Source organism: Massilia aurea (assembly GCF_024753205.1).
GTDB classification, from domain to species: Bacteria; Pseudomonadota; Gammaproteobacteria; order Burkholderiales; family Burkholderiaceae_D; genus Telluria; species Telluria aurea.
This window is the reverse complement of record NZ_JANUGZ010000001.1, coordinates 1205642-1262837: the sequence shown is the minus strand read 5'-3', so window position 1 is coordinate 1262837 and position 57196 is coordinate 1205642. Positions and strand designations below refer to the sequence as shown.

At 63.8% G+C, this 57196-nt stretch carries 52 protein-coding genes, 3 tRNA genes and 1 pseudogene (2 of these 56 cut by a window edge); 46 read left to right on the top strand and 10 right to left on the bottom strand.

Annotated elements, in window-relative coordinates; all coding sequences use genetic code 11:
- The 5 genes from odhB to NX775_RS05435 form a co-directional block, all read left to right on the top strand.
- Window positions 1-737, top strand: the 3' portion of a protein-coding gene (odhB, locus tag NX775_RS05455) for a 2-oxoglutarate dehydrogenase complex dihydrolipoyllysine-residue succinyltransferase (protein ID WP_258835046.1). The gene continues 541 nt to the left of window position 1, outside the view; 737 of the gene's 1278 nt are visible here — the last part of the coding sequence; the start codon falls outside the window, past its left edge; its stop codon occupies window positions 735-737.
- 54 nt (window positions 738-791) lie between these two features.
- Window positions 792-1145 (top strand): PspC domain-containing protein, encoded by a 354-nt coding sequence (locus NX775_RS05450; RefSeq protein WP_183555438.1) that lies wholly within the window; start codon window positions 792-794, stop codon window positions 1143-1145.
- Between the two features lie 15 nt (window positions 1146-1160).
- Window positions 1161-2591, top strand: a complete 1431-nt coding sequence (lpdA, locus tag NX775_RS05445) for a dihydrolipoyl dehydrogenase (RefSeq protein WP_258835045.1) — start codon at window positions 1161-1163, stop codon at window positions 2589-2591.
- Window positions 2592-2682: 91 nt separating this feature from the next.
- Window positions 2683-3780 (top strand): cell division protein ZapE, encoded by a 1098-nt coding sequence (gene zapE / locus NX775_RS05440; protein WP_183555436.1) that lies wholly within the window; start codon window positions 2683-2685, stop codon window positions 3778-3780.
- 29 nt (window positions 3781-3809) lie between these two features.
- Window positions 3810-4496, top strand: coding sequence for a hypothetical protein (locus tag NX775_RS05435; protein WP_258835044.1), 687 nt, complete (start codon window positions 3810-3812; stop codon window positions 4494-4496).
- On the opposite strand, the gene NX775_RS05430 is transcribed toward NX775_RS05435, so the two are convergent.
- Complete coding sequence (locus NX775_RS05430; protein ID WP_258835043.1) at window positions 4493-5257, bottom strand: PP2C family protein-serine/threonine phosphatase; 765 nt, start codon at window positions 5255-5257, stop codon at window positions 4493-4495. The genes NX775_RS05435 and NX775_RS05430 overlap by 4 nt on opposite strands.
- Window positions 5258-5450: 193 nt before the next feature.
- Between NX775_RS05430 and NX775_RS05425 the strand changes: the two genes are divergently transcribed.
- From NX775_RS05425 to rlmD, 7 genes are all read left to right on the top strand, one after another.
- On the top strand, window positions 5451-5651 hold the full coding sequence (locus NX775_RS05425; protein ID WP_183555433.1) for a YdcH family protein: 201 nt from the start codon (window positions 5451-5453) through the stop codon (window positions 5649-5651).
- 120 nt (window positions 5652-5771) lie between these two features.
- Window positions 5772-7802 carry a DNA repair helicase YoaA gene (gene yoaA, locus NX775_RS05420; RefSeq protein ID WP_258835042.1) on the top strand — a complete coding sequence of 677 codons (2031 nt, stop codon included), beginning with the start codon at window positions 5772-5774 and terminating at the stop codon, window positions 7800-7802.
- Between the two features lie 184 nt (window positions 7803-7986).
- A complete protein-coding gene (surE, locus tag NX775_RS05415; protein WP_258835041.1) occupies window positions 7987-8736 on the top strand; it encodes a 5'/3'-nucleotidase SurE in 750 nt (249 codons plus the stop codon).
- On the top strand, window positions 8733-9581 hold the full coding sequence (locus NX775_RS05410) for a protein-L-isoaspartate(D-aspartate) O-methyltransferase (RefSeq protein WP_258835040.1): 849 nt from the start codon (window positions 8733-8735) through the stop codon (window positions 9579-9581). The genes surE and NX775_RS05410 overlap by 4 nt, the downstream gene beginning before the upstream one ends.
- Before the next feature lie 53 nt (window positions 9582-9634).
- A complete protein-coding gene (locus tag NX775_RS05405) occupies window positions 9635-10513 on the top strand; it encodes a peptidoglycan DD-metalloendopeptidase family protein (RefSeq protein ID WP_258835039.1) in 879 nt (292 codons plus the stop codon).
- A gap of 6 nt (window positions 10514-10519) precedes the next feature.
- A complete protein-coding gene (gene rpoS / locus NX775_RS05400) occupies window positions 10520-11515 on the top strand; it encodes an RNA polymerase sigma factor RpoS (RefSeq protein ID WP_258835038.1) in 996 nt (331 codons plus the stop codon).
- 113 nt (window positions 11516-11628) lie between these two features.
- Window positions 11629-12999, top strand: a complete 1371-nt coding sequence (gene rlmD, locus NX775_RS05395; protein ID WP_258835037.1) for a 23S rRNA (uracil(1939)-C(5))-methyltransferase RlmD — start codon at window positions 11629-11631, stop codon at window positions 12997-12999.
- A 219-nt stretch (window positions 13000-13218) separates the two neighbouring features.
- On the opposite strand, the gene NX775_RS05390 is transcribed toward rlmD, so the two are convergent.
- On the bottom strand, window positions 13219-13902 hold the full coding sequence (locus NX775_RS05390; RefSeq protein WP_183555426.1) for a Bax inhibitor-1/YccA family protein: 684 nt from the start codon (window positions 13900-13902) through the stop codon (window positions 13219-13221).
- Between the two features lie 252 nt (window positions 13903-14154).
- Between NX775_RS05390 and ndk the strand changes: the two genes are divergently transcribed.
- The 16 genes from ndk to NX775_RS05310 all read left to right on the top strand — a co-directional run bounded on the left by ndk (window position 14155) and on the right by NX775_RS05310 (window position 31094).
- Entirely contained in the window at window positions 14155-14580 is a 426-nt protein-coding gene (gene ndk, locus NX775_RS05385) for a nucleoside-diphosphate kinase (RefSeq protein WP_183555425.1), read from the top strand.
- 126 nt (window positions 14581-14706) lie between these two features.
- Window positions 14707-15876 carry a dual-specificity RNA methyltransferase RlmN gene (gene rlmN, locus NX775_RS05380; RefSeq protein WP_258835036.1) on the top strand — a complete coding sequence of 390 codons (1170 nt, stop codon included), beginning with the start codon at window positions 14707-14709 and terminating at the stop codon, window positions 15874-15876.
- On the top strand, window positions 15876-16697 hold the full coding sequence (gene pilW / locus NX775_RS05375) for a type IV pilus biogenesis/stability protein PilW (RefSeq protein WP_258835035.1): 822 nt from the start codon (window positions 15876-15878) through the stop codon (window positions 16695-16697). Before rlmN ends, pilW begins: the two co-directional genes overlap by 1 nt.
- A gap of 27 nt (window positions 16698-16724) precedes the next feature.
- Window positions 16725-17750 carry a helix-turn-helix domain-containing protein gene (locus NX775_RS05370; RefSeq protein ID WP_258835034.1) on the top strand — a complete coding sequence of 342 codons (1026 nt, stop codon included), beginning with the start codon at window positions 16725-16727 and terminating at the stop codon, window positions 17748-17750.
- 23 nt (window positions 17751-17773) lie between these two features.
- Window positions 17774-19075 carry a flavodoxin-dependent (E)-4-hydroxy-3-methylbut-2-enyl-diphosphate synthase gene (ispG, locus tag NX775_RS05365; RefSeq protein ID WP_258835033.1) on the top strand — a complete coding sequence of 434 codons (1302 nt, stop codon included), beginning with the start codon at window positions 17774-17776 and terminating at the stop codon, window positions 19073-19075.
- Window positions 19076-19304: 229 nt separating this feature from the next.
- On the top strand, window positions 19305-20657 hold the full coding sequence (hisS, locus tag NX775_RS05360) for a histidine--tRNA ligase (RefSeq protein ID WP_258835032.1): 1353 nt from the start codon (window positions 19305-19307) through the stop codon (window positions 20655-20657).
- 47 nt (window positions 20658-20704) lie between these two features.
- Window positions 20705-21388 carry a YfgM family protein gene (locus tag NX775_RS05355; RefSeq protein WP_258835031.1) on the top strand — a complete coding sequence of 228 codons (684 nt, stop codon included), beginning with the start codon at window positions 20705-20707 and terminating at the stop codon, window positions 21386-21388.
- 85 nt (window positions 21389-21473) lie between these two features.
- A complete protein-coding gene (gene bamB / locus NX775_RS05350) occupies window positions 21474-22628 on the top strand; it encodes an outer membrane protein assembly factor BamB (RefSeq protein WP_258835030.1) in 1155 nt (384 codons plus the stop codon).
- A 6-nt stretch (window positions 22629-22634) separates the two neighbouring features.
- Window positions 22635-23972, top strand: coding sequence for a ribosome biogenesis GTPase Der (der, locus tag NX775_RS05345; RefSeq protein WP_183555417.1), 1338 nt, complete (start codon window positions 22635-22637; stop codon window positions 23970-23972).
- A 147-nt stretch (window positions 23973-24119) separates the two neighbouring features.
- Window positions 24120-24359: an RNA chaperone Hfq gene (gene hfq / locus NX775_RS05340; protein ID WP_183555416.1), complete on the top strand. Its 240-nt coding sequence runs from the start codon at window positions 24120-24122 to the stop codon at window positions 24357-24359.
- A 32-nt stretch (window positions 24360-24391) separates the two neighbouring features.
- Entirely contained in the window at window positions 24392-25615 is a 1224-nt protein-coding gene (hflX, locus tag NX775_RS05335; protein ID WP_258835116.1) for a GTPase HflX, read from the top strand.
- A 4-nt stretch (window positions 25616-25619) separates the two neighbouring features.
- Window positions 25620-26906 carry an FtsH protease activity modulator HflK gene (hflK, locus tag NX775_RS05330; protein WP_183555415.1) on the top strand — a complete coding sequence of 429 codons (1287 nt, stop codon included), beginning with the start codon at window positions 25620-25622 and terminating at the stop codon, window positions 26904-26906.
- Window positions 26906-27784, top strand: coding sequence for a protease modulator HflC (gene hflC / locus NX775_RS05325; RefSeq protein ID WP_258835029.1), 879 nt, complete (start codon window positions 26906-26908; stop codon window positions 27782-27784). Before hflK ends, hflC begins: the two co-directional genes overlap by 1 nt.
- Window positions 27785-28055: 271 nt before the next feature.
- Window positions 28056-29210, top strand: a complete 1155-nt coding sequence (locus NX775_RS05320) for an ATP phosphoribosyltransferase regulatory subunit (RefSeq protein WP_183555413.1) — start codon at window positions 28056-28058, stop codon at window positions 29208-29210.
- 3 nt (window positions 29211-29213) lie between these two features.
- On the top strand, window positions 29214-30530 hold the full coding sequence (locus NX775_RS05315) for an adenylosuccinate synthase (RefSeq protein WP_183555412.1): 1317 nt from the start codon (window positions 29214-29216) through the stop codon (window positions 30528-30530).
- A 24-nt stretch (window positions 30531-30554) separates the two neighbouring features.
- Complete coding sequence (locus NX775_RS05310; RefSeq protein ID WP_183555411.1) at window positions 30555-31094, top strand: phosphoribosyltransferase; 540 nt, start codon at window positions 30555-30557, stop codon at window positions 31092-31094.
- Between the two features lie 102 nt (window positions 31095-31196).
- Here NX775_RS05310 and NX775_RS05305 read toward each other — a convergent pair whose 3' ends face one another.
- Complete coding sequence (locus NX775_RS05305) at window positions 31197-31526, bottom strand: TfoX/Sxy family protein (RefSeq protein WP_258835115.1); 330 nt, start codon at window positions 31524-31526, stop codon at window positions 31197-31199.
- A 113-nt stretch (window positions 31527-31639) separates the two neighbouring features.
- Between NX775_RS05305 and NX775_RS05300 the strand changes: the two genes are divergently transcribed.
- Window positions 31640-32236 carry a MarC family protein gene (locus NX775_RS05300; RefSeq protein WP_258835028.1) on the top strand — a complete coding sequence of 199 codons (597 nt, stop codon included), beginning with the start codon at window positions 31640-31642 and terminating at the stop codon, window positions 32234-32236.
- 98 nt (window positions 32237-32334) lie between these two features.
- Entirely contained in the window at window positions 32335-34356 is a 2022-nt protein-coding gene (locus NX775_RS05295) for a hybrid sensor histidine kinase/response regulator (protein WP_258835027.1), read from the top strand.
- Between the two features lie 21 nt (window positions 34357-34377).
- On the opposite strand, the gene uvrB is transcribed toward NX775_RS05295, so the two are convergent.
- Complete coding sequence (uvrB, locus tag NX775_RS05290; RefSeq protein WP_258835026.1) at window positions 34378-36465, bottom strand: excinuclease ABC subunit UvrB; 2088 nt, start codon at window positions 36463-36465, stop codon at window positions 34378-34380.
- Window positions 36466-36584: 119 nt separating this feature from the next.
- Here uvrB and NX775_RS05285 point away from each other — a divergent pair, with 119 nt between their 5' ends.
- The 4 genes from NX775_RS05285 to NX775_RS05270 all read left to right on the top strand — a co-directional run bounded on the left by NX775_RS05285 (window position 36585) and on the right by NX775_RS05270 (window position 38956).
- Complete coding sequence (locus tag NX775_RS05285; RefSeq protein WP_258835025.1) at window positions 36585-37796, top strand: amino acid aminotransferase; 1212 nt, start codon at window positions 36585-36587, stop codon at window positions 37794-37796.
- A 116-nt stretch (window positions 37797-37912) separates the two neighbouring features.
- Window positions 37913-37988 (top strand) — tRNA-Asn (locus tag NX775_RS05280).
- 76 nt (window positions 37989-38064) lie between these two features.
- Window positions 38065-38823, top strand: coding sequence for an alpha/beta fold hydrolase (locus NX775_RS05275; RefSeq protein ID WP_258835024.1), 759 nt, complete (start codon window positions 38065-38067; stop codon window positions 38821-38823).
- Between the two features lie 57 nt (window positions 38824-38880).
- Window positions 38881-38956, top strand: a tRNA-Asn gene (locus NX775_RS05270).
- Window positions 38957-39012: 56 nt separating this feature from the next.
- On the opposite strand, the gene purT is transcribed toward NX775_RS05270, so the two are convergent.
- The gene (gene purT, locus NX775_RS05265; RefSeq protein ID WP_258835023.1) at window positions 39013-40224 is read right to left on the bottom strand and encodes a formate-dependent phosphoribosylglycinamide formyltransferase; all 1212 of its coding nucleotides are present in this window, start codon (window positions 40222-40224) and stop codon (window positions 39013-39015) included.
- Between the two features lie 132 nt (window positions 40225-40356).
- Here purT and NX775_RS05260 point away from each other — a divergent pair.
- Window positions 40357-40432, top strand: a tRNA-Asn gene (locus NX775_RS05260).
- 62 nt (window positions 40433-40494) lie between these two features.
- On the opposite strand, the gene NX775_RS05255 is transcribed toward NX775_RS05260, so the two are convergent.
- On the bottom strand, window positions 40495-40809 hold the full coding sequence (locus NX775_RS05255; RefSeq protein WP_258835022.1) for an HNH endonuclease signature motif containing protein: 315 nt from the start codon (window positions 40807-40809) through the stop codon (window positions 40495-40497).
- Between the two features lie 165 nt (window positions 40810-40974).
- On the opposite strand from NX775_RS05255, the gene NX775_RS05250 reads away from it, so the two are divergent.
- Window positions 40975-42624: a response regulator gene (locus NX775_RS05250; RefSeq protein WP_258835021.1), complete on the top strand. Its 1650-nt coding sequence runs from the start codon at window positions 40975-40977 to the stop codon at window positions 42622-42624.
- Here the strand turns inward: NX775_RS05250 and NX775_RS05245 are convergent.
- Window positions 42606-43061: a response regulator gene (locus NX775_RS05245; RefSeq protein ID WP_258835020.1), complete on the bottom strand. Its 456-nt coding sequence runs from the start codon at window positions 43059-43061 to the stop codon at window positions 42606-42608. The two genes, NX775_RS05250 and NX775_RS05245, sit on opposite strands and share 19 nt — an antisense overlap.
- Entirely contained in the window at window positions 43054-45312 is a 2259-nt protein-coding gene (locus NX775_RS05240) for an ATP-binding protein (protein ID WP_258835019.1), read from the bottom strand. Before NX775_RS05240 ends, NX775_RS05245 begins: the two co-directional genes overlap by 8 nt.
- A gap of 158 nt (window positions 45313-45470) precedes the next feature.
- Between NX775_RS05240 and NX775_RS05235 the strand changes: the two genes are divergently transcribed.
- Window positions 45471-46031, top strand: coding sequence for a DUF2325 domain-containing protein (locus tag NX775_RS05235; RefSeq protein WP_258835018.1), 561 nt, complete (start codon window positions 45471-45473; stop codon window positions 46029-46031).
- 97 nt (window positions 46032-46128) lie between these two features.
- Here the strand turns inward: NX775_RS05235 and NX775_RS05230 are convergent, their stop codons facing one another.
- Together NX775_RS05230 and NX775_RS05225 are read right to left on the bottom strand one after the other, a co-directional pair.
- On the bottom strand, window positions 46129-47325 hold the full coding sequence (locus NX775_RS05230) for an esterase/lipase family protein (protein ID WP_258835017.1): 1197 nt from the start codon (window positions 47323-47325) through the stop codon (window positions 46129-46131).
- Between the two features lie 137 nt (window positions 47326-47462).
- The gene (locus NX775_RS05225) at window positions 47463-48734 is read right to left on the bottom strand and encodes a dienelactone hydrolase family protein (RefSeq protein ID WP_258835016.1); all 1272 of its coding nucleotides are present in this window, start codon (window positions 48732-48734) and stop codon (window positions 47463-47465) included.
- 243 nt (window positions 48735-48977) lie between these two features.
- Here NX775_RS05225 and NX775_RS05220 point away from each other — a divergent pair, with 243 nt between their 5' ends.
- The 9 genes and pseudogenes from NX775_RS05220 to NX775_RS05180 all read left to right on the top strand — a co-directional run.
- Window positions 48978-50633, top strand: coding sequence for an MFS transporter (locus NX775_RS05220; RefSeq protein ID WP_258835015.1), 1656 nt, complete (start codon window positions 48978-48980; stop codon window positions 50631-50633).
- 1 nt (window position 50634) lies between these two features.
- Entirely contained in the window at window positions 50635-51726 is a 1092-nt protein-coding gene (locus tag NX775_RS05215; protein WP_258835014.1) for an HlyD family secretion protein, read from the top strand.
- Window positions 51723-53102 carry an efflux transporter outer membrane subunit gene (locus NX775_RS05210; RefSeq protein ID WP_258835013.1) on the top strand — a complete coding sequence of 460 codons (1380 nt, stop codon included), beginning with the start codon at window positions 51723-51725 and terminating at the stop codon, window positions 53100-53102. The genes NX775_RS05215 and NX775_RS05210 overlap by 4 nt, the downstream gene beginning before the upstream one ends.
- Window positions 53099-53779, top strand: a complete 681-nt coding sequence (locus NX775_RS05205; protein ID WP_258835012.1) for a tRNA-uridine aminocarboxypropyltransferase — start codon at window positions 53099-53101, stop codon at window positions 53777-53779. The genes NX775_RS05210 and NX775_RS05205 overlap by 4 nt, the downstream gene beginning before the upstream one ends.
- A 12-nt stretch (window positions 53780-53791) precedes the next feature.
- On the top strand, window positions 53792-54214 hold the full coding sequence (locus tag NX775_RS05200; protein WP_258835011.1) for a thiol-disulfide oxidoreductase DCC family protein: 423 nt from the start codon (window positions 53792-53794) through the stop codon (window positions 54212-54214).
- Window positions 54211-55242, top strand: a complete 1032-nt coding sequence (locus NX775_RS05195) for an NAD(P)/FAD-dependent oxidoreductase (protein ID WP_258835010.1) — start codon at window positions 54211-54213, stop codon at window positions 55240-55242. Before NX775_RS05200 ends, NX775_RS05195 begins: the two co-directional genes overlap by 4 nt.
- Window positions 55239-55961: a bifunctional 2-polyprenyl-6-hydroxyphenol methylase/3-demethylubiquinol 3-O-methyltransferase UbiG gene (gene ubiG, locus NX775_RS05190; RefSeq protein ID WP_258835009.1), complete on the top strand. Its 723-nt coding sequence runs from the start codon at window positions 55239-55241 to the stop codon at window positions 55959-55961. The genes NX775_RS05195 and ubiG overlap by 4 nt, the downstream gene beginning before the upstream one ends.
- Window positions 55962-56077: 116 nt before the next feature.
- A pseudogene (locus tag NX775_RS05185) lies at window positions 56078-56341 on the top strand (PA0069 family radical SAM protein); the annotation flags it as partial.
- A gap of 178 nt (window positions 56342-56519) precedes the next feature.
- On the top strand, window positions 56520-57196 hold the 5' portion of the coding sequence (locus NX775_RS05180; protein ID WP_258835008.1) for a tyrosine-type recombinase/integrase. It continues 598 nt past the right edge of the window; 677 of the gene's 1275 nt are visible here — the first part of the coding sequence; it begins with the start codon at window positions 56520-56522; its stop codon lies off the right edge, out of view.

The window sequence follows — 57196 nt, the reverse complement described above, 5'->3', positions numbered from 1 at the left end:
AGCAAGTCGCTGCCGCCGCGCCTGCCAGCCAGGGCGACCGTCCGGAAGAGCGCGTGCCGATGAGCCGCCTGCGCGCCCGTATCGCCGAGCGCCTGCTGCAATCGCAGTCGACGAACGCCATCCTGACCACGTTCAACGAAGTGAACATGGCGCCAGTCATGGACCTGCGTAACAAGTACAAGGACAAGTTCGAGAAAGAACACGGCGTCAAGCTGGGCTTCATGTCGTTCTTCGTCAAGGCTGCCGTTGCCGCACTGAAGAAGTATCCGGTACTGAACGCGTCGGTCGACGGCAATGACATCGTCTACCACGGCTACTTCGACATCGGTATCGCTGTCGGTTCGCCACGTGGCCTGGTGGTGCCGATCCTGCGCAACGCCGACCAGATGTCGATCGCCGACATCGAAAAGAAAATCGGTGAATTCGGCCAGAAAGCCAAAGAAGGCAAGCTGACCCTGGACGATCTGAACGGCGGTACGTTCTCGATCTCGAACGGCGGCGTGTTCGGCTCGATGATGTCGACCCCGATCATCAACCCGCCACAGTCGGCCATCCTGGGCGTGCACGCGACCAAGGACCGTGCGGTTGTCGAAAACGGTCAGATCGTGATCCGTCCGATGAACTACCTGGCCATGTCGTATGACCACCGCATCATCGACGGCCGCGAAGCCGTCCTGGGCCTGGTCGCGATGAAGGATGCGCTGGAAGATCCGGCCCGCCTGCTGCTGGACCTGTAAGTCTCAACCTGGCCGGCGCCCCGTGGCGCCGGCCATAGTTTGCCGGAGAACGACATGCTGTCAGACGAAATCAAGCGGCTGCACGAGCTGCACCAGGCCGGCGCGCTGACCGACGCCGAATTCGAGCAGGCCAAGGCGCGCATTCTGTCCGGCGCGTCCACGGTCAGCTTGACGAAGGAGAGCGTGTTCAAGAGCGGCTCATCGTTCGACACGCACCGCGACGACCTGCTCAGCGGCCTGCGCCGCACGCGGCTCGATCGCTGGCTCGGTGGCGTGTGTGGCGGCCTGGCGCGCACCTATGGCCTCGAGTCGTGGGTCTGGCGCCTGATCTTCGTGCTGTTCGTCCTGACGTTCGGCTTCGGCATCCTGATCTACCTGCTGCTGTGGGTATTTGTTCCGGAAGAATAAAAAAGGAATCATGTAATGAGCGATAAACAATTTGACGTCGTCGTCATCGGCGGCGGTCCTGGCGGTTACATTGCTGCCATCCGCGCAGCCCAGCTGGGCTTCAAGGTTGCCTGTATCGACGAATGGAGCAACGCCGCCGGCAAGCCTGCCCCGGGCGGCACCTGCACCAACGTCGGCTGCATCCCGTCGAAGGCACTGCTGCAGTCGTCGGAGCACTTCGAGCACGCCGGTCACGCGTTTGCCGACCACGGCATTAACGTTTCGGGCCTCGAACTCGACCTGGGCAAGATGCTGGGTCGCAAGGACACGATCGTCAAGCAGAACAACGACGGCATCCTGTTCCTGTTCAAGAAGAACAAGGTCAGCTTCTTCCACGGCCGCGGCGCGTTCGCCGGCACTGCTGAAGGCGGTTACACCATTAACGTCAGCGGCCCGACCACCGACACGCTGACCGCCAAGAACGTGGTCATCGCGACCGGTTCGAACGCACGCCAGCTGCCAGGCGCCGAATTCGACGAGAAACTGATCCTGTCGAACGTGGGTGCACTGGCGATCGATGCAGTCCCAAGCAAGCTGGGCGTGATCGGCGCCGGCGTCATTGGCCTCGAAATGGGCAGCGTCTGGCGCCGTGTCGGCGCTGACGTGACCGTGCTCGAAGGTCTGCCGACCTTCCTCGGCGCCGTCGATGAGCAGATCGCCAAAGAAGCGCACAAGCTGTTCGTCAAGCAGGGCCTCAAAATCAACCTCGGTTGCAAGATCGGCGCGATCACCAAGGGCGAGAACAACGTCACCGTGGCGTATGCCGACAGCACCGGCGCCGAACAGAGCACCACGTTCGACCGCCTGATCATCTCGATCGGCCGCGTGCCGAACACGATCGGCCTGAACGCCGAAGCCGTGGGCGTGCAGCTCGACGAGCGCGGCTTTGTCGTGGTCGACGATGAGTGCCGCACCAATCTGCCGGGCGTGTGGGCAGTGGGCGACGTCGTGCGCGGCCCGATGCTGGCGCACAAGGCCGAAGAAGAAGGCGTTGCCGTGGCCGAGCGTATCGCCGGCCAGCATGGTCACGTCAACTTCAACACGATTCCTTGGGTCATCTACACGTCGCCAGAGATCTCGTGGGTCGGCAAGACCGAGCAGCAGCTCAAGGCCGAAGGCATCGCCTACAAGGCCGGTACGTTCCCGTTCATGGCCAACGGCCGTGCGCGCGCACTGGGCGACACGTCGGGCATGGTCAAGTTCCTGGCCGATGCCACGACTGACGAAATCCTGGGCGTGCACATCGTGGGCCCAATGGCGTCCGAGCTGATTTCGGAAGCCGTCGTCGCGATGGAATTCAAGGCCTCGGCCGAAGACATCGCCCGCATCTGCCACGCGCACCCGTCGCTGTCGGAAGCCACCAAAGAAGCCGCTCTGGCGGTGGACAAGCGTTCGCTGAACTTCTAAGCAGCAGAAACTTCGCCGGCATGCTTGCCGGCGCGTGAATTCCATGGGGTGGACGGCGTCGCCGTCCACCCCATGTTTTTATCGGTATCCCATGAACGTTCAAGAATATTATGTACACGAGCTTAACGCGCGTGGTTTCACGTCCGACCCCGCGCAGCAAATGGCGGTGGACCGCCTGCAGCAGGCGTACGACGACTGGGTCGCCTACAAGGCCCAGCGGTCGTCCGCTTTCAAGCGCCTGATCAACCGTCCCACGGTGCCCAAGGGCGTCTACATGTGGGGCGGGGTGGGGCGCGGCAAATCGTTCCTGATGGACTCGTTCTATTCGGTCGTGCCGGTGGTGCGCAAGACGCGCCTGCACTTTCACGAATTCATGCGCGCTGTCCACGGGCAACTGGATGAACTGAAAGGCGTGGCCGATCCGCTCGACGAAGTGGCCAAGCGCATCGCCAAGAAATACCGGCTGATCTGCTTCGATGAATTCCACGTTTCGGACATCGCCGATGCGATGATCCTGTACAACCTGCTCAAGGCGCTGTTCGACAATGGCGTGAGCTTCGTGATGACGTCGAACTACGAGCCGTCGACGCTGTACCCGGACGGCCTGCACCGCGACCGCATGCTGCCGACCATCGCGCTGCTGCAGGACAAGCTGGACGTGCTGAACGTCGATGCCGGCAACGATTACCGCAAGCGCGCGCTCGAGCAGGTCGAGGCGTATTACACGCCACTCAATGCCGCGTCCGACCGCGCCCTGCGCGACGCCTATGCCAAGGTGGCCGACATCGCCGACGAAGCGCCGATCGTGCACATCGAGAACCGTGAAATCCGCGCACTGCGCCGTGCCGGCGGCGTCATCTGGTTCGACTTCGCCACGCTGTGCGGCGGCCCGCGCTCGCAGAACGATTACCTGGAACTGGCCAGCCAGTTCCACACGGTGGTGCTGTCCGGTATCCCGGCAATGTCGGCGGGCCAGTCGTCCGAAGCGCGCCGCTTCACTTGGCTGATCGACGTGTTCTACGACCATAAGGTCAAGCTGATCATGTCCGCGGCGGTCGAGCCCGAAGAACTCTACACGCAGGGCCAGCTGGCCAATGAATTCCACCGGACCGTATCGCGTATCATCGAGATGCAGTCGCGCGAATACATGCTCTCCGAGCGGCGCGGCGCGGCCGACAAGATCGCCTGAACCGGCCAGGCACGACAACAAGGATCCACATGACACGCATTACCACGCTGCGCGCAGGCGCGCTGCTGGCCCTGGCAAGCCTGCTGGCGGCCTGCTCTACGACACAGCCGGCCGCGCCGGAGGTGCCACCACCCGCATCGACCTCGACCGCGCAGGCCGAACAGCGCCTGGCAGCCGTGGCCGCCGAGCGCCGCGCCATTGAAACCCGCTACGCCGAGCGCGAAGTGGTCTGCTACGACAAATTCTTCGTCAACAATTGTCTGGACGAAGCGCGCGAGCAGCAGCGCGTGGCCCTGCTCGAGCAGCGCGCCATCGAGATCGAAGCGTCGCGCTACTTGCGCCAGGCCAAGGTCGATGAGCGCGACCGCGCCCTGGCCGTGGCCGAAGCCGCGTTCCAGAAAGAAGAAGCCGAACTGGCGGCCAATCCACCGCCAGTCAAGGCGCCCCCCAGCACTGCCATGCCTGCCCCGCGCACGACGCCGGCGGAGTCGAGCGCAGCCCGCGCCAAACGCCTGCAGGAGAATGCGGCGCGCGCCGAGAGCGCACAAGCCAGGGCGGCTCAGAATGTGGCGGCGGCCGAAGCGCGGCGTGTGGAATCGATCGAGCGCCAGAAGCAGGTCGCGCGCCGGGTTGCCGAGCGCGAGGCAAAGGCCGCCAAACGCGCGGCTGACGACGCGGCAAAGAAGGCAGGCCAGCCGCCTGCAGCGAGCAACTAAGCGCTGGCCGGTTTGACCAGCTTGACGATGGCCATGGTGCAATTGCCACCCTTGCCCTGAGAGCGTTCGCCGGCCTTGCTGATGAGCTTTTCGGCGGCCTGGCGCGGCGTGGACTTGGCGGTCACGGCGGCCAGTTCGGCGTCGGTGAAGAAGTGCCACAGGCCATCGGAGCCGAGCAAAAAGCTGTCGCCGGCGACCAGGCCCGTGTGGCTGCCTGTCGTAACGAACGGCTCCTTGCGGCTGTTTCCCAGTACATTGAGCAGCAGCTTGGAGCGGCGGTGGTTGCGCGCCGCATCGGCTGGCAGGCGGTCACTCGAAATCAGGTGCTCGACATAGGCGACATCGCTCGTGCGCATCGCGCACTTGTCGTGCTCGAAGCGATACAGGCGCGAGTCGCCCACGTGGGCCCAGACCGCCTCGCCATGCGGACTGATGACCAGGCCGACGAAGCTGGCGTGGAGTTCGGTTTTGCCGGCGATGGCGTTCATCTTGATCACCGTGTGGGTTTCGCTGATGATCTCGTGCAGCAACTGGGCCAGGCGCTCGATGTCCGGGTGGTCGCCCGGCTTGAATTCGTCGAACACCTGGCGCGCCGTGTGCAGTACCTGTTCGGCCCCGGCCGGGCTGGCGATGCCGTCAGACAGCACCGCAAGCACGTAGCCGGGCGCGCGCGCGCCCGTCAACAGGGCGGCGCGATCGTTTTGTTGGGGGCGGTTACCGATGTGTTGCGCGGTACCCGCTTCGATCCTGTAGGAAGTCATAAATGCTTGTTTTCTTAGGCCTAACGCCAATCTTTGTTGGCGGCAATGACCGCGTGGATTAAACTATGCACCGAGAACCAACCAACAAGCAAGAAGATTTGCTTAAGGCAATACTGGAAGGCCCGCTGTGCCAGCGCCGACCGGCTCCCATTCCCGCAATCCCATCTGTAAACACTGTTTGGAACAGACCATCATGATCGATGTCCAGGACATCCAGCGCCGTATTATTGAACTCGATGTGGAACACCGCGACCTCGATGCCGTCATCTCCATGTTGACGGCAGACGGCCACGCCGACGGGTTACAACTGCGCCGCCTCAAAAAGCGTAAACTACAGCTCAAAGATCATATTACGCTGCTGAAGATGCAGCTGGTCCCCGATATCCCGGCCTGAGCCATTGCTGCAAGCCACGTTTCTTCAAGATAAGTTACGACACATACATTGACCGACCATCTCCCTGTTCCCGGCCCTGCCGCAGAGCCGGTCGGGACGGCTGGGTCGGCCACTGGCGCCGTGGAAGCACATTCCGCCGCGTCGACCGACTCCGCTATCCCTGCTGGCAAGTACGACGCTGACCTCGACCGCCTGTTCGGTGCGGGCGGCCCGCTCGCGCCCGCCGTCGGCACCTTCAAGCCACGCCAGGCCCAGACCGAGATGGCCAAGGCCGTCGCCCACGCCATCGACAACCAGCAGGTGCTCATGGCCGAGGCCGGTACGGGCACCGGCAAGACCTTCGCCTACCTGGTCCCGGCGCTGCTGTGGGGCGGCAAGACGATCGTCTCGACCGGCACCAAGAACCTGCAGGACCAGTTGTTCATGCGCGACATCCCGACCATCCGCGCCGCGCTGCGCGCGCCGGTCTCGGTAGCGCTGCTCAAGGGCCGCTCGAACTACGTCTGCCATTTCCACCTTGAGCGCACGCTGCAGAATGGCCGCCTGACCTCACGCGACGACGTCGGCCACCTGCGCGAAATCTCGCGCTTCATCAAAATGACCAACTCGGGCGACAAAGCCGAGCTGGCCAAGGTGCCGGAAACCGCCACGGTCTGGAACCTCGTCACGTCCACGCGCGACACCTGCATGGGCGCCGAGTGCCAGTACTACCAGGACTGTTTCGTCATGAAAGCGCGGCGCGAAGCGCAGCAGGCCGACATCGTCGTCGTCAACCACCACCTGTTCTTTGCCGACGTGGCGCTGAAGGACACCGGCGTGGCCGAGCTGCTGCCGTCGGCCAACACCATCATCTTCGATGAGGCGCACCAGCTGCCCGACACGGCGACGCTGTTCTTTGGCCAGTCGGTGTCGACCTCGCAAGTGCTCGAACTGTGCCGCGACGTGCTGGCCGAAGGCCTGGCGCATGCGCGTGGCGGCCCGGACTGGGCCAAGGTCGTCACCGTCGTCGAGAAAGCGGCGCGCGACCTGCGCCTGGCATTTGGCGAAGGCAATCTGCGCCTGTCGCTGCCGCAGATCATGCCGACATCGCAATTCTTCCCGGCGCTCGACAAGCTCAAGGCCGAGCTGGCGGGCATGATCACCGTGCTCGAAGAAAACGCCGCGCGCGCCGAAACCATCGAAGCCTGCCGCGTGCGGGCGCATGATCTTGCCGCCGCCATCGACGGCTGGAAGCCCGACGCCAAGGCCCCGGCTGCCGAGCAGGCCGTGCTGTGGGCCGAAGCGTTCGCATCGTCGCTGCAGTTGCACAAGACGCCGCTGTCGATCGCGCCGATCTTTTCCAACCAGCGCGAAGGCACGCCGCGCAGCTGGATCTTCACGTCGGCAACGCTGGCCGTCAAAAACGACTTCAAGCATTTCTCCGACCAGCTGGGCCTGACGGGCGAGCCGGCCAAGACCTGGCCGAGCCCGTTCGACTACGTGAACCAGGGCTTGCTGTACGTGCCGACCGGCTTGCCGGAACCGCAGGCGGCGGTCTACACCGACGCCGTCGTCGACGCGGCGCTGCCGGTGATCAAGGCGGCCGGCGGGCGCACGTTCTTCCTGTGCACGACGATTCGCGCCGTGAACAAGGTGGCGGAACGCCTGCGGGTCGAGTTTGCCGAGCGCGGCTGGGATTTTCCGCTGTTCGTGCAGGGCGAGCGTGGCCGCACCGAATTGCTCGATTCGTTCCGCACGGCTGGCAATGCCGTGCTGGTGGGCAGCCAGAGCTTCTGGGAAGGTGTCGACGTGCGCGGCGATGCGCTGTCGCTCGTGATCATCGACAAGCTGCCGTTTGCGCCGCCGGACGATCCGGTGCTGGCCGCGCGCATCGAGGTCATGGAAAAGCAGGGCCTCAACGGCTTCATGCACCACCAGTTGCCCGAGGCGATCATCACGCTCAAGCAGGGGGCAGGGCGCCTGATCCGCGACGTCGACGACCGGGGCGTGCTGATGATCTGCGATCCGCGCCTCATCACCAAACCGTACGGCCGCCGCATCTGGCAAAGCCTGCCGTCGTTCAAGCGCACGCGGGTGCAGGAAGACGTGCTGCGCTTCTTCGATCCGGCGGCGGCAGAACCCGATGACAGCGACGCCGGCACGGGTGCTTGAGCGCCAGATCGTGAGCGTGGTTGTTCGGCCGTTGCCGCTCTTGCCATGCTGCTTGTCAATTCGCTAAGTTATCGCGCATGGCGGCGTGTCAAAGCGGCATTCGGCGTCCCGGATCATGAAATCCGGGCGCATTTTTCCGCCACCAGGTGTCGATACAAGCGTTGCTTCAGGTAAAATCGCCTCCATGCGGATACTGATTAGCAACGACGATGGCTATCTCGCGCCCGGCATCCAGGCGCTGGCGGATGCGCTTGCGCCAATCGCCGAGATCGTCGTCGTCGCGCCCGACAGCAACCGTTCGGGCGCATCCAACTCCCTCACACTCGACCGTCCTCTGTCGGTCCACAAGGCGGCCAACGGCTTTTACTTTGCCAATGGCACGCCGACCGACTGCGTGCACATCGCGCTGACCGGGATGTCCGACGCGCTGCCCGACCTCGTGGTTTCCGGCATCAACAATGGCCAGAACATGGGCGACGACACGCTGTATTCCGGCACCGTGGCCGCCGCCACCGAAGCGTATCTGTTCGGCGTGCCGGCCATCGCGTTCTCGCAGGTCAACAGCGGCTGGGCCCACGTGGACGATGCGGCCCGCGTGGCGCGCGACATCGTGGAGCGTTTCGCGGCCGGTGGTTTTGCCGCCTTGCCGTCGCCGTTCCTGCTCAACGTGAACATCCCGAACCTGCCGTACGAGCAGATCGGCCCGCTGACGCCGGCCCGCCTTGGCCGCCGTCACCAGGCCGAGCCCGTCATCCGTGCTCAGGATCCGCGCGGGCGCGAGATCTTCTGGATCGGCGCCCCGGGCGCTTGCCTCGATGCGGGCGAGGGCACCGATTTCCACGCCACGGCGCAGGGCCGCGTGTCGATCACGCCGCTGCAGATCGATCTGACCCACAAGACCCAGCTCGATCTGCTGGCGGGAGCCTTGCCATGAAGGACGCGCGGCCGAACTTCCCGTTGCCGCTGTCGTCGACGACCAGTGGCGCACGGAAACCCGGCGCGCCGGCGCCGGTGTTCACGCCGCAGACCGCGACCCGCAACGCCGCCAGCGGCAGCAAGGCGCCGCTTGAAGCCGGGCCAGCCGCACGCGCGCCCGGCTATGTGCCGGCCGCGACCGGTGCGCCGACCGCCCAGCGTTCGGACCTGGCCGCCACCGAAGCGGTGCGCCGCGCGATGGTGTCGCGCATCGCACGCCAGGGCGTGAACGATCCGCACGTGCTGCGCGCGATGGAAATCGTGCCGCGCCATCTGTTCCTGGAGCCGGCCATGTCGGGCCAGGCGTATGTCGATGCGTCGCTGCCGATCGGCCATCAGCAGACGATGTCGCAGCCGTACATCGTGGCGCGCATGATCGACATGATGTGCGCTGGGCGCAAGCTCGAGCGCGTGCTCGAGATCGGCACGGGCTGCGGTTACCAGGCCGCGGTGCTGTCGTTCGTCGCGAAGGACGTGTACTCGATCGAGCGCATCAAGGCCCTGCACGAGCTTGCCAAAACCAATCTGCGCCCGATGCGCATATCGAACCTGCGTTTGCAGTATGGCGATGGTATGTTAGGCTTGCCGCAGGTGGCGCCGTTCGACGGTATCATTCTCGCGGCCGCCGGCATCGATGTGCCGCGCGCGCTGCTCGAGCAGCTGGCCATCGGTGCGCATCTGGTCGCGCCCGTTGGCGCCGAGGTGCAGCACCTGCACCGCATAACCCGCACCGGCAAGGCCGAGTGGACCAGCGAGACGCTGGAAGCGTGCCACTTTGTGCCCCTGCGCCCGGGCACCATCTAATTTCAATCTGGGCCGCCAGGCCCGCAGTACGCCGACAAGACTAAAGAATGCCAATGACACAAGCACCGCGTTTAGCCCTACTGACGATTATCATCGGCCTCGTTGCCGGCTGTTCCACCACGACCCGCCAGGCGCCCGTCGTCGAACGCGGCACCCCGCCCGCACAGACCCGCCCGGCGCCAGTGCGCGTCGACGAGACCCCCAAGCACGACGAGCGCGGCATGTACACCGTACGCAAGGGCGACACGCTGCTGCGCATCGCCTTCGACTTTGGCCAGAACTACCGCGACCTGGTGGACTGGAACAAGCTGGCCAATCCGGACGACATCAAGGTCGGCCAGGTGCTGCGCGTGAGCCCGCCGGGCGGCGAGCGCACGGCCAACGTCCAGACCCAGCCGATTCCGATGCCGCCGGCCGCCAGCGCGCCGCGCAAGACCGAGCCGCGCGTCGACAAGAAGCCGGTCACCGAGACCACGGTGGCCGATACGCGCCCAAGCGTTCCGGCTGTCACGCCGGTCGTGCCGGCAGCGCCAGCGGCCCCGGCTGCCGGGGCCAGCGACGAAGCACGCCTGAGCTGGATGTGGCCATCGGAAGGGCGCGTCATCGCCACCTTCGACGACGGCCGCAACAAGGGCCTGGACATCGCCGGCAAGGCTGGCCAGCCCGTGGTCGCCGCCGGTTCCGGCAAGGTCATGTACGCTGGCAGCGGGATTCGCGGTTATGGTAACCTCGTGATCGTCAAGCATAGCAACAGCCTGTTGTCGGCCTACGCGCACAATCGCAAGATCGTCGTGAAGGAAGGCGACAATGTGGCCAAGGGCCAATTGATCGCCGAAATGGGCGATTCCGACGCCGACCTGGTCAAGCTGCACTTCGAAATCCGCCAGCAGGGCAAGCCGGTCGACCCGACGAGGTTCCTGCCCGTTCGATAGGATGGTATGACACAGCCGCCGCACTCGCTCGACCCGCAGGACACCGACGAGTTTCCGGATGACCCGGAAAGCGGGCCGGTGGCTGCTGCGGGTGACGGCGAGCCGCTGGCGGTTGCCGCCGTCGTCGATACGGTCGACGAGCTGCGCAAGGTCTTGCAGGCCGAGCTCGCGACCGACACCACCCAGCACTACCTGAACCAGATCGGCACCCGCGCGTTGCTCACGCACGCCGAGGAAGTCCATTTCTCCACGCTGGCCAAGGCCGGAGATTTCGGCGCGCGCCAGACGATGATCGAGCACAATCTGCGCCTGGTCGTCTCGATCGCCAAGCATTACATCAACCGCGGCGTGGTGCTGCTCGACCTGATCGAGGAAGGCAATATCGGCCTGATGCGCGCGATCGACAAGTTCGAACCCGAGCGCGGCTTTCGCTTTTCGACCTACGCGACCTGGTGGATCCGCCAGAGCATCGAGCGCGCGATCATGAACCAGGCGCGCACGGTGCGCCTGCCGGTGCACATGGTGCGCGAACTCAACGGCGTGCTGCGCGCCAAATACCACCTCGAAGCACAAACCCACGACGGCAAGGAAGCCTCGAGCGAGGATATCGCCAGCCTGGTAGGCCGCCCGGTCGAGGAGGTGCAGGACATCCTGATGCTGTCCGAGCATCCTACCTCGCTCGATGCACCGCTTGACAACGACCCGCAATCGAGCCTGATGGACGTGCTGCCCGACGACGGCGAGAGCAGTCCCGATGCCCACGCCGAGCAGCAGGAAGCCGCGCTCTTGGTGCGCGACTGGCTGGCGCGCCTGCCGGACAAGCAGCGCCTGGTCGTCACGCGCCGCTTCGGCCTGGACAACGACGAGCCGGCCACGCTCGAGACGCTGGCCGACGAGCTGGGCGTCACGCGCGAGCGGGTGCGCCAGATCCAGCAGGAAGCGCTGGTGAAACTCAAGCGGGCGATGGCCGCCCGTGGCGTGGTCCGCGACGCGCTGTTATGAACCATCGGGGCGGGTTGTAGCGCCTCATCCGTTTCCTTGCTATCATGCGCGCGCCTGTCCGGCCGCGCCGCCAGCGCATCCTCCCCTCGACGCTCACTCCTTTCTGATCGCCCATGCACGACATTTTCATCGACATCAAATCCCTCGACATGGACGGGCGCGGCGTTGGCCACCTCGAGAACGCCGACGGCTCGCCCGGTAAAGTGGTCTTCGTCGAAGGCGCGCTGCCGGGCGAGCGCGTCAGCTACGAGACGCTCAAGAAAAAGAAGAACTGGGAAGCGGGCCGCATGGTCACGCTGCAGCGCGCGTCGTCGATGCGGGTCGAGCCCAAATGCATCCATTTCGGTTACTGCGGCGGCTGCTCGATGCAGCACCTGGAACCGGGCGCGCAGGTCGCGATGAAGCAGCGCGTGCTGGAAGATAACCTCAAGCACATTGCCAAGGTGAAGGCCGAGACCATCCTGCGGCCGATGTACGGCCCGACCTGGGATTACCGCTACCGCGCGCGCTTGTCGGTGCGTAACGTGCCAAAGAAAAACACGGTGATGGTGGGCTTTCACGAGAAAGCCTCGGCGCTGGTGGCCGACATCGTCACCTGCGAAATCCTGCCCGACCACGTCGCGCGCCTGATCGTGCCGCTGCGCGAACTGATCGCCGCACTGTCGGTGATCGACCACGTGCCCCAGATCGAACTGGCGATCGGCGAAGAATCGACCGTGCTGGTGCTGCGCATCATGGCGCCACTGAGCCGCAAGGACGAAACGCTGCTCAAGGCATTCGCCGACACATGGAAGATCCACTGGTGGCTGCAGTCGAAGGGGCCTGACTCGGCGCACCCGTACTATCCGCTGGGCACCGACCTGTACTACACGCTGCCGGAGTTTGGCATCCGCATGCCGTTCAAGCCGACCGACTTTACCCAGGTCAACCACCAGATCAACCGCGTGCTGGTCTCGAAGGCGCTGCGTCTGCTGGACGTGCAGCCAACCGACCGCGTGGCCGACCTGTTCTGCGGCCTGGGCAACTTCACGCTGCCACTGGCGACCCAGGCGCGCGAAGTCGTCGGCATCGAGGGCAGCACCGCGCTGACCGAACGCGCGCTGGACAATGCCCGTGCCAATGGCCTCGCGGCCAAGACGTCATTCTCGACCCGCAACCTGTTCGACGTGACCAAAGAAGACCTGGTGGCGTTGGGCCGCTTCGACCGCATGCTGATCGACCCGCCCCGCGACGGCGCCATGGCGCTGGCGCAAGCGCTGGCGGAGCTGCGCACCACCCACGAGCACCTGATGCCGCAGCGGATCGTCTACGTCTCGTGCAGCCCATCGACACTGGCGCGCGACGCCGGCATCCTCGTGCACGAAGCCGGCTACGTGATGACGAAGGCAGGCGTCGTCAACATGTTCCCACACACGTCCCACGTGGAATCGATCGGCGTGTTCGAGCTGGGTGAAAAGCCCGTGCCGGCAGAAGAGTGGACCTGAAAAGCCGGGGTCAGGTCTGACATTCGGACACGACCTCGACAGACGGGCAGTTGGAACTCGCTGGCATCGCTCAAGGCTAATGCTGTGCTAGACACCATTGGATGTGGCTAAAGCTGAGGTCGTGTCTAAATGTCAGACCTGACCCCCGCTGTGGGTGAGGAAATAATGAACGAAAAAAAACCGGCCAGTGGCCGGTTTTTTTATTGGGGCAGAGGACGATCAGTCGTCGCCGCCCACGATGCCCAGCAGGCGCAGCAGGCTGGAGAAGATGTTGAAGACGTTCAGGTAGATCGACAGCGTGGCGGTGACGTAGTTGGTTTCGCCGCCATTGACGATGCGCTGCACGTCATACAGGATGAAGGCCGAGAAGATACCGATCGCCAGAATCGAGATCACGATCGACAGCACCGACATCTGCAGGAAGATGTTGGCAACGACGGCCAGCAGCAGCACGACGACGCCGGCCATCAGCCAGCTGCCCATGCCCGAGAAATCGCGCTTGGTCGTGGTGGCGATGCTGGCCATCACGGCGAACACGATCGCGGTGCCACCAAAGGCGGTCATGATCAGGCTGCCACCGTTCGAGTAGTTCAAGGTGTGCGTCAGCAGCGGGGCCAGCATCAGGCCCATGAAGAACGTGAAGCCCAGCAGCAGGGCAACGCCCAGACCGGAGTCCTTGTTCTTTTCGATCGCCCACATGAAGCCGAATGCGACCGCCATGAAGATCACGAAGCCGAGGATACCGCTGAACAGCGCGACACCCATGGACACGCCAAGGAAGGCGCCTGCCACGGTCGGGATCATCGACAGCGCCAGCAACCAGTAAGTATTGCGTAGCACTTTGTTACGCGAGGCCTGGCCACCTTTGGTCAGGTCGATGGTACTTTGGGTACTAGGATACATAGTGCCTCCGGAGAAATGAATAACTGCAGGTACTGTACAGCAACTACCTATCATCCTATAACACGTGACTTAAACGAGCATGAAGTTTGATCAAGAAGCTGGACGTAAGTTTGCCGCCACTGTACCACCTTGCCGACCGCCACCGCAATATGAGCTTTTCGGGTCGGATATGGTAAAATTGAAGGTTAATTGAGTCCCAAAGTTTGTTTACATCGCTCAGTTCTAAACCTTTCATTTTATTGGAGTTTTCTCATGGCAATCGAACGCACCCTGTCCATCATCAAGCCTGACGCAGTCGCAAAAAACGTGATCGGCAAAATCTACAGCCGTTTCGAAGAAGCTGGCCTGAAGATCGTCGCTGCACGCATGGTGCAACTGTCGCGCGCTGAAGCCGAAGGCTTCTACGCTGTGCACGCTGCACGTCCATTCTTCAAGGACCTGGTCGAGTTCATGATCTCGGGTCCAGTCATGGTCACCGCCCTCGAAGGCGAAGGCGCGATCCTGAAAAACCGCGACCTGATGGGTGCAACCGATCCAAAGAAAGCTGACGCCGGCACCATCCGCGCTGACTTCGCCGATTCGATCGATGCCAACGCTGTTCACGGTTCGGACGCTGCCGAAACCGCTGCTGTGGAAATCGCTTACTACTTCCCGGCACTGAACGTCTACTCGCGTTAATTAGTAAGGGGGAGCGCAGTCCGGGCGCGCCCCGGAGCATTCTCCCCGGACTAATGCAATGAGTAACCCGCTCGCCTGCGGCCAAGGGCCGATGCGAGCGGGTGCTGAAACTGAGGAATTTTTGCCATGACGACGCTCACCAACCTGCTGGACCTCGATCCCGCGCAACTCGTCGCGTATTGCGCCGACTTGGGTGAGAAGCCGTTCCGCGCCAAGCAACTCCAACGCTGGATTCACCAGTTTGGCGCCGCGGACTTCGACAGCATGACCGACCTGGCCAAATCGCTGCGTGAAAAGCTGAGCACGCGCGCCGAAGTGCGCGCACCAGCCATCGTCAGCGACAACACGTCCACCGACGGCACGCGCAAGTGGCTGGTCGATGTCGGCAATGGCAATGCGGTCGAAACCGTGTTCATCCCGGAAGAAAACCGCGGCACGCTGTGTATCTCCACACAAGCCGGCTGCGCCGTCAACTGCCGTTTCTGCTCGACGGGCAAGCAGGGCTTCAACCGCAACCTGACAGTCGCCGAAATCATCGGCCAGCTGTGGATGGCCGAGTTCGAGCTGCGCCGCACCAAAGGCATCGAGCCCGGTCCGAAGGGCGAACGCCAGATCACCAATGTGGTGATGATGGGCATGGGCGAGCCGCTGCTGAACTACGAACCCACCGTTACCGCGCTCAAGCTGATGCTCGACGATAACGCCTACGGCCTGTCGCGCCGCCGCGTGACCCTGTCGACCTCGGGCGTGGTGCCGAACATCGACAAGCTGTCGCAGGATGTGCCGGTGGCCATGGCCGTGTCGCTTCACGCGTCGAACGATGCGCTGCGCGATATCCTGGTGCCGCTGAACAAGAAATACCCGTTGCGCGAACTGATGGCTGCCTGCAAGCGCTATCTCGAGTTTGCGCCGCGCGACTTCATCACCTTCGAATACTGCATGCTCGACGGCTTCAACGACAGCGACGAGCACGCACGCGAACTGATCGCGCTGGTCAACGACCCCGTGGTTGGCGTGAACTGCAAGTTCAACCTGATTCCGTTCAATCCGTTCCCCGAGTCCGGCCTGTTCCGCTCCAAGAATCCGCGCATCAAGGCGTTTGCCCAGGTGCTGATGGATGCCGGCATCGTCACCACCGTGCGCAAGACGCGCGGCGACGATATCGACGCCGCCTGCGGCCAGCTGGCCGGTGAGGTCAAGGACCGCACCCGGGTGGTCGAGCGCATGGAGAAAATGGCCGAGTACCAGAAAAAGTTCGGCGCCGACTTCGGGCGCATCGTGGAGATCCCGACCTGATGAAGCTTGCCGCCGCCGCGCTTGCACTCGCCTCGACCCTGACCCTGCTGGCCGGATGCGCCAGCAACGCGGGCGGCGGGTTTGGCAGCGGATTGGGTACCACCGGCGAGCTCAAGACGGCGTCGGACCAGACGGCGGGCGAAAAGCGTGCGTCGATCCGCATTCAACTGGCGGTCGGTTATTACCAGCAGGGCAAGTATGAAATCGCGCTCGACGAAATCAAGAAGGCGCTGGCGGCCGATGCGGCCTATGCCGATGCCTACGGTTTACGCGCGCTGGTCTACACGTCGATGGGCCAGTATCCGCTGGCGGAAGAGAATTACCAGCAGGCGCTGCGCCTGCGCCCGAACGACCCGGAGTTTTCAAACAACTTCGGCTCGTTCCTGTGCCAGTCGGTCAACCGTCCGGCCGAGGCAATGCGTTATTTCGATGCCGCACTGAAGAACCCCACGTACCAGACGCCGCTCAGCGCGCTGGTAAATGCGGGCGTGTGCAGCATCAAGAACCGGAACAACGATGCGGCCGAGCGCTATCTGCTCGAAGCCTTGCGTCTGAACCCCGGTCTGCCGACGGTCAATACCGGATTGGCGCGGGTGTACTACGAGCGGCGCGACCTTGAGCGCGCCGGTTTTTTCATCAACCGCCTGCTCGAGACAGCCAAGCTCGAGACGCTGCCGGCTGATGCGCTGTGGCTTGCCATGCGCATCGGCCGCAAGGCGGGTGACCGGACCCATGAAGCGTCGCTGGCGGCCCAGCTGCGGCGCCGCTTCCCCGGTTCGCCCGAGTACGCAGCGTACGAGCGCGGGGCGTTTGGTGAGTAAAGAAGAACAAGGACAAGGACAAGGACAATGAACGAGCAAGCAGACCAGCCAGCCGCACCGGGCAACGCGTCCGGCATCCCTGGCAAGACCCTGCAATCCCAGCGCGAAACCATGGGCTGGAGCGTCGAGCAGGTTGCCGACCAGCTCAAGCTGGCGCCGCGCCAGGTGCTGGCGCTGGAAGCGGGCGATTACGCCTCGCTGCCGAGCCCCGCCGTCACGCGCGGTTTCGTGCGCGCCTACGCGAAGCTGCTGCGCATCGACGCGGCGCCACTGGTGTCGATGATCGAACTGAACATGCCGCCGGAAGCCCGTGCTGGCGCGCAGTCGGCGATGGCTGCTGCCCGCCGTGAACAAAAACCGGCGGCATTCTCGGAAACCCGGTTCCCGATCAACGGCAAGCGCCGCAGCCTGCCGCTGGGCTGGATCGCCGTCGTGGTCGTGGTCGCCGGCGCTGCAGTTGCTGCCTGGCAGTTCAACCTGATTCCAAGTCTGAATCGCGATGTCGAATCGGGCGATACGATGGTGCTCGAGAATCCGGCTGCCGGTGTCGTGGCGCCGGGCGTTGCTGCGCCAGGCGCCGCCGCGCCGGTCCAGCAAGGCCTGATCAATCCGTCCGTGCCGCTCATCTCGGTGCCGTCGCCATCGAGCCAGGGCACGGCCCCGGCGGGCGCGCCAACGACCGCGCCAACCACGCCAACCACGCCGACCGCACCCGCCGCGGCGCCTGCCGCCGCGCCGGTCACTGCACCGGTGACGGCCACGCCTGCGCCAGTCGCGGCAGCGCCGGCTGTCGTAGCGCCGGCCGCCGCTGGCGCCAACACCCTGGTGCTGAACGTGCGCGCCGATTCTTGGATCGAAGTGCGCCCGAGCGGCGGCGGTCGTCCGCTGATCTCGCGCCTGGTCAAGGCCGGCAGCACCGAGTCGGTCGAAGTCGCCGGCCCCGTCAACCTGACCGTCGGCGTGCCGGGCGCCGTGACCGCGACCCTGCGCGGCGCCAACGTCCCGCTGCCACAGCAGCCGGGCAAGACCATCGCACGCGTGGCCCTGAAATAAGCTGATCACTCGCTGGAACCAACATGAATTCCTTGAACGAAGCCCCAATCCCCGAGTACGCATCGGCCGCCGCCATTCCGTCGGGCCCGATGGCCCGCCGCGCCAGCCGCAAGGTCCTGGTCGCGCATGGTGCGCGCCAGGTGTGGGTCGGTGGCGATGCACCGGTCGTCGTGCAGTCGATGACCAATACCGATACTGCCGATGCGATCGGCACCGCGATCCAGATCAAGGAGCTGGCGCGTGCCGGCTCCGAGATCGTGCGCATCACTGTGAACACGCCTGAAGCAGCAGCGGCCGTACCGGCGATCCGCGCCCAGCTCGACCGCATGGAAGTCGATGTGCCGCTGGTCGGCGACTTCCACTACAACGGCCACCTGCTGCTGCGCGACTATCCCGAGTGCGCGCAGGCGCTGTCGAAATACCGCATCAATCCGGGCAATGTGGGGCAGGGCGCCAAGCGCGACACCCAGTTCGCCCAGATGATCGAGATCGCTGCCAAGTACGACAAGCCGGTACGCATCGGCGTGAACTGGGGCAGCCTGGACCAGTCGCTGCTGGCGCGCATCATGGACGAGAACGCCTTGCGCGCCAACCCATGGTCGGCCCAGGCTGTGATGTATGAAGCGCTGATCACGTCGGCCATTGAGAACGCCATCCGCGCCGAAGAAGTGGGCCTGGCGCGCGACAAGATCATCCTGTCGTGCAAGGTTTCGGGCGTGCAGGACCTGATCGCCGTGTACCGCGAACTGGCCCGCCGCTGCGATTATCCGCTGCACCTGGGCCTGACCGAAGCGGGCATGGGCAGCAAGGGCATCGTCGCCTCGACCGCTGCGCTGTCGGTGCTGCTGCAAGAAGGCATCGGCGACACGATCCGTATTTCGCTCACCCCCGAGCCGGGCGGCGACCGCACGCGCGAAGTCATCGTCGGCCAGGAAATCCTGCAGACGATGGGCCTGCGCAAGTTCACGCCGATGGTCATTGCGTGCCCGGGTTGCGGCCGCACGACGTCGACCGTGTTCCAGGAGCTGGCAGACAATATCCAGACGTTCCTGCGCGACCAGATGCCGGAATGGAAAAAGACCTATCCGGGCGTGGAAGGCATGAACGTGGCCGTGATGGGTTGCATCGTCAACGGTCCGGGCGAATCGAAGCACGCGAACATCGGCATCAGCTTGCCGGGCACGGGCGAATCGACGGCGGCGCCGGTGTTTGTCGATGGCCAGAAGTTTGCCACGCTGCGCGGCGAACGGATCGTCGAAGAATTCCAGACGATCGTGCTGGACTATGTGAAGAAAAACTACGGCCGCGAGTCGGTCACTGAATGATACGTAGGGTGGACGGCTTGGCCGTCCACGCGTCCAACCGGTGCATGCGCTGCAGGAACGCGTGGACGGCATAGCCGTCCACCCTACGCGAAGAATTGGTTCCGGCAGTATCGGCACCGTTTGAACGCACGAAGAATTGGTTCCGGCAGAATCGGCACCGTTTGAACGCACAAACAATTGGTTCAGGCAGTACAAGCACCGTTTGAACACGAAAAAGAGTTAACAGAAAATGTCCAAACCAGAAAAAATCGTCGCCATCAAAGGCATGAACGACATCCTGCCCAGCGATGCACCGCTGTGGGAATTGTTCGAGAACACCACTGAAACGATCCTGAAAAGCTACGGCTACCAGAAGATCGTCACGCCGATCGTCGAGCAGACGAGCCTGTTCTCACGCGCCATCGGCGCCGTGACCGACATCGTCGAAAAAGAGATGTACTCGTTCGAAGATTCGATGAACGGCGACCAGCTCACGCTGCGTCCTGAAGGCACCGCCAGCGTCGTGCGCGCCGTGCTCGAACACAATCTGGTCTACGATGGCCCGCGCCGCCTGTGGTACAAGGGTCCGATGTTCCGCCACGAGCGTCCGCAGCGCGGCCGCTATCGCCAGTTCTTCCAGTTCGGCGCTGAAGCCATCGGTTTTTCGGGCCCGGACATTGATGCCGAGCTGATCATGATGTGCCGTCGCCTGTGGGATGACCTGGGCATCGAGAACGTGCGCCTCGAACTGAACTCGATCGGCAATGCCGAAGAGCGTCAGCGTCACCGCGCCGACCTGATCGCCTACCTCGAGCAGCACGAAAGCATTCTGGACGCCGAAGCCAAGCGCCGCCTGCACAGCAATCCGCTGCGTATCCTCGACACCAAGAACCCGGCCATGCAGGAAATGGTCAACGCGGCCCCGCGCCTGCTTGATTACCTGGGTGAAGAATCGCTGGCGCACTTTAATGGCGTCAAATTCTTGCTGGATCAGAACGCGGTGCAGTACACCGTGAACCCACGCCTCGTGCGCGGCCTGGACTATTACAACCGCACCGTGTTCGAGTGGGTCACCGATGCACTCGGTTCGCAAGGCACGATCTGCGCTGGCGGGCGCTACGATCCGCTGGTGGAAACCTTTGGCGGCAAGGCCACGCCGGCCGTCGGTTTCGCGATGGGCATGGAGCGTATCATCGAGCTGATGAAGGCGATGGGCGAGCCGGCCGAGCCGAACCAATGCGACGTCTACATGGTCCATCAGGGCGAGAAGGCGCAGCTGCAAGCTTTCATCCTGGCCGAGCGCATTCGGGATGCCGGGCTGGATGTTGTGTTACATTGCGCAACGCCAGCGGGTGCCGGCAGCTTCAAGAGCCAGATGAAGAAGGCCGACGGGTCCGGCGCGGCGTTTGCCGTGATCATTGGCGACGACGAAGTTGCCAACGAGACCGCGGCCGTGAAGACGATGCGCGGCGAGATCGGCGAGCAGCAGCAGAGCACCGTGCCGTTCCTGGAAGTGGTCGATTACCTGGTCGACCAGATCACCGGCGCGCACGTGCATGATGAACACTGCGATCACGATCACGATCACATCCACAAGCATTAACACCCGTCGTACGACGCATTCCATCCACTCACTACAAGAACACGCACATGGCATACGATCACCAAGAGCAGGAACAGCTTGATTCCTTCAAGGCGTTCTGGTCGAAATACGGCAACATCATCGTCTGGGTCCTGATCCTGGCGCTCGGTTCCTTCGCCGGCTGGAATTTCTGGAAGACCCACCAGGCCAACAAGTCGATCGAAGCTTCGGCGCTGTACGACGAACTGCAGACGTCGCTGCTGGCCAATGACAATGCCAAGGTGCAGCGTATCGCCGGCGACATCCGCAGCAAGTACGAAAATTCGCCGTACACGCAGATGGCAGCCCTGGCCGCGGCCAAGACGGCGTTCGAAGCGAACGACCTGAAAACCGCCAAGGCCCAGCTGCAATGGGCGGCCGACAACGGTAACGACGAATACAAGTCGATCGCCAAGCTGCGTCTGGCGGGCGTGCTGCTCGATGAAAAAGCCTTCGACGAAGCACTGAAAGTCTTGAACGGCACGTTCCTGCCGCAGTTCACTGCCCAGGTCAACGACCGCAAGGGCGATGTGCTGGTCGGCCAGAACAAGCTGAACGAAGCGCGTGCTGCGTATGTCGCCGCGCTGGCCGCGATGGATGCCGCCAGCCCGGCCCGTCAACTGGTGCAGGTCAAGCTCGAAGCCATCGGCGGCACGGTGCCGGCAGACAAGAACGGCAAAGCGCCAGCCGCAGACCAGAAAGCGGCTGCGTAAATTTTTCGCATGAGATGGCCCGCGTCCGCCTTCGAGCGGCCGCGGGCTTTGCGTCCTTTATAGTCCAGGAACAAGGTAGAACATAATGCGTATTAGCAGCAAGCTTGTTGGCGTCGGCGTACTGGCCCTGATGACGGGTTGCTCGACCCTCAATTCGCTCAATCCATTTGCATCCGACAAGAAGGGCGATCAACCCGCCAAGCTTGTCGAACTCAAGGGCAGCATGGCCGTGCGCACCGCATGGAAACTCGACATCGGCAAGGCCAAGGGCTATCAGTTCTCGCCTGCGCTGAGCGGCAACACGCTCGTCGTGGCCGCGGCCGATGGCGCCATTGCGCGCGTCGACGCCGCCACCGGCAAGCAGCTGTGGCGCGTCAAGGCCGACAGCGAGCTGTCGGCGGGCGTGGGCACGGATGGCAACCTGATCGTCGTCGGTGCCGAGAAGGGCATCCTGATGGGCTACAACATGGACGGCAAGCTGCTCTGGAAAACGCAGCTGTCGAGCGAGATCCTGTCGGCGCCGGTCGTGTCGCAAGGTATCGTCGTCGCCCGTTCGATCGACAACCGCATCGTCGGTGTCGACGCCACGGATGGCAGCAAGAAATGGACTGTGCAGAAGGTCGCGCCGCCGCTGACGCTGCGCAACGCGCCAGGCATGATCGTGGCCGGCACCGACGTCATCGTCGCGCAGCCGGGCGGCAAGCTGTCCGCACTGATCATCGCCACCGGCGCACCGCGCTGGGACGTCGAGGTCGGCATCTCGCGCGGCGCGACCGAACTGGAGCGCGTCACCGATATCGGCGGCGCCCCGGTGCTGTTCGAGAACGAGGTGTGCGCCGCTTCCTACCAAGGGCGCGTAGGCTGCTTTGACCTGGTGACCGGTTCGGCGCGCTGGACGCGCGACCTGTCCTCCAGCGTCGGCGTGGCCGTCGACCAATTGTTCGTGTTCGCACCGGACGACAAGGGAGCACTCAATGCATTCACCCGCGACACGGGCGCCAGCAGCTGGAAGAACGACAAACTGTCGTTCCGCCGCCTGTCGACCCCGCTGTCGTATGGCCGCGCCGTCGCGGTCGGCGACTACGAAGGCTACGTGCACTTCCTGTCGCGCGAAGATGGCTCTTTCCTGGCGCGCGCCGCAACCGACGGGAGCCCGATCGTGGGCACGCCGCTGGTGGCCGGCGCAAACCTGATTTTTCAAACACAAAACGGAACTGTGACCGCCATCGCGGTCGAATAAGAAAACATGAAGCCGGTAATCGCACTCGTAGGTCGACCCAACGTCGGGAAATCGACCTTATTTAACCGCATGACCCGTTCGCGCGACGCGTTGGTGGCCGACATGCCAGGCCTGACGCGCGACCGCCACTACGGCGAAGGCCGCATTGGCGAACGGCCATTCCTGGTCATTGACACGGGCGGTTTCGAGCCGGTCGCCAAAGAAGGCATCATGCACGAAATGGCGCTGCAGACGCGCCAGGCCGTCGCCGAAGCCGACGTGGTCGTGTTCATCGTCGACGGCCGCCAGGGCCTGACCCCGCACGACAAGACCATCACCGATTTTCTGCGCAAGAGCGGCCGCAAGGTCATGCTCGTCGTGAACAAATCCGAAGGCATGAAGTACACGGCCGTCACCGCCGACTTCTACGAGCTCGGCATGGGCGACCCGTACGTCATCTCCGCCGCCCACGGCGACGGCGTGACCGACCTCGTGGTCGAGGCGCTCGACGCTGCGTTCGCCGCGCGGCCGGACGAACCGGCCGAACTCGAGCACGTCGACCATGGCATCAAGATCGCCATCGTCGGCCGCCCGAACGTGGGCAAGTCGACGCTGATCAACACGCTGGTCGGCGAGCAGCGCGTGATTGCCTTCGACATGCCGGGCACCACGCGCGACTCGATCGAAGTGCCGTTCGAACGCGACGGCAAGAAGTTCACGCTGATCGACACTGCGGGTATCCGCCGTCGCGGCAAGATCTTTGAAGCCATCGAGAAGTTCTCGGTCGTCAAGACGATGCAGTCGATCGCCGACGCCAACGTCGTCGTACTGCTGCTCGATGCCCAGCAAGACATCTCCGAGCAAGACGCGCACATCGCCGGCTTCATTCTGGAGTCGGGCAGGGCGCTGGTCGTGGCCGTCAACAAATGGGACGGCCTGAAAACCGACGAGCGCGACGAAGTCAAAATCGACCTCGATCGCAAACTGGACTTCCTGAGCTTTGCCAACACGCACTTCGTCTCGGCACTGCGCGGCACCGGCATCACGCAACTGATGAAATCGGTCGAAGCGGCCTACGCTGCTGCCACCGCCAACCTGTCGACGCCGCGCCTGACGCGCGCGCTGCAAGAGGCCGTGGAGAAGCAAGAGCCGAAACGCAAGGGCTCGGGCCGTCCAAAGATGCGCTACGCCCACCAGGGTGGCCAAAACCCGCCGATCATCGTCATCCACGGCAATGCCCTGGACGGGATCAGCGAGCCGTACAAGCGCTATCTTGAGAAGCATTTCCGCGAGACGTTCAGCCTGGTCGGCACCCCGCTGCGGATCGAGCTGCGTAGTGGCAAGAACCCGTTCGCGAAGCCGTAGCAGTACGACAAAAAGTGGCGAAACAGGTTACAGTAGTTCAGGGCCGCATTCGCTTTGGCAGAATATGGCCTCACCCATGTGGCATGACTACTTGAAAATCGGCAAATCGCCTCAAACTTTTAACTACAACAACATCACGGAGCTGTTATGAGCAACAAAGGGCAACTGTTACAAGACCCATTCCTCAACGCCTTGCGCAAGGAACACGTCCCTGTCTCGATCTACCTGGTCAACGGTATCAAGCTGCAGGGTCATATCGAATCCTTCGACCAATACGTCGTTTTGCTTCGCAACACCGTGACCCAGATGGTCTATAAACACGCCATCTCAACCGTCGTGCCGGCCCGCGCCGTCAACCTCAATCTTGACTCCAGCGAAGCCGAGTAAGGCCGATGGCTGACGCCCCCGGCACGCCGCTCATGCGCGCAGCCCTGGTCGGCATCGACTTCGGGACTGGCGACTTCAACGCCAGTCTCGAAGAGTTGTCCCTGCTTGCGAAGTCCGCTGGCGCCGAACCGATCACCACGATCACGGCCAAGCGCTCGAGCCCCGATCCCGCACTCTTCATCGGCAGCGGCAAGGCCGATGAAATCGCCCTCGACGCCAAGGCACTCGGCGTCGACATCGTCATCTTCAATCATGCACTCTCGCCTGCCCAGCAGCGTAACCTCGAGCGTCGTCTCGAACTGCGCGTGGTCGACCGTACCAGCCTGATCCTCGATATCTTCGCGCAGCGCGCCAAGAGCCACGAGGGCAAGCTGCAGGTCGAGCTGGCCCAGTTGCAGCACCTGGCCACGCGTCTGATCCGCGGCTGGACTCACCTTGAACGGCAAAAGGGCGGTATCGGCCTGCGCGGTCCGGGTGAAACCCAGCTCGAGACCGACCGCCGGCTGATCGGTGAACGCGTCAAGGCGCTGCGCGCACGGCTGGCCAAGCTGCGCAAGCAGCACGAGACCCAGCGTCGCCAGCGCGGGCGCAACAACACGTTCTCCGTCTCGCTGGTCGGCTATACCAATGCCGGCAAGTCGACGCTGTTCAACTCGCTGACCAAGGCCGGCGTGTATGTGGCGAACCAGTTGTTCGCCACACTCGACACGACCAGCCGCCGCATGTACCTGGGCGACGATGTCGGCAGTGTCGTGATTTCCGACACCGTCGGCTTCGTACGCGACTTGCCGCACCAGCTGGTGGCGGCATTTCGCGCCACGCTCGAAGAGACGATTCACGCCGACCTGCTGCTGCATGTGGTCGACAGCGCGTCACCCACGCGCATGGAGCAGGTAGAGCAGGTCAACGAGGTATTGCGCGAGATCGGCGCCGATCATGTTCCCCAAATTCTGGTCTGGAACAAGATCGATGCTGCGGGCCTGGAGCCCGGAGTCGAGCGTGATGAGTATGATAAGATCAACCGGGTTTTCATCAGTGCCCATAGCGGCGCCGGCCTCGACCTGCTGCGTTCGGCGATCGCCGAAACTGCCAAGTCCGGACCTGGTCAAAGCTATCGAGCCACCCCGGAAAACGAAGAACAGGACGACGCTTTCGAGCTCGCCGAGGTCGATGCGTCGGTGGACGCTCTGCCTGACGCGCTACCCGAAGGTCCTGCCGATCATCTGCCAACTTCCACCCTTGTCGGGCCACGCTAAGCCTATGTTTGTTTCCATACTAAAAAGATTCGGCGTCAAACTGTCGCTGAACGACCCACGCTGGGGCCGCAACCCAGAAGATGACCGCAAGGCCCAGGACGGTCGCCGTCCGGGCGACGGTCCGCCCGACCTCGACCAGATGTGGCGCGATTTCAATGCGCGCCTCAACAAGATGTTCGGCAACCGTGGCAACAACAACGGTGGCGGCGACAGTGGCGGTCCGAACCGCGAAATGCGCGGCGCCGGCATTGGTGCGGGCGTGATTGCCATCATCGTCGGCTTCATCTGGCTGGCCTCCGGCGCGTTCATCGTGCAAGAGGGTAGAACTGCTGTCGTCACGACCTTCGGCCAGTTGAGCCACACGACGACGCCTGGTTTCAACTGGCGTTGGCCATACCCGATCCAGGCCCACGAAATCGTCGATGTCTCGACCATCCGTACGGCAGAGATCGGCTACCGTGGCACGGCGAGCAACAAGCAGCCGCTGGAATCGCTGATGCTGACCGACGACGAAAACATCGTCGACATCCAGTTTGCCGTGCAATACACGCTGAAAGACCCGGTCGCATGGGTGTTCAACAACCGCGATCAGGACGACACCGTGCGTCAGGCAGCCGAAACGGCCATCCGCGAAGTGGTTGGTCGCAGCAAGATGGACTTCGTCCTGTATGAAGGCCGCGAGAAAGTCGCAGCCGATGTGCAGACGCTGATCCAGACGATCACCGACCGCTACAAGCTTGGCGCCCTGATCAGCAACGTGACGATGCAGGGCGTGCAACCGCCGGAGCAGGTCCAGAGCGCGTTCGATGACGCCGTGCGCGCCAGCCAGGATCGTGCCCGCGCCCGCAACGAAGGTGAAGCGTATGCCAACCAGGTAATTCCGGCTGCGCGCGGCCAGGCGTTCCGCCTGCAACAGGATGCCGAAGCGTATCGCTCGATGGTGGTTGAAAACGCGACCGGTAACGCATCGCGCTTCGATCAGGTCGTCGCTGCCTACGCCAAGGCCCCGGGCGTGACCCGTGACCGCATGTATGTCGACACGATGCAGCAGATCTTCTCCAGCACCACCAAGGTGATGATCGACTCGCGTGCCAACAACAATATGCTGTACCTGCCGCTCGACAAGCTGATGCAACAGGTTGCAGCCAACGATGCCCAGGTCGGCAGCAAGTCGGGTCCGGTGCAAGTGCCAGGCACCGGCCAGCCGGCCGAAGTGACCCAGGCCCTGGAAGCGGTGCGCCAGCGTGATGAGCGCAGCCGTGATTCCTCACGTGATCGGGAGACCCGTTAATGAACCGCCTCGTTACCATCTTCGTGGCCGGCTTCATCGCACTGATGCTGCTGTCGTCCACTATTTTCGTTGTCGACCAGCGCCGCTTCGCGATCGTGTTCGCGCTTGGCCAGGTCAAGGAAGTGATCGACAAGCCGGGCCTGCACTTCAAATTGCCGCCACCGTTCCAGAACGTGGTCTATATGGACAAGCGCATCCTGACGCTCGACACGCCTGACGTGAACCGCTTCATCACGTCCGAGAAGAGCAATGTGCTGGTCGACTCGTTCATCAAATGGCGCATCAGCGATCCGCGTCTGTACTACGTCAGTTTCGCGGGCGATGAAACGCGTGCGCAGAATCGGTTGTCGCAGGTCATCAAGGCGGCACTGAGCGACGAGATCACCAAGCGCACCGTGCGTGAAGTGATTTCGGGCCAGCGCGCCGCCGTGATGGCAGCGGTGCAGGCCAAGCTCATTGCTGAAGCCGCGGAAGTAGGCATCGGCATCGTCGACGTGCGCCTCAAGCGTGTCGAGTACACCGAGCAGAACATCAATTCGGTGTACGAACGCATGCGCGCCGAGCGTGTTCGCGTCGCCAACGAATCGCGTTCGACCGGTGCTGCCGAATCCGAGCAGATCCGCGCTGACGCCGATCGCCAGCGCACCGTGATCATCGCCGAAGCGTTCCGTGATGCCGAAAAAGTCAAGGGTGACGGCGATGCCAAAGCATCGGCGATCTACGCTGATGCTTTCGGCAAGAACCCGGAATTCGCGCGCTACTACCGTTCGCTCGAAGCGTACCGTGCGAGCTTCAAGGATCGCAGCGACGTCCTCGTCGTCGATCCGAACTCGGAGTTCTTCAAGTACTTCAAGGCACCTGCAGGCGGCGGCAAGTAACGCCGTTCCCGCCTTGTTGCGGGGGTAATTGAACACTCTGGGGGAGCAGGGCCATCGGCCTTGCTCCCCCAGTGTCGTCTGCGGCAGGCATTGCCCGTACTGTCCGGCATCGTGGCAGATTATCAACCTTGACCCCCGCCGGTCCCGCTTTCGCTGCCTCAATCTGGTGGTTTTCGGTTAAAATCACCGATTCGGCGTTCGCGTCGTGCGCTGGCACGCCTGTCGTACGACGCTTGCCATTGACTACCTCAAACCCATAACGTCGTTGCCCATGCCGAATTGGCTATTGCCTGAAAATATCGCCGATGTCTTGCCGTCCGAAGCGCGCAAGATCGAAGAGTTGCGCCGACTGATGCTCGACAACTTCCGGCTCTACGGTTACGAACTGGTGATGCCGCCGCTGCTCGAGTATCTCGACTCGCTGCTGGCCGGCGCCGGTGCTGACACCGACCTGAAAACCTTCAAGGTCGTCGATCCGCTGTCGGGTCGCCTGCTTGGCCTGCGCGCCGACATGACCACGCAGGTCGCGCGCATCGACGCGCACCTGCTCAACCGCGACTCGATCACCCGCCTGTGCTACGCCGGCAGCGTGCTGCATACCCGCCCGTCGGGCCTGCACGCCACGCGTGAGCCGATGCAGATCGGCGCCGAGATCTATGGCCACGCGGGCCTCGAAGCCGATGCCGAGATCCAGGAACTGGCGCTGGGTTCGCTGGCCCTGGCCGGTTTCACGAACGTGCGCCTGGACCTCGCCCACGTCGGCGTACTGCGCGCACTGCTCGACGACGACCCGGCCGCCAAGCGCGACGAGAACCAGCTCTACAGCCTGCTGCGCGCCAAGGATGCGCCGGGCCTGGACGCCATCTCGCAGAATTACTACCCGCAGACCCGCAAGGCGCTGCTGGCCTTGCCGCGCCTGTACGGCAATATCGACGTGCTGGCCGAAGCCCGCGACGCACTGCCGGCGCTGCCGGGCGTGCAGCGCGCGCTGGCCGAACTGGCAGCGCTGGCCGCCGGCGCGCTGGGCCGCGCCGAGATCGCGATCGATCTGGCCGACCTGCGTGGCTATCAGTATGAAAGCGGCGCCATGTTCGCGCTGTATGTGACGGGCTTGCCGAACGCGGTTGCGCGCGGCGGCCGTTACGACCATGTGGGCGAAGCGTTCGGCCGTGCGCGGCCCGCAACGGGCTTCTCGCTCGACCTGCGCGAACTGGCCCGGCTGCTGCCGATGGCCGAGCGCAAGCATTCCATTCGCGCGCCGTGGGGCAATGCCCCCGAGCTGAAGGAAAAAATCGCTGACCTGCGCAAGGCAGGCGAAGTCGTGATCCAGAGCATGCCGGGTCACGACAATGTTCAGGACGAGTTCGAGTGCGACCGCGTACTCGTCCTCGAAAGTGGAAATTGGATTCTCAAAAACTTAGGTTAAGTGATGTCAAATACTAACGTGGCAAAGAACGTCGTTGTCATCGGCACCCAGTGGGGCGATGAAGGCAAGGGCAAGATCGTCGACTGGCTCACCGACCACGCCGCTGGCGTGGTGCGTTTCCAGGGCGGCCATAACGCTGGTCACACCCTGGTGATCAAGGGCCAGAAAACCGCGCTGCAACTGATCCCGTCGGGCATCATGCGCGAAGGCGTCGCCTGCTACATCGGCAACGGTGTCGTGGTCTCGGTGCCGGACGTCATGCGCGAAATCGACAAGCTGGCCGCGGCCGGCGTCGAAGTCGTCTCGCGCCTGATGATCTCGGAAGCCTGCCCGATCATCCTGCCGTACCACGTCGCCATCGACAAGGCACGCGAACTCAAGCGTGGCGAGAACAAGATCGGCACCACGGGCAAGGGCATCGGCCCGGCCTACGAAGACAAGGTCGCCCGCCGCGCCATCCGCATCGCCGACCTGCTCAATGCAGAGCGCTTTGCCGAGAAGCTCAAAGAGAACCTCGATTACCACAACCACGTGCTGGTGAACTACCTGGGCGCCGAAGCGATCGACTTCCAGACCACGTTCGACGACGCGATGGCACTCGTGCCACGCCTGCGTCCGATGGTCGGCGACGTGTCGTCCGCCCTGTACGCGGCGCACAAAGCCGGCGGCAAGCTGCTGTTCGAAGGCGCACAGGGCTCGCTCCTGGACGTCGACCACGGCACCTATCCGTTCGTCACCTCGTCGAACTGCGTGGCCGGCAATGCCGCTGCCGGCGCCGGCGTCGGTCCGAACATGCTGCACTACATCCTGGGCATCACCAAGGCCTACACCACCCGCGTCGGTTCGGGCCCGTTCCCGGCTGAACTGCCAACCGACGCTGGCGTCGGCGAGCACCTGTCGCGCGTGGGCCACGAGTTCGGCACCGTCACGGGCCGCGCCCGTCGCTGCGGCTGGTTCGACGCTGCGCTGCTGCGCCGCTCGGTCCAGATCAATGGCGTGTCGGGCATGTGCCTGACCAAGCTCGACGTGCTGGACGGCATCGAGTCGCTCAAGCTGTGCACCGGTTACAAGATCGACGGCCGCGCGGTCGACATCTTCCCGGTCGGCGCTGAAGACGCAGCCCGCTGCGAGCCAGTGTACGAAGAGATGCCAGGCTGGACCGAAAGCACCGTCGGCGCCAAGTCGATGGAAGAGCTGCCAGCCAACGCCCGCGCCTACATCCAGCGCATCGAAGAACTGGTCGGCGTGCCGATCGACATGGTCTCGACCGGTCCTGACCGCGAAGAAACGATCGTGCTGCGCCACCCGTTCGCGGCATAACGACAAAATCTGGAGTCAAAAAAGATGAATTCCCCTGTATCGACGGAAAAAGACCTGTGGGTCTCGTGGGACGAATACCACCGCCTGATCGAGCGCCTGGCGCTGCAAGTGTATGAATCGGGCTGGAAGTTCGACCAGGTGCTGTGCCTGGCGCGCGGTGGCGTGCGTCCGGGCGACGTGTTCTCGCGCATCTTCGACGTGCCACTGGCGATCCTGTCGACCAGCTCGTACCGCGAAGAAGCCGGCACCAAGCAAGGCGACCTGGACATCTCGAAGTACATGACGATGACCAAGGGTCCACTGGCCGGCCGCGTGCTGCTGGTCGACGATCTGGCCGACTCGGGCGTGACGCTGCGTAAAGTCAGCCAGCACCTGACCGAAAACTACCCGCAGGTCACCGAAGTCAAATCGGCGGTCATCTGGGTCAAGGGCACGTCGTCGATTCGTCCAGACTATTTCCTGGACGACCTGCCGCACAACCCATGGATTCACCAGCCGTTCGAAGAATACGACGGCCTGCGCCCGCACCAACTGTCGGCCTGGCTGAAGAAGTTCGAGAAGTAATTCATCCGGTCAAACGGGCGACAAGCGGGGAAGGGCGGATGCCTTTCCCCGCTTTTTTATTGGCGCACCCACAGGGCAACCGAGCTCACCAATAGATAACGGTTACAGCGCCTTCTTTTTCTTCCTGGGCAGCGGCAGCGCCTGCGCGGTAATGCGCACCAGCTGGCTCAGCCATTCCCGGTCTTCGCACAGATCGCCGTCAATCTGGAAACAGGGTTTCGCACCCGGGTAGGGCGGCGCTTCGACAGGGGTCCCGATATGGGATCGGCCACCCTCCGTCGGCTTGATGAACAGGACATCGTCGCACACCAGCGCGACCATCTTCTCGTCGAGATAGACGCCGTATTCGCCAAACATTTTCTTGGCGCTGACCGCCCCGGCAGCGCTCATCTGGTCGAGGACGAAGTCGACCGTGCTTTGTTGTGATCCCATGTCTGCTTTCGAAGTAGAGGTGATCGGCCTTCGTGCCAGATCGTCCAGCACGTTGATGCACTCTGGTAAGATTACGCCTTTACTGTCGTTGCGTCTTCCAAGAATAATAAGCCATGACCCAAAGCTTTTTCTCCACCTTCATTCTGCTCATCCTCGTGACCGACCCGTTCGGTAACGTCCCGCTGTTCGCGGCCGCCCTGAAAGACACCCCGCTCGAACGCCGCAACCGCATCGTGATCCGCGAGTGCGCGATTGCCTTCGTGCTGCTGCTGGTGTTCATGTTCTTCGGCAAGCACTTCCTGGAAGCACTGCACCTGAGCCCGATCGCGCTGCGCATCGGCGGCGCCGTGATCCTGTTGATGATTGCGATCCGCATGATCTTCCCGCACCCCGATGGCGTGCTGGGCAAGAGCGAGGGCGGCGAGCCGTTCATCGTGCCGCTGGCGATTCCTGCGCTGGCCGGCCCATCCGCGCTGGCCACCGTGCTGCTGCTGTCGGCGACCAGCTTTACCGAAACGATGGTGCATGTGGCGGCGCTGGCGGCAGTCGGGATCGTCTGGCTGGCCGTGTTCCTCAGCGCCGAGAAGCTGCAGCAAAGGCTCGGTCCGCAGGTCATGACGGCGTTCGAGCGCCTGATGGGCCTGATCCTGACGGCAATGGCGGTCGAGATGCTGCTGGGCGGTATCCGCGAGTTTGTGCAGACGCTGTAACGCTCGCGTCACGCTCGTTTTACGCTGGCGTGCGTGAGAGGAGCGGCAAATCTGGCACACTTCGCTTGCGCGGTGTGCGCGGATTAACACGAAGCATCATGGGTATGAATCAGGTAGTGGAAGCGCCGACGGACGTGCGGCAAGAACCGTCATTATTCCTCGGCGACGGCACGGTGCGTGCGCTGATGCGCGAACACGACTGGACTACCTCGCCACTCGGTCATCCGCGCGACTGGCCGCAGGCCTTGTGTACGGCGGTTGCACTGATGCTCGACTCCAAGTTCCCGATGTTCGTCGCCTGGGGCGATGAGCTTGGCTTCCTGTACAACGATGCCTACAGCGTGATCCTGGGCGCCAAGCATCCGGCGTCGCTCGGCCAGCGCTTTCGCGATGTGTGGTCGGACATCTGGGACGACATCGCGCCGCTCGTCGAGCGTACGATGGGCGGCGAGTCCATCTACCTCGATCGCTTTCCATTGACCGTGCGCCGCCATGGGTACGATGAGGCAACCTGGTTCCGCTTTTCGTATTCGCCCGTGCGGCGTGAAGATGGCCTGGTCGCCGGCCTGTTCTGCGCCTGTGTGGAGACCACCAACGAAGTGCTGGCGCAGCGTTACCGCGACGAAGAACACAGCCGCCTCATCAACCTGTTTGAAGAAGCGCCCGGCATCATCGCCGTGTTGCGTGGCCCCGACCATGTATTCGAACTGACCAACCGTTCTTACCTGACACTGGTCGGGCATCGCGATCTGATCGGCAAGCCGGTGCGCGAGGCATTGCCGGAGGTCCAGGGGCAGGGCTACTTCGAGCTGCTGGACCAGGTCTATACCAGCGGCCAGCCGTTTGTCGGCCATGCTGTGCCGCTGCGCGTGCAACGCGAACCGGGCGGCCCGCTCGAAGAATGCTATCTCGATTTTGTCTACCAGCCGATCCGCGACCAGTTCGGCAAGGTGACGGGTATTTTCCTGGAGGGCAGCGACGTCACGGTGCGCAAGCGTATCGAGGACGAGCTGCGCGAAGCCAACCGCCAGAAGGATGACTTCCTGGCGATGCTCGCCCACGAACTGCGCAATCCGCTCGCGCCCATCACCACTGCCGCGCAACTGCTGCAGCGCGGCCAGATGGACGCGCCCGGCATTGCGCGCGCCAGTGCGATCATCGCGCGCCAGGCCGAGCACATGACGGCGCTCGTGAACGATTTGCTGGACGTCTCGCGCGTCACGCGCGGGCAGGTCACGATGGCGCAGGAAACCGTGGCGGTCGAGCCGCTCGTGCAGGAAGCGGTGGAGCAGGTGCGGCCGATGCTCGACAGCTGCCACCATGAACTGTTCCTCGACATCGAACCGGGCCTGTACGTGCTGGGCGACCGCACGCGCCTGATCCAGGTGCTGTCCAACATCCTGAACAACGCCGCCAAATACACGCCGGCCAGGGGCCGCATCGTGCTGAGCGTGCGCACGGACGGCGGCGACGTGCGCCTTGCCGTGCGCGACAATGGCCAGGGCATCGACCTGCCCGTACTGCCGTATATCTTCGACCTGTTCACACAGGCCGAACGCACACCCGACCGCTCGCAAGGCGGGCTGGGCCTCGGACTGGCGCTCGTCAAGAGCCTGGTCCTGCTGCATGGCGGCCGCGTCGATGCGCTCAGCGACGGGCTGGGCGAGGGCAGTGAGTTTGTCGTCTACCTGCCGTTGCTGGAGCCAGTCGTGGAGTCGCCAGCCCCGGCGCCGGTCGCATCCGTGCCTGACGCATCAGGCTTGCGCGTGCTGGTCGTGGACGACAATGTCGACGCTGCCGAGATGCTTGCCACGCTGCTGGAGATGAATGGTTACGCCGTCCGCGTCGAATTCGATGGCGCGAGCGCGCTGGCGACGGCATTGCGCGAGCCGCCCGTGGTGGCGCTGCTCGATATTGGATTGCCCGATATGGACGGTCACGAACTGGCCCGTCGCCTGCGTGCACAGCCTGCGACGGCAGGGGCCGTGCTGGTGGCGCTGACTGGCTACGGCCAGGCCGAAGACCAGCAGCGCGCGCAGCAAGCCGGCTTCGACCATCACATGGTCAAGCCGGCCGACCTGGACCGGTTGCTGACGTTGCTGGCCAGCGTAGAACGCTAAGCCGGCAACGCACTGCTGGCCTTACTTGCCCAGCATCGAGACGACGTTGTCGGCGCCTGGCGCGCCGAACGCCTGCTGCTTGAGCACATGCAGCTGGTCGCGTACCTGCGCGGCTTTCTCGAACTCCAGGTTCTTGGCGTGATCGACCATGAGTTTTTCGAGGCGCTTGATCTCCTTGCTGATCTGCTTCTCGCTCATCGACTCGATCTTCGCCGTTTCCTTGGCGTCTTGCAGCACTTCGCGCTCCGTATTCGGGTTGTACACGCCGTCGATCATTTCCTTGATCTTCTTGTGCACGCCTTTCGGGATGATGTTGTTCTCGAGGTTGAACGCGATCTGCTTGGCACGGCGGCGCTCGGTCTCGTCGATGGCGCGCCGCATTGAATCGGTGACGCGGTCCGCGTACAGGATCGCCACGCCGTTCAGGTTACGCGCCGCGCGGCCGATCGTCTGGATCAGCGAACGTTCGGAGCGCAGGAAACCTTCCTTGTCAGCGTCGAGCACTGCGACCAGCGACACTTCCGGCAAATCGAGACCCTCGCGCAGCAGGTTGATGCCGACCAGCACATCGAACGTGCCCAGGCGCAGGTCGCGCAGGATTTCCACACGTTCGACCGTGTCGATATCGCTGTGCAGATAGCGCACCTTGATGCCGTGGTCGCCCAGGTATTCGGTGAGCTGCTCGGACATGCGCTTGGTGAGGGTCGTCACCAGCACACGCTCGTCCTTGGCGATGCGGTCGTTGATCTCGCCCATCAGGTCGTCGACCTGCGACAGGGCAGGGCGCACGATGATCATCGGATCGACCAGGCCCGTCGGGCGCACCACCTGCTCGACGACGTTGTCGGCGCGGCCTTGTTCGTACTCGGCCGGCGTGGCCGAGACGAAAATCGTCTGGCGCATCTTGCCTTCGAACTCGACGAATTTGAGCGGCCGGTTATCCAGCGCCGATGGCAGACGGAAGCCGTACTCGACCAGGTTTTCCTTGCGCGAACGGTCGCCGTTGTACATCGCGTTGAGCTGGCCGATCATCACATGTGACTCGTCCATGAACATCAGCGCGTCTTTCGGCAGGTAGTCGATCAGCGTCGGCGGCGGCTCGCCCGGCATCGCGCCGGACAGGTGGCGCGAGTAGTTCTCGATGCCCTTGGTAAAGCCGATCTCGGCCATCATTTCGAGGTCAAAGCGGGTGCGCTGTTCGAGGCGCTGCTCTTCGATCAGCTTGTTCTGCTGGCGGAATTCTTCGAGGCGGTCGCGCAGCTCGGCCTTGATCGATTCGACCGCGCGCAGGACCGTCGAGCGCGGCGTGACGTAGTGCGAGCCTGGATACACGGTAAAGCGTGGAATCTTCTGGCGCACGCGGCCCGTCAGGGGATCGAACAACTGCAGCGATTCGATCTCGTCATCGAACATCTCGACGCGGATCGCCAGCTCGGCGTGCTCGGCCGGGAAGATGTCGATCGTGTCGCCGCGCACGCGGAACGAGCCGCGCGAGAAATCCATCTCGTTGCGCGTGTACTGCATCTGGATCAGGCGCGCGATGATGTCACGCTGGGCCACTTTGTCCTTGTGGCGCAGCGTCAGAATCATCTTGTGGTATTCGTTCGGATTACCGATACCGTAGATCGCCGAGACGGTGGCCACGATGACGACGTCGCGCCGCTCCATCAGCGATTTGGTGCACGACAGGCGCATCTGCTCGATGTGCTCGTTGATCGACGAGTCCTTTTCGATGAACAGGTCGCGCTGCGGCACGTAGGCTTCGGGCTGGTAGTAATCGTAGTACGAGACGAAATACTCGACCGCGTTTTGCGGGAAGAATTCGCGGAACTCCGAATACAACTGGGCCGCCAGCGTTTTATTCGGCGCAAAAATGATCGCGGGCCGGCCGGCCTGCGCGATCACATTGGCCATCGTGTAGGTCTTGCCGGAGCCCGTGACGCCCAGCAGCGTCTGGTACATCAGGCCGTCGTCGATGCCTTCCATCAGCCCCTTGATCGCGGTGGGCTGGTCGCCCGCCGGCTCGAACGGCTGGTGCAGTTTGAACGGCGAATCCGGGAACGTGATGACGGTCGGTTCGGGAGAAGTTGCGATGGATAATTCAGCCATGCTTACAGACCTTTGTTAGAATGAGAATCCGCTCGCGGCCCTGCAGGTTCAAGGGCCGCTGTCTATACAATTGCAAACCCCGCCGCTGTCAATCCAGCCAACAAAACCGAGTTTATCAGATGACTTCCACTGCCTCCGCCAGCTTGTTCAGTGCCATTGAAATGGCCCCACGCGACCCGATCCTGGGCATCACCGAAGCCTTCAACGCCGACACGAACACCGCGAAAATCAACCTCGGCGTGGGTGTCTATTATGACGACAAGGGCAAAGTGCCGCTGCTCGAGTGCGTGCAGAAAGCGGAAGCGAAACTGATGGAGCAGCCGACGCCGCGAACCTACCTGCCGATCGAAGGCCTGGCTGCGTACGACAAGGCGGTGCAAGAGCTGGTATTTGGTGCCGACAGCCCCGTAATTCAAGAGAAACGCGCGCTGACCGTGCAGGCCATCGGCGGCACCGGCGCCCTGAAGATCGGCGCCGACTTCCTCAAGCGCTTCCTGCCAGCGTCTGACGTGTACATCAGCGACCCGAGCTGGGAAAACCACCGCGCGCTGTTCGAAAGCGCCGGTTTCACGGTCCACAACTATGCGTATTACGATGCGGCCACCCGCGGCGTGAACTTCGACGGCATGCTGGCCGCACTGAAAGCGATGCCGGCAGGTTCCATCGTCGTCCTGCATGCGTGCTGCCACAACCCGACCGGCGCCGACCTGACGCAAGACCAGTGGGATCAGGTGATTGCTGCCGTCCAGGCCGGCAACCTCGTGCCATTCCTCGACATGGCGTACCAGGGCTTTGCCAACGGCATCGATGAAGACGGCGCCGTCGTGCGTCGCTTCGCCGCGACCGGCATGGCGATGCTGGTGTCGAACTCGTTCTCCAAATCGTTCTCGCTGTACGGCGAGCGCGTGGGCGCGCTGTCGATCGTGGCCACCACGAGCGAAGAAGCCACGCGCGTGCTGTCGCAACTCAAGCGCGTCGTGCGCACCAACTACTCGAACCCGCCAACGCATGGCGGCAAGGTCGTCGCCACCGTGCTGGCAACGCCTGAGCTGCGCAAACTGTGGGAAGAAGAGCTGGCCGGCATGCGCGTGCGCATCCGCGAAATGCGCGGCGCGATGGTCGAAAAGCTCAAGGCCAAGGCACCGGGCCACGACTTCGAATTCGTGCGCGAGCAGGTCGGCATGTTCTCGTACTCGGGTTTGAGCAAGGAGCAAGTGGGCAAGCTGCGCGACGAATCGATCTACGCCGTGGACACGGGCCGCATCTGCGTCGCGGCGCTCAATTCGACGAACATCGATCGCGTCGTTGACGCCATCGCCAAAGTTCTCTAAAATCCTGGCTCTCTTGATCGCTGCAAGCGCGCAAGAGGGCAGCAGTAGATGGAAAACGAAACGCCTGTGCTGATTTGACAGAAGCGTTTCATGAACCATATAATGCCAGCTTCAATTCCCTGATAGCTCAGTTGGTAGAGCGACGGACTGTTAATCCGCAGGTCCCTGGTTCGAGTCCAGGTCGGGGAGCCAGAATACAAGAAGGCCGCATCGAAGGATGCGGCCTTTTTCGTTATGCGGAGTCATGTCGTCTTTTTGGAGAGTTCGCGTGAAGCAACCACTTAAAAGTCACGCCACCCTGATCGAAGGGCAGATGTTTCGCTTCGCGCGAGCCGGGCAGGGCAGTCCCTCGATCGTGCTGATCGGCGGCGCTGGCGGCCCGCTCGATGGCTGGTTCAAGCTGTATCCCGAGGTCGAGGCACTGGGCACCGTGTTCAGCTACGACCGGCCGGGCACGGGCGGCAGTCCGAAGCCGACCGAAGCGCAGTATGGCGAGACCGTCGTCGCGCAGTTGCGGCTGTTGCTGCAGTTCGCCAAGGTGCCGCCGCCATTCGTGCTGGTGGCACATTCGTTTGGCGGCCTGCACGCCAACCTGTTCGCGCGCGAGTTCGCCGATGAGGTGGCAGGTGTGCTGTTCATCGAGGCCACAGCGCCGCAGGACGTCGACAACCTCAAGCAACATCAGTCGGCGCTGCAGCGGGGCTTCGTCAAGCTGCTCGACCGCGTGTCGCCGCGCGATGCGTTCGACGAGCTCCGCAACGAGCGCGAGACCGTCAGGGATATCCTCGAGGCGCCGGCGTTCCCGCCCGTGCCGGTGACGGTGCTGTCGGGCACGAAGCGCTTGCCGCGCTGGCTGGTGCCGGCGGCGTTGGTGCGTGAGCGCGAACGTTCGCAACTGGCGCTGGCGGCTTTGTCGCCGTTGGGCGAGCGGGTCGTGGCCGAGCGCAGTGCGCATTTTCCGCAGTTGTCCGAGCCGGAACTGGTGATCGACACGCTCAAACGCTTGCTGGCGCGGATTGGTCGCTAGATTTTCTTTTCGAAAAATTTGCGAAATCGACACCAGCAGGTATAATGCGGCCTCAATTCCCTGATAGCTCAGTTGGTAGAGCGACGGACTGTTAATCCGCAGGTCCCTGGTTCGAGTCCAGGTCGGGGAGCCAGAATACGAAGGGCCGCATGCAAATGCGGCCCTTTTTGTATTCGGGCCTGTAGATGCTTACTTGCCCGACACTGGCTTGACCTTCGCCGCTGCCTCAAGCGCACGTTCACGCGCCATAGCGATATCGTCCGCCGTCGCCAGTGCCACGCCCATGCGCCGGCGTGCAAACGACTCCGGCTTGCCAAACAGGCGCACATCGGCACCCGGCACCTGCAGGGCCTCGGCCACGCCCTCGAACGCAATCCCTGCCTCATCGAGCTGACCGTAGATCACGGCCGATGCGCCCGGTGCGCGCAGGGCCACGTTCACGGGCAAGCCGAGAATCGCCTTCGCATGCAGTTCGAACTCGCTCTGCACCTGGCTGGCCATTGTCACCATGCCCGTGTCGTGCGGGCGTGGGCTGACTTCCGAGAACCACACCATATCGCCCTTGACGAACAACTCGACGCCGAACACGCCCAGACCGCCCAGATTGCCGGTGACTTTGGCGGCGATCTCGCGCGAGCGTTCCAGTGCCAGCGACTGCATCGGATGCGGCTGCCACGATTCGACGTAATCGCCCTGGACCTGCTTGTGGCCGATCGGATCGCAGAAGCTCGTTACGACCTCGCCATCCGCGCCCAGCGAGCGCACCGTCAGCAGCGTGATCTCGTAATCGAAGTCGATGAAGCCTTCGGCGATCACGCGCCCGGCGTCGACACGTCCGCCGCTGGCAGCGTATGCCCAGGCCGCGGCCACGTCATCCGCACTATCAAGCTTCGACTGACCCTTGCCCGACGACGACATCACCGGCTTGACCACGCACGGGAAGCCCACGGCAGCGCAGGCAGCCTGCAGTTCGTCAAGGCTGCTGGCAAACTGGTAGGGCGACGTGGCCAGGCCCAGCTCTTCGGCGGCCAGGCGGCGGATGCCTTCGCGGTTCATCGTCAGTTGCGCCGCGCGTGCGGTCGGGATGCAGGTGATGACGCCCGCCGCTTCCAGTTCGGCCAGCTTGTCCGTGGCGATCGCTTCGATTTCCGGCACCACGAGGTGAGGGCGCTCCTGCGCGATCAGCGCTTCGAGCGCGGCGCCATTGGTCATGTCGATCACGTGCGCGCGGTGCGCGACCTGGTGGCCCGGGGCATTTGGGTAGCGGTCGACGGCGATCACCTCGACGCCCAGGCGTTGCAGCGAGATGATCACTTCCTTGCCCAGTTCGCCCGAGCCGAGCAGCATGACGCGGGTTGCGGAAGGGGAGAGTGGGGTGCCGAGGGTGCGTGAAATGGTCATGGTCGGTCGGGGATGAAGGAGGTGGTGGGAAGCTGCGACTATATCAAAAGCGCCCTTTGGCAGCGGCCGGCCAGCCGATTCACACACTGCTCTGGTCAAACCGCAAATGCCCGGCTATAATATTGCCTCAATTCCCTGATAGCTCAGTTGGTAGAGCGACGGACTGTTAATCCGCAGGTCCCTGGTTCGAGTCCAGGTCGGGGAGCCAGAACAAGAGAAGGGCCGCATGCAGATGCGGCCCTTTTTGCATTTCCGGCGTCGGTCACTGCGTCAGCGCCCCTTCTTCTTGTTCGCGGTGTATGTGCGCGTATAAAACCCCGCCGGCTTCTTCGCCACCCACACGATGAACGCCGCGATATCGGCGTGCCCGCGCAGCGATTCCCACGTGTGATACGTCTGCAGCAGCTCTCGCTCGGTGAACGCCGAGTGGATTTTGCGATGGCAGATCTTGTGGATCGGGTACTGGTCTCGCCCCTTGAACGTCTTCGGGATCAGGTGATGGCGGTCGACGTGCTCCGTTCCCAGCGGCCGTCCGCACAGCGGGCAGGGGTCATCGGGCGTGGTCGTGGCTTGGTGATGTGGCATGCGCGCCATATGCAGGGCGACTTTTTACCGCACAAGTCTTGACCCGAGTTTGCTGGAATGATACCAAGCGGGACGAACCCTTGTTAAATGGTATTAGTGTAGAATTAACCCTGAATTATCGCGCAGCACGTTACCCCTCCAGCCCTGAAAGCGACGCAGTTTGCAATGATCGAAGACAACTCCACCGTTTGTTCCGTGCTGTTGATCGACGATGAGTCGTTTGCCCAGGACATCATCGCCCATGGCCTCAAAAGCTGTGTCGGTCACCAGCTCCGTTATGAATCCAGCCCGGCGCGCGCCGTCGAGGTCGCGCGCGATGTCGATGCGACGGTGGTGATCGTCGATTTGCGCATGCCTGGCGGTATGGATGGTTTCGACGTGATCGCCATGCTGCGCGCGCATCCGGACACGCATGACGTGCCGGTCATCCTGCTCTCTTCCGAAGACGACCCAGATACCAAGGCCAAGGCCTTTGCGGTCGGCGCCAACGACTACATGGTCAAGTGGCCCGATCCGCGCGAGCTGGTGGCGCGTGTGCGGTATCACAGCGGCGCCTGCGTTGCGCGGCGCGAGCGCGACGAAGCCTTTGCATCGCTGCGCCTGAGCCAGGAGCAACTGGCGGCGAGTCAGCTGGCGCTGCACCAGGCGCAAAAGATGGAAGCGATCGGCCAGCTCACCGGTGGCGTGGCCCACGATTTCAACAATGTCCTGCAAATCATTGGCGGCAATCTGCAATTGCTGAAAATGGTCGGCAACTTGAACGACGCTGCGCGTACGCGCGTCGAGATGGCGCTATCGGGCGTCGAGCGCGGCGCCAAGCTGGCCGCGCACTTGCTGGCCTTTGCACGTCGTCAGCCGTTGCAGTCGGTCGTCATCGACCCGACCCATCTGGTGCGTGAGCTCGACGACATGGCGCGCCGCGTGCTTGGCGCCGGCACCCGGGTCGAAACCGAGGTCGCACCCGAACTGGGCAGCACCATGGTCGATCCCAACCAACTCAACAACGTATTGCTGAACCTGGTCATCAATGCGCGCGACGCGATGCCCGATGGCGGCACGCTGACTATCCGCGCCGTCAATGCTGCCGCCGACGACGATTTGCCGCCCGATGTTCCGCACAACGATTACGTGATGCTCGAGATCGCTGATACGGGCAAGGGCATGCCGCCCGACGTGCTGCGCCGGGCGTTCGAACCGTTCTTCACCACCAAGCCGACGGGCCAGGGCACGGGCTTGGGGCTGTCAATGGCGTATGGTTTCGTCAAGCAGTCGGGCGGCGAAATCGTGCTGCGCAGCGAGCCGGGCAAGGGCAGCAGCGTGCGCATCTATCTGCCACGCAGCACCGCAATCCCGGCCGAGCAAGCAGAGGCAGCCGTGCATCCGTCGCTGACGGGCGGCCTGGAAACCATTCTCGTGGTCGAAGACGAAGACGACGTGCGCTCATCGACCTGCGGCATTCTGTCGGCGCTGGGTTATGACGTGCTGGAAGCGCGCGATGCGGCCAGCGCGGCGGCGCTGGTAGAAGAAGGCCGGCATATCGACCTGGTGTTTACCGACGTGATCATGCCGGGGCCGCTGTCGAGCCTGCAACTGGGCGAGATCGTGCGCCGTCACCTGCCGGAATGCGAAGTGCTGTACACATCGGGCTATGCCGAAGGTGTGCTGACCCACGAAGGCAAACTGGACGCGTCGGTCCACCTGCTGCAGAAACCCTACCACCCGGACGCGCTCAGTGCGCGCATCCGTCATTTGCTGCGTCGTTCGCGGCGCGCCTCAGGCAAGCCGCAAACAGCCAGTCACTTTGGCTTGATGTAACGGTGCGAGCCTGGCGGCGGCTCGTTGAGCACTGCCCAGAAGATCCCCAGGTCGGCAATGGCGCGCACGAATTCATTAAAGTCGACCGGCTTGACCACATACGCATTCACACCCAGCTCATAGCTGCGGATCACGTCCTGTTCTTCCTTGGACGACGTCAGCATCACCACCGGCACCGACCGCAGTTCGGCGGTGGTGCGGATTTCCTTGAGCACTTCAAGTCCATCGACTTTCGGCAATTTCAGGTCGAGCAGGATCACGGCCGGATTGCCGAGCTGGCGGCCGTCGAATTCACCGCGCCGGTGCAGATAGTCGAGCGCCTCGGCGCCGTCGCGCGCGACCACGACTTCGTTGGCCAGCTGGCTCTTTGACAGGGCAATGAGGGTGAGCTCCAGGTCGTGTGGATTGTCTTCTACCAGGAGGATGGGCTTAAGCATGGGTGCCTTGTTCTGTGATGGCTTGTTTTGGGAGGGTGAAGGAGAACGTTGCACCTTCGCCCAAGATCGAGTCGGCCCAGACGCGGCCGTTGTGGCGTTCGATGATGCGGCGCACATTGGCCAGGCCGATGCCGGTGCCCTGGAAATCTTCCATGCGGTGCAGGCGCTGGAACACGCCGAACAGCTTGTGTACGTAGTCGCGGTTGAAGCCGGCGCCGTTGTCGGCCACGTGGAACGCGATGTCGTCGCCGGCATCCTCGGCCCAGATCCGGATCACGGCCGGGTCACGCCCGCTGGTGAACTTGACCGCGTTGGACAGCAGGTTGAACATTGCCAGGTGCAGGAAGCTCGGATCGCCCTGCACGACTGGCAGGCGGTCGATGTGCCAGTCGACGCGGCGCTGGCCGATCTCGATGCCCAGCTTGTCGATGCAGCCCGACACCAGGTCGGTCATGTCGATGCTGGTGGGGCGCAGCGCGGCGCGGCCCATCTGCGAGAACGACAGCAGATCGTCGACCAACTTGCCGGCCAGGCGCGCCGACTCCTTGATGTTCTTTAAAAAGCGCTGGCGCAGGGCCACGTCTTCGCTGCCGGCCGATTCGAGCAGCAGGTCGGAAAAGCCAGCGATGTGGCGCAGCGGCGCGCGCAGGTCGTGCGAGACCGAATACGAAAACGCTTCGAGTTCCTTGTTGGCGCGGCCCAGTTCTTCGGCCAGTTCGGCCATCTGCTCGGCGCGCTCGAGCGCGATACCCAGAAGCGCCGTGCGGAACTCGGTGGTCATCTCGATTTCGGCGGCGTGCCATGGCAGGCTGTGGCCGTGGATGGTTTCGCGCCAGGTGGCGAAGCTCTGGCGCGGCGTCAGTTGTCCTGGCGTGCCGGCGCTGGCTTCCTTCTCGTGCGGATTGCCGGCCCATTCGACGGTCTGCACCAGCTCGGGCCGGAACCACAGCAGGTAATGCTGGTGGATGCGCGAGATCGGCAGCGCCAGTAAACCGCTGGCATTCTGGATGAATGCCTTCGCTGGCGGGTACACGGCGGCGAGTTCGTCGGTATGGAAGACCTCGGTGTGCCCATGCACGGCGAGCCAGGTCGACAGGTCACGGATGGCCGCTTCATCGGGCGTGTAGCCGTAGGTCAGGATGCGGTCGTCGACCACGACGGCCACGCCGCCGGCACGCGCAAAGCGCAGCAGTTCGCTGAACACGCCGCTCAGATTGTCGACAAAGTCGGTGCCTTTGGTGAGGCGACCGAGCACCTCGACCATGATGCGGCGCACGTCGAGCCGGAACTGCAGTTCGGCGCTGTCTTCGCGGCTTTCGATACACAGTGCCAGGATCTGGCCCAGCTGCTCGCAGGCCGTGCGTTTTTCAACGGACACCGGGCACGGCGTGGCGTTGTGGCATGCGATCAGACCCCACAGCTTGCCCCGTACAATTAGCGAGACCGACATCGAGGCCAGTGTGCCCATATTGCGCATGTATTGCAGGTGCACCGGCGAGACGCTGCGCAGCGCGGCGAACGACAGGTCGTTGCGCGCGCCGCTGGCCGGATTTTCGGCCGGCACCAGCGCCTCGGCCTCGTAATTGGCGTCCTGGATCACGCGGATCGGCGAGAGCGTGTACAACTCGCGCGCCTGCGAGGGAATATCGCTGGCCGGGAATGCCTGGCCCAGGTATGACTTGTAGTCGGGCGCTTTGGCTTCGGCTACCACGCGGCCATGGCCGCTCGGGTCGAACCGGTACACCATCACGCGGCCGTAGCCCGTGACCGAGCGCACGTGGCGCGCGGCCAGATCGGTCAGCGCGGTGATCGACGCGTGTTCGCCGACTTTGGCGAGAAAGTCGGTGATGAGCGGGTACAGATGGCGAAAGTCGGCCGGCTCGGCGCGCTCGACGGTTTCGAATTCAGCGATCACCAGGCCGTCCCAGACGTGGCCGAGCACATCGAAATGGCGGCCATTGTCGAGCGTGACGGTACCGAGATACATCGGGCGCTGGCCGAGCGTGTCGCTGGCCAGTTCGCGCGCCATGCGCTCGCCACAGGCCTTGCCGATGACGGCAGCCACTGGCAGGCCGAGTGCTGCTTCCGGTGCCAGGCCCGCCAGCGGGAGCAGGTTGGCGCTGGCCTGCAACACGTCGAGTGCAGGCGACAGCGTCAGCATGAAGCCGTGTGGCTGGATACTTCCGGGCGTGCGGATCGGTTCGCTGGCGCAGCTGGAAATGTCGAGTTGGTCGGGGGATGCCTGGGTCATGGGCCTTTGGGGTAATGCACAGGTGAGCAGGGCCATATTGTAACGTGAAAGTGTGTTGTCAAATCGCGATGTCACGATTTGTCCCCGCGTCGACGCGCCCTTGAAATGAGAATTGTTCTCATTTAAGATGGGTCCTGGTTCAGGAACAGGAGGCGCAGATGGCGGCATACCGGGAAGCCGACGGCTTGGCTGGCGAACACGTGACGTTGCTGCGGGCACATGCGCAGGCGCAGGAACGCTGCAGTGCGCTGCTGCAGGCGCAGGCCACGCGCATCGCCGCCATGGAAGCGCAGCTGATCCGCGCGCGGGGCGCGACGATCCGTGCTGCAACGGCGCTGCTGTGGGAACGCGAAGACCGCGCCGCCTTTGATGCGGCGCTGCCGGGTCTCGGCCGGCGCGTCGCGCTGGGCCGTCAGGTGGCTGCGCTGCAGACGCGGGTGCATGACCTGATGCGCACGCTGCAGCGCCGTGAGCTTGCCGGGCGGACGGGCAGCGCGAGCCATCCAGGGCATACGCCAGCTGGCGTCGCGGCGGACCTGGAAGCGAGCTTGCAGGCCGCCGATCTGGTGATCTGCCAGACCGGCTGCATGAGCCACGGCGACTACTGGCGCGTGCAGGACCATTGCAAGCGCACCGGCAAGCTGTGCATGCTGGTGGACCAGCCCGACGGCTTGCAGATCGTACGCATCCACCGGCCTGACGAGGTGTTTTCACCGTGACTCGCGCAGCAGTCTGCGATGGCCGGTTGAACGCGTGGGCAGGAAACCCGCCCACCCTACACAGGATAACTAGCCGCCGAGGTATTTTCATCCTGAGCTACAGCGCAAAGAGGATGTCGCTGATCCGGTCGTACAGCGGATCAGCCGATGGCCCTTGATTGGGCCAGTTCAGGATATCGAAGTGGTCGTATCCCGGGTAGTTGCCCAGAAAGTTCCATGTTCCGCGCAGCGCCGTGCCGTTGTAGTCGCGTACCGGATGCCCGCCGGGCGCGCGCATGCTGACCGTGTTGACGACGCCATCGCTCGGGAACCAGTCGCTGTCGATGCGCACCCGGTTTGGCACATTGACGGTGTAGCTGCCCATGCCGCGCTGACCGGCCGAGGGCACGATCCACTCGCCGGCGAACGATTTGAAGTAGGGCATCATGTCGCCGCGCGCGTACTGGAACGCTGTTGTCTGGATCGGTGCGATCGCGCGGTCGGTGCCGTTGCAGCACCAGCTGCCGCTGGCGGTGGCGAGGGTAGCAACTGAAAAATAGTAGACGCTGGGCGAAGTGAGCGCCCACCGGTTGAATTCGCGGGCGCCGTCCGGCGCGAGCTCCCAGCTGGCAGCCCGGTTGCGCAGGATGTCGCGCAGCACGATGGGCACATTGGGCAGGATATTCAGGACCGCGTCACTGAGCGTGGTGCCATTGTGCGGCGCCGAGATCGTCGTCGCGCTGCAGATCCAGCCCGTCTTGCCACCCTTGAACAGCGCGCCGTCGCCTTCGTCCGTCATTGCGCCGTGCTCCAGCAGCTGGATCAGGGCGCGGATGGTCGTGCCGCCCTGGCTGTGGCCGATCATGTGGATCGGATGGTCACGGCCCCATCGCGGGTACAGCGCCGGCGGATACCCTTGCGGATTGTCGCGTGGGTCGGCGGCCCAGCATTTGCCGGGCGGTTTTTGCACCTGACCGGGCACGCCCTGTGCGGCAACATGCGCCTTGCCGTAGTCGACGCAGCCGCCCTTGATCTGGGCATACAGCTCGGCGGCGCGGTCCCAGTTCGACGCGATCGGGCTGACGGCGGCGGCAACCACCGTGTGCGGGCCGCGGTAGACCTGCATGTGCGCCGCGATGTCGCCATAGCCGCCCCAGTAGTTGAAGCCGCTCTTCTGGAATTCGTCGGGGCCAAAGCCCAGAAAGCCGTGCACCAGCACGACGGGATCGTTGTTCGCGGCTGTGGCGGCAGGGGCGGCCAGCAGGCCGAAGACGACGAGAAGCGCGGCAGCGCAGGCGTGGACGAGACGAACCATTGGTATGCTCCGGACAATGCGACAGCCGCATTGTCTGATGCATCACCAAGCTGCGGTTTGCGCTGGATCGACCGGACGCACAGTAAAGCGAACTCATGCAGGAAGAACTGCGCAGGCCGCTTGACAAGCCTGCGCGATCAGCGCGCGGTCGTACTGCCCACCGACGTCGTCGGATCGGAGTCGGCCATCGGGTTCGGCGCCGGCATCAGCGCCGCCGTGGCTGCTGCTTTCTCGGTTCGGTCGATGCGCTCGTCATGCCAGACCACATAGTCGTCGACCGAGTACAGCCGGCACGGCTCCTTGCTCTTGGCCGAGCAGGTCGCCAGTGCGCGTCCATCCGGGTCTTCGCCTTCCTCGGCCCAGGTCCAGCCGCCGCTGGCCGACACGGCAAACGCGCGCGGCGTCATCTTGGTCAGGTAGTCGCGGTAGGCGCGGCGGCCGTTCTCGGACAGGAACGGTACGGCCGCGATATCGTCGACCTGCGCATAATCGGTGCGCGCCGGGGTGGGCGGGGCAGGGACGTCGACCACGATGGCGGTCGGCATGCCGATCTCGCGCAGGAACTGCTCGGTATCCTGCAGCCAGACTTTTTCGCCGTCGCGGCTGGCCAGCATGCCGTGGGCGTCGCGCTTGAAGGCAGGGAATTCGACCAGGCGGCCACGGCCACCGGCCGCCGCATAGGCGGCGTGCATGCGGCTGGCCAGCTCCGGGCCGAACAGCGAATCGTTCTGGCCGTACATCCACAGGCTCGGGACTTTTGCCTTGGCGCCGTAGTCGGCAAAGGCCGCCACCAGTTGCGAGCGCCAGGCGCAGCGGTTGCTGTCGTCGCGCAAGCCGCCCGCAAAATTGATCAGGCCGCGCACGCCCGGCAGCGCCTCGGTACCCAGTGCGATGGCCGCCAGCCCGCCATACGACTGGCCGGCCACGATCATGCGCCCGCCGTCGATCCACGGTTGCTGGCGTGCATAGGCGAGGGTGGCGCGGATGTCTTCGGCCTGGGTATAGCCATTGGCCGTCATGTCGCAGCCGCGATCGCGGTAGCGCCCGCCCGATTTGGAAAAGCCCTGGCGCATCGGCACCATCACCGCGTAGCCACGCTTCACGAATACGGACGCCATATGATAGAAGCGGTCGCGCGACTGCAAGCTTGGGCGGCCCGGGTCCTTGCCGTGGTTGATGACGAGCAGAGGGAAGGGGCCGGCGCCATCGGGCTGGAACACGGTGGTTTCGAGCAGTACATCGTCCGGCCCGGCCGGCACCTGGATGACGCGCTCGTTCATCCGGTAGTCGAGCGTGCCGGTGACTGGCATTGGTGCCGGCAGTTCCTGCGAGAAGCCGACTGCGGGCAGCATGGCCAGCGCGGCAAGCGAAGCGGAGATCAGGGTGCGAATGGCGTGGATGCTCGACATGGCTGACTCTGGAAATGCTGCCACACGAAACTATTTCCGTACGGCACAACTTGAGTCTAGATCCAATAAATCCATAGAGCAATATCTGGTTGGTCAACTTTTGCATTAAATAGTTTGGGTGTGGCGAAAGCGTCATCCGACGTGAAGTCGAGCAAAGGCGTAAGATAGCGAGCCTGACAACTACGGTGAAACAGCAGGATGAGCAAGTACGCGCCACGCGAATGGGCACCTGACGAAAAGCCGATGCTGCCCGGCTCTCCGTCCACGCCGGCGCATACGACAAAGCTGCGACTGGCCTATCTGGCGGTCGGCATCCTCGTCACGATCACGGGCGGCCTGGGCAACGCGCTGGTCGCCGTCAACCTGATCAATCTGCAGGGCGTGCTGGGCGCGTACCAGACCGAAACCGCCTGGCTGCCGGCCGCGTACGTGATGGCCAACGCGTCGATGAACCTGCTGCTGGTGAAATTCCGGCAACAGTTCGGCTTGCGCCTGTTCACCGAGTGCTTCCTGGTGCTGTACGCGCTGGTCACGCTGGCCCACCTGTTCGTCAATGATCTCGGCTCGGCCATTGCCGTGCGCGCCGCCCATGGCATGCTGGCCGCCGCCGTCAGTCCGCTTGGCCTGTATTACACGCTGCAGGGGTTCAAGAAGGAGTGGCGCCTGAAAGGCATCGCGATTTCGCTTGGCACGGCCCAGTTGGCGCTGCCGCTGGCCTATATCTTCTCGGGCGACCTGCTGCGCATTGCCGAGTGGCGCGGCCTGTACATGTTCGAGCTGGGCCTGGCGCTGGTGTCGCTGGGCGCCGTGCTGCTGCTCAAGTTGCCACCGGGCGACCGGATCAAGGCGTTCCGCCCCACCGACTTCGTCACGTTCGCGCTGTTTGCGCCGGGCATGGCGCTGCTGTGCATGGTGCTCACGTTCGGTCGCATCTTCTGGTGGACCGAGCAGGCGTGGATCGGCGTGGCGCTGGCGGTGTCGATCTTCCTGCTCGCGGCCGCGATGTGCGTCGAGCACAACCGGGCCAATCCGCTACTCAACCTGCGCTGGCTGACCAACCGCAGCATCCTGCGCGTGGCGCTGTCGCTGCTGCTGGTGCGCATCGTGCTGTCCGAGCAAAGCGTGGGCGCGGTGGGTTTCCTGCGCGCCGTGGGGCTGGACAATAACCAGATGCAGTCGCTGTTCCTGTGCGTGCTGGCGGCCACCGTCGCCGGTATCGTGGTGTCGGCCCTCACAGTCAACGTGAAGCACCTGATGGCGCCGCAGGTCATTGCGCTGGTGCTGATGGCGCTGGGCGCCTGGATGGATGCGCATGCCACCAACCAGACCCGCGTCGAGCAGATGTACCTGAGCCAGAGCCTGCTGGCATTTGGCGGCACGCTGTTCATCGGGCCGTCGCTGATTTCGATGATCGTCACCGTGATCGGCAATCCCGGCGCCCTGATCAGTTTCTCGGTGCTGTTCGGCCTGACCCAGAATCTGGGCGGCCTGATCGGCTCGGCGCTGGTCGGCACGTTCCAGATCATGCGCGAAAAATTCCACTCGTCGATGATTGTCGAGGGCCTGAGTTTGCTCGATCCGCTGGTGGCCGGGCGCATCCAGTCCGGCGCGGCGGCGGCCGGGCAATTGCTGGCCGACCCGGCGGCGCGCACGCGCCAGAGCCTGGCGTCGCTGGCCGCCAGCGCCACGCGCGAAGCCAACATCCTGGCGTACAACGACGTGTTCCTGATGATCGCCCTGATCGCTGCCACGAGCGCAACCTGGATCTTCCTGCACGCCCTCTGGATGTATTACAACCCTCCGGCTACCGCGCCGGCTACAGCACCGGCGCCTACTGCGGCACCGGCACCCGCCGCACCTGTCAATAACATTCCCGCACCCATTACCGTCACCGATTGATATGTCAGAACCTGTTGCTACCCCCGCGCGCCCGAAGCGCAAGATCATCCTCAGTGCGCTGGCCTTTGCCGCCATCGCGCTCGTCGGCATCCTGATCGTGCTGTACGCCTGGAATCTGCCGCCGTTTCGCAGCACGCTGCAGGCGACCGAGAACGCGCTGGTGCGCGGCCAGGTGACGATCATCAGTCCGCAACTGAGCGGCTACGTGACCGAGGTCCGCGTGCAGGATTTCCAGACCGTCAGGAAGGGCGAGCTGTTGCTGCGCATCGATGACCGGATCCCGATCCAGCGCCTGGCGCAGGCACGGGCCGAACTGGCCAACCGCAAGGCGGCGCTGGCCAACTTCGCGCAGACGAACGCCAGCGCCCGCGCCACCATCGCCCAGAACCAGGCACTGCTGGCATCGAACGAAGCGCAGGCACGGCGCAGCAGCGCCGATCTGCGCCGCGTGGAAGAGCTGGCGGCCGACGGTTCGCTGTCGGCGCGCGAACTCGACGCCGCGCGCGCTACCCGTGCCCAGTCCACGGCCAGCCGCGACCAGGCCCGCGCCTCGGTCGAGATCGCTCGCCAGAACCTGGCGTCGGTTGGGGTCAACCGCGCCGCCCTCGAAGCCGCGGTTGCCAGCGCCGAAGCGGCTGTCAAGCTGGCCGAGATCGACTTGGCCAACACCAACATCATCGCCCCGCGCGACGGCCAGCTGGGGCAAGTGACCGTGCGCCAGGGCGCCTTCGTCAATGCGGGTGCGCAGCTGACCGCCCTGGTGCCTAACCAGATGTGGATCATCGCCAACCTGAAGGAAACGCAGATGGCGGGGGTGGCCGTCGGCCAGCCGGTCAGTTTTAGTGTCGACGCGCTGGGCGGTGCCAAGCTGCGCGGCCACGTCGAGCGCATCGCGCCGGCCACTGGTTCGGAGTTTTCGGTCATCGCGCCGGACAACGCCACCGGTAACTACGTCAAGATTGCCCAGCGGATTCCGGTGCGCATCAGCATCGACCCGAACCAGCCGCTGGCCAACCGCCTGCGGCCCGGGATGTCGGTGGTGACAATGATCGATACGGCTGCTGCCACCACGGCGAACGCGGGGCAGCGATGAAGCGGCGGTTAGTGGTTCTGGCGGCGCCACTCGTGTTGGCCGCCTGCGCAATGGCGCCGCAGCCGGCGCCGCCGTCCTCGGTGACGGTGCCGGTGGCGTGGCGCACGACCTTGCCCGGCGCGAATGCCAGCGTCGAGCGTGACTGGTGGCGCGCGTTCGGCGATCCGGCGCTGGACGCCCTGGTGCAACAGGCGCAGGCGAACAACGGCGACCTCAAGATCGCCCGCGCGCGGCTGCAGGAATACCAGGCGCGCATTCGCGTGGCCGACAGCGCGCGTCTGCCGGCGCTGAACCTGTCGCTGGCGCCGACCCGGGCGCGCGCCATCGGCCCGCAAGGCACGCCGGTCGAATCGACGTCGCTCGTGGGCGCCGTGCAGGCCAGCTACGAGCTGGACCTGTTCGGCCGCGTGGCCAACACCGTCGAGTCGGCGCGGTTCGAGGCGCTGTCGCAAGAGGCGGCGCTGGAAGCAGCGGCGCTGGCGGTGGCGGCCAATACGGCGTCGGGCTATCTGAACCTGCTGGGCCTGGACGCCCAGCTGGCACTGGCCAAGGCCACGCTGGCGTCGCGCGAGCGCTCGTACAACCTGGCACGGCATCAGTTCGAAGTGGGCTACAGCTCGCGCCTGGAAATGTCGCAGGCCGAGGCCGAATTGCACGCGACGGCCGGCACCGTGCCGCAGTTGGAGCGGCAGGTGGCGCAGCAGGAGCAGGCGCTCAATCTGCTGCTGGGCGCGAGTCCAGGGGCGATTGCGCGCGGTACCGATCTGCTGTCGCTGCGTGAGCCGACCCCCGGCGCCGGCTTGCCATCCGAACTGCTCCGGCGCCGGCCCGACATCGCCCAGGCCGAGCAGGCCATCGCTGCGGCCGATGCCAGCCTGGCCGTGGCGCGCGATGCGCTCTTGCCGTCGATCCGGCTGACGGCGTCGCTCGGGGCAGGGGCGGGCGGCATCACGCAATTGCTGCGTTCGCCAACGGAATTGTGGAGCATCGGCGGCAGCGTGCTTGCGCCATTGTTCGACGCGGGCCGCCTGCGTGCGCAGGCCGAAATCGCCGGCACGGTGCGCGATCGCGCCATCTACGGCTATGAGACCGTGGTGCGCACGGCGTTTGCCGAGACCGAGAATGCCCTGGCGTCGATCGATGGCTTGCAGCGACAACTGGTGGAAGCCGAGGCACGGCGCGCGGCGGCCGGCGAGGTGCTGCGCGTGGCCCACAACCGCTACACGAACGGCTACGCGTCGTACCTGGAAGAGCTCGACGCACAGCGTACGGCATTCAGTGCCGATCTCGCCGCGCTGCAACTGCGCACGAGTTTGCTGGCGGCGCACGTCGACCTTTACCGGGCGCTGGGCGGTGGCTGGACGCCAGCGCCGTGACGGGTGCGGCTGGATTCAAACGCGCTGTCTGCACGACGTGCCTGCGGGCGCAGTCGGCCTGCATTTGCCGCTGGATCACGCCGGTACAGGCGCAGGCGCACCTGCTGATCCTGCAGCATCCGCTGGAAGTGGGCAACGCCAAGAACAGCGCGCGCTTGCTGCATCTGTGCGTGAATGGCAGCGTGATGGCGACCGGCGAAGCCTTCGATGCCGGGGTGCTCGATGGCCTGTTGCATGCGGATGGGCGCACGCCCGTGCTGCTATATCCGGCCACACCAGATGATGCCGGCCTGCCCGCGCCGCTGCCAATGCCGGCGCTGCCTGCCGAGGCCCTGCGGCTGGTGCTATTTGACGCTACCTGGCGCAAGAGCCGCAAGATGCTGTACCTGAACCCGGTGCTGCAACGGCTGCCGCGGCTGGCGTTGACCGACGTAGCGCCGTCGAACTACCGCATCCGCAAGGCGCATGCGCCGCATCAGCTCTCAAGCCTGGAAGCGGCGGCGCAGGCGCTGGGGCAGCTGGAACGCGCGCCCGGGCGCTTCAGCCCGCTGCTCGACGCCTTCGACGGGTTTGTCGCACAACAAGCGGCCTATGTACGCGCTTGCGCTGCCGGATCATGCGCAGACAACGCAAGTCAATCTGATGAACAGGGCGTGAACCGTTTAATGGGTTGTTAGACCGAAACGCCCGTGACAGTGAACCGCATTTTGACCTGTTTCCTGTATGATCAAATCATGCAAGAACAATCCTCAACCTCCCCCACCGTGTACTACGACGGCAGCTGCCCGGTATGCACCCGCGAGATCGCCCTCTATCAGCGTCAGGACGGAGCAGACCAGGTTTGCTGGGTCGACGTCGCCCACTGCGCGCCCGAAGCGCTTGGCCCGGGGCTGAACCGCGAGGCCGCCATGGCGCGGCTGCACATGCGCCGTCCCGATGGGACCCTGGCCAGCGGTGCGGAGGCATTCACCCTGCTGTGGCGGTCCTTGCCGCGCTGGGCCTGGCTTGGACGTCTGCTGGGGTCCAGGGTTGCGCTGGCGTTGCTGGAGCCGGCCTATCGCCTGTTCCTGGCCATGAGGCCGCTGTGGCGCGGCCATGGCAGCAAGCGATGAGTGGCACGAGCCTACGGGTAGCGGTGGTCGGGGCCGGCATTGCCGGGGCTGCCTGTGCGCGCGCGCTGGCCGATGCCGGGCATGCGGTGCAGGTGTTCGACAAGTCGCGCGGTGTTGGCGGGCGCATGTCCACCAGGCGTGTGACGTCGGTCGCTGGCACCGACGCCATGCTGGGCCTGGATCACGGGACGCCGTGCTTTGCTGCCACGGGCGCCGACTTCCTGGGTTTCGTCGAGCAGGGGCAGCGCGTCGGGCTGCTGGCGCGCTGGACGCCGCGGCTGGCGCATGGCGCAGCCCTGCCTGGCGGCGCGTTCTGGGTTGCCACGCCCGACATGCCGGCCCTGTGCCGCGCGTTGTTGAAGGACCTGCCGTTGCATACCCTGTGCACGGTCGATGGCGTGCGGCGCAGCGGCGCAACGTGGTCTCTGGAGAGTGCCGGTGTGACCGTGGCCGATGGCTTCGATGCCGTGGCGTTGGCCATCCCACCGCAACAGGCGGCCGCGCTGCTGGACGTGCATCGCCCGGATTGGGCCGCGCGCGCGCAGGCCGTGCCGATGTTGCCGGTCTGGGTCTTGATGGGCACAACCGACGCGCCCGCAACGGGCTGTGACTGGGACCTGGCGCTGCCCGCATCCGGCCCGTTGGCGCTGGTGGTGCGCAACGATGCCAAGCCGGCGCGCACAGTGCTGGCGGGGCAGGCCCAGTGGGTGGTGCACGCAACGCCCGACTGGACCGGCGCGCATCTGGACACGCCGCCCGACCAGGTGCAGGCGATGCTGCAGGCGGCGCTTGCCGATTGTGTCGGTGGCGCTCTGGCCTGGCGCTTCGCGGCCGTGCATCGCTGGCTGTATGCAACGCTGGCAGCGGCGCCCGGTGACGAGCCGGCCGCCGGCGCCTGGTGGGACGCGGGCATGGGACTTGGCGTGTGCGGCGATGCCCTTGCCGGCGGCGGTGTGGAAGGCGCCTGGCGCTCCGGCCGCGCATTGGCAGCGCTGGTGACCGCTGCTGCGAGCGGAGACCAAACATGAGTGCGCTTGCAGACGAAATCGCCCGCTTCGACCGACTCGGCGCCACCTGGTGGGACCCGAACGGACCGATGCGGCCGTTGCATGTCACGAACGCGCTGCGCCAGGCCTATCTGCTCGCGTGCATGACGTCGCATTTCGGCCGCGCCGATACGTCGCTGGCGGGTCTGCGCATCCTCGACGTCGGCTGTGGCGGCGGGCTGCTGTCCGAACCGCTGGCCCTGCGTGGCGCACAGGTGGTCGGCATCGATGCCTCGCCTGGCAACCTGGCGGCGGCGCAACGCCACGCGGCCGCCAGCGGCGCGGTAGTCGATTATCGCCTGGGCGAACTGGAGACTGTCCTGCGGTCCGATGAACGCTTCGACGTCGTACTGGCGCTCGAGGTGGCGGAGCATGTGGCCGACCCCAAGGCTTTCATCGAAGAGGTAGCGCGGCGCGTGGCGCCCGGTGGTCTGCTGCTGGCGTCGACGATCGACCGCAGCTGGAAGAGCTATCTGTTGGCCATCGTGGCGGCGGAGTACGTGTTGCGCGTGCTGCCGCGTGGCACACACCAGTGGCATCGCTTCGTCAAACCCGCCGAGATGCTGGCTGCAGCCACCGGGGCCGGGCTGCAGCGGATCGATCTGCGCGGCATGCGTTACCTGCCGGTGTTGCATCGCGCCTCATGGTGCAGCGATACGAGCGTGAACTATCTGGCGACCTTTGCCCGTCCGCACAACTAGCGGCTTGAATTTGGTGGGGTAGCGGCGTAACATACTGTATAAACATACAGTATGGAGCAGAGGCCATGATCGACACCGATGAGCCCATCCGCCGCGAGCGGGTAGAAGAACACATCATGCTGGCGCCGTCGCGCGTTGCACGCAAGGGGCGTGGCGCGGTGTCGAACCTGCAGGGGCGCTATGAGGTCAACGGTCGCGAGCGTTTTGACGACGGCTGGTCTGATGCCGATTCTGAGTCGGCTGCCGGGTCGACCGGTGAATCGGCCGCGTTCAAGACCGTGGTCACCGACGAGTTCGCCAAGACGATCCTGTCACGCAACACGTCGCCCGATATTCCGTTCAGCGTATCGCTCAATCCCTACCGCGGCTGCGAACACGGAATGTAGACCGAGCAGGCGTCGTGGGTTTCATAGGGCAAGAATGCTGACAGTGTCCCAATTTTGCGAAGAATTGCGGAATGGAAAATTTGTTCATGGACCGAAACATGTTGCTCCAAGGCTAGCTTAGCTCTACTATCGTCTGCCAAACTGTTGGTGCTTTTTGCGCTACATCAGACAGATGAACATGTTCTTTGACGCTCAGTTGACCCTATTTATCAATGACTCAGGCCACCCCGAACTGAAAGAGGGGCAGCCAGTTTTCTTCCTCGAGACACCAGCGCGACAAATATTGTTTGAAGAACCAACGGGGTTCATGAACGAGCATTACGTTCACTCCGCTTCAACTGCGAGTTTTCACACTTGGTCAAAAGCGGCTTATGCTCTCAAGAGCTGGTTCCAATATCTGCAAGCGATCCGCCGCGAATGGCTGACAGCATCTGAACAAGAACGACGCGATTACCGCGACGCATACCTTTCTTCGATCAGTCCCAAAACTGGAAAGCTGTATGGACCGGATGGTGTGCGCGACGCTATGGTGGTAGTCCGAGCTTTCTATGAATACTGTTCAAAAAGTGGTATTTATCAAGGCGACATCGGTGGGCAGTTATGTGTGGAAGAAAGTAGGATCCCAGCAAATCATGGCGGTTTTGAGCATACTACTCGTCTTACGCTGACTCGTATAAAAGACCGAGCCCTTCCCAAAGCTAGGCCTAGCGGTAAGATTCATCCCCTCAGGGTTGTAGATTTACGAAACCTACTTCGACATATCGGTCCGCAAGCGGCAGAACGACAAGGAGATAAGCGGCCATCGCGAGATCGGCTAATTATTGACCTGGGCTGGGCGGTAGGGCTGCG

Excerpts from the sequence above, each read along its gene's own strand:
- NX775_RS05450 (WP_183555438.1), top strand. The coding sequence starts at position 792 with ATGCTGTCAGACGAAATCAAGCGGCTGCACGAGCTGCACCAGGCCGGC.
- lpdA (WP_258835045.1), top strand. The coding sequence starts at position 1,161 with ATGAGCGATAAACAATTTGACGTCGTCGTCATCGGCGGCGGTCCTGGC.
- zapE (WP_183555436.1), top strand. The coding sequence starts at position 2,683 with ATGAACGTTCAAGAATATTATGTACACGAGCTTAACGCGCGTGGTTTC.
- NX775_RS05435 (WP_258835044.1), top strand. The coding sequence starts at position 3,810 with ATGACACGCATTACCACGCTGCGCGCAGGCGCGCTGCTGGCCCTGGCA.
- NX775_RS05430 (WP_258835043.1), bottom strand. The coding sequence starts at position 5,257 with ATGACTTCCTACAGGATCGAAGCGGGTACCGCGCAACACATCGGTAAC.
- NX775_RS05425 (WP_183555433.1), top strand. The coding sequence starts at position 5,451 with ATGATCGATGTCCAGGACATCCAGCGCCGTATTATTGAACTCGATGTG.
- surE (WP_258835041.1), top strand. The coding sequence starts at position 7,987 with ATGCGGATACTGATTAGCAACGACGATGGCTATCTCGCGCCCGGCATC.
- NX775_RS05410 (WP_258835040.1), top strand. The coding sequence starts at position 8,733 with ATGAAGGACGCGCGGCCGAACTTCCCGTTGCCGCTGTCGTCGACGACC.
- NX775_RS05405 (WP_258835039.1), top strand. The coding sequence starts at position 9,635 with ATGACACAAGCACCGCGTTTAGCCCTACTGACGATTATCATCGGCCTC.
- rpoS (WP_258835038.1), top strand. The coding sequence starts at position 10,520 with ATGACACAGCCGCCGCACTCGCTCGACCCGCAGGACACCGACGAGTTT.
- rlmD (WP_258835037.1), top strand. The coding sequence starts at position 11,629 with ATGCACGACATTTTCATCGACATCAAATCCCTCGACATGGACGGGCGC.
- NX775_RS05390 (WP_183555426.1), bottom strand. The coding sequence starts at position 13,902 with ATGTATCCTAGTACCCAAAGTACCATCGACCTGACCAAAGGTGGCCAG.
- ndk (WP_183555425.1), top strand. The coding sequence starts at position 14,155 with ATGGCAATCGAACGCACCCTGTCCATCATCAAGCCTGACGCAGTCGCA.
- rlmN (WP_258835036.1), top strand. The coding sequence starts at position 14,707 with ATGACGACGCTCACCAACCTGCTGGACCTCGATCCCGCGCAACTCGTC.
- pilW (WP_258835035.1), top strand. The coding sequence starts at position 15,876 with ATGAAGCTTGCCGCCGCCGCGCTTGCACTCGCCTCGACCCTGACCCTG.
- NX775_RS05370 (WP_258835034.1), top strand. The coding sequence starts at position 16,725 with ATGAACGAGCAAGCAGACCAGCCAGCCGCACCGGGCAACGCGTCCGGC.
- ispG (WP_258835033.1), top strand. The coding sequence starts at position 17,774 with ATGAATTCCTTGAACGAAGCCCCAATCCCCGAGTACGCATCGGCCGCC.
- hisS (WP_258835032.1), top strand. The coding sequence starts at position 19,305 with ATGTCCAAACCAGAAAAAATCGTCGCCATCAAAGGCATGAACGACATC.
- NX775_RS05355 (WP_258835031.1), top strand. The coding sequence starts at position 20,705 with ATGGCATACGATCACCAAGAGCAGGAACAGCTTGATTCCTTCAAGGCG.
- bamB (WP_258835030.1), top strand. The coding sequence starts at position 21,474 with ATGCGTATTAGCAGCAAGCTTGTTGGCGTCGGCGTACTGGCCCTGATG.
- der (WP_183555417.1), top strand. The coding sequence starts at position 22,635 with ATGAAGCCGGTAATCGCACTCGTAGGTCGACCCAACGTCGGGAAATCG.
- hfq (WP_183555416.1), top strand. The coding sequence starts at position 24,120 with ATGAGCAACAAAGGGCAACTGTTACAAGACCCATTCCTCAACGCCTTG.
- hflX (WP_258835116.1), top strand. The coding sequence starts at position 24,392 with ATGCGCGCAGCCCTGGTCGGCATCGACTTCGGGACTGGCGACTTCAAC.
- hflK (WP_183555415.1), top strand. The coding sequence starts at position 25,620 with ATGTTTGTTTCCATACTAAAAAGATTCGGCGTCAAACTGTCGCTGAAC.
- hflC (WP_258835029.1), top strand. The coding sequence starts at position 26,906 with ATGAACCGCCTCGTTACCATCTTCGTGGCCGGCTTCATCGCACTGATG.
- NX775_RS05320 (WP_183555413.1), top strand. The coding sequence starts at position 28,056 with ATGCCGAATTGGCTATTGCCTGAAAATATCGCCGATGTCTTGCCGTCC.
- NX775_RS05315 (WP_183555412.1), top strand. The coding sequence starts at position 29,214 with ATGTCAAATACTAACGTGGCAAAGAACGTCGTTGTCATCGGCACCCAG.
- NX775_RS05310 (WP_183555411.1), top strand. The coding sequence starts at position 30,555 with ATGAATTCCCCTGTATCGACGGAAAAAGACCTGTGGGTCTCGTGGGAC.
- NX775_RS05305 (WP_258835115.1), bottom strand. The coding sequence starts at position 31,526 with ATGGGATCACAACAAAGCACGGTCGACTTCGTCCTCGACCAGATGAGC.
- NX775_RS05300 (WP_258835028.1), top strand. The coding sequence starts at position 31,640 with ATGACCCAAAGCTTTTTCTCCACCTTCATTCTGCTCATCCTCGTGACC.
- NX775_RS05295 (WP_258835027.1), top strand. The coding sequence starts at position 32,335 with ATGGGTATGAATCAGGTAGTGGAAGCGCCGACGGACGTGCGGCAAGAA.
- uvrB (WP_258835026.1), bottom strand. The coding sequence starts at position 36,465 with ATGGCTGAATTATCCATCGCAACTTCTCCCGAACCGACCGTCATCACG.
- NX775_RS05285 (WP_258835025.1), top strand. The coding sequence starts at position 36,585 with ATGACTTCCACTGCCTCCGCCAGCTTGTTCAGTGCCATTGAAATGGCC.
- purT (WP_258835023.1), bottom strand. The coding sequence starts at position 40,224 with ATGACCATTTCACGCACCCTCGGCACCCCACTCTCCCCTTCCGCAACC.
- NX775_RS05255 (WP_258835022.1), bottom strand. The coding sequence starts at position 40,809 with ATGCCACATCACCAAGCCACGACCACGCCCGATGACCCCTGCCCGCTG.
- NX775_RS05250 (WP_258835021.1), top strand. The coding sequence starts at position 40,975 with ATGATCGAAGACAACTCCACCGTTTGTTCCGTGCTGTTGATCGACGAT.
- NX775_RS05245 (WP_258835020.1), bottom strand. The coding sequence starts at position 43,061 with ATGCTTAAGCCCATCCTCCTGGTAGAAGACAATCCACACGACCTGGAG.
- NX775_RS05240 (WP_258835019.1), bottom strand. The coding sequence starts at position 45,312 with ATGACCCAGGCATCCCCCGACCAACTCGACATTTCCAGCTGCGCCAGC.
- NX775_RS05235 (WP_258835018.1), top strand. The coding sequence starts at position 45,471 with ATGGCGGCATACCGGGAAGCCGACGGCTTGGCTGGCGAACACGTGACG.
- NX775_RS05230 (WP_258835017.1), bottom strand. The coding sequence starts at position 47,325 with ATGGTTCGTCTCGTCCACGCCTGCGCTGCCGCGCTTCTCGTCGTCTTC.
- NX775_RS05225 (WP_258835016.1), bottom strand. The coding sequence starts at position 48,734 with ATGTCGAGCATCCACGCCATTCGCACCCTGATCTCCGCTTCGCTTGCC.
- NX775_RS05220 (WP_258835015.1), top strand. The coding sequence starts at position 48,978 with ATGCTGCCCGGCTCTCCGTCCACGCCGGCGCATACGACAAAGCTGCGA.
- NX775_RS05215 (WP_258835014.1), top strand. The coding sequence starts at position 50,635 with ATGTCAGAACCTGTTGCTACCCCCGCGCGCCCGAAGCGCAAGATCATC.
- NX775_RS05210 (WP_258835013.1), top strand. The coding sequence starts at position 51,723 with ATGAAGCGGCGGTTAGTGGTTCTGGCGGCGCCACTCGTGTTGGCCGCC.
- NX775_RS05195 (WP_258835010.1), top strand. The coding sequence starts at position 54,211 with ATGAGTGGCACGAGCCTACGGGTAGCGGTGGTCGGGGCCGGCATTGCC.
- ubiG (WP_258835009.1), top strand. The coding sequence starts at position 55,239 with ATGAGTGCGCTTGCAGACGAAATCGCCCGCTTCGACCGACTCGGCGCC.